Source organism: Gordonibacter sp. RACS_AR68 (assembly GCF_030418485.1).
GTDB lineage: Bacteria > Actinomycetota > Coriobacteriia > Coriobacteriales > Eggerthellaceae > Gordonibacter > Gordonibacter urolithinfaciens.
In genome coordinates, this window is the sequence record NZ_JAIPUP010000001.1 from 1 (window position 1) to 57,671 (window position 57,671).

Below are 57,671 nucleotides of genomic sequence, written 5' to 3' on the forward strand. Positions count from 1 at the left end.
CTGCGGGCGCGCCTCCTCGCGTCGAGGTGCGCCTCCCTCGGGTCGTAGGCCCCCTCGGCGCACCGGGCGAGCTCGCGGGCCACGGTGGTCCTGTGCACGCCCACCTTGAGGGCGATCTCGGCGGGGCCGCATCCCTGGGAGCTCATGGCCGCGATGTAGGCGCGGTCCTCGAAGGAGAGCCTCTGCCCGGCGCTGCGCCCCGCCGGAGCCGGGCCCTCCGGGTCGACCTCGTAGCCCATCGGCGCCACCATCCAATCCGGAGGCTCGCCCATATGGCTCCAGCGGAGCACCGCGCCGCGGTTCACCCCGCACGCCTCGGCGGCCCCGCGCACGGTGTCGCCGAGGCGAAGCCTCTCCCTGACGGCGTTCCAGTCATCGAGCGTGTACCTCGTCTTCGCCATTGCACCACATCCTAAGGTCGTGTGCAATGATCGGTTGAAACCGCCCCGTCCCCCTGTCACGCCCCGCGGAGCCCGGCTACCGTGCGCGGTAGTATGCGATGGCCAGCTGGGTGCGGTTCTTCAGCTGGAGCTTCTGCAGGATGGCGCTGATGTGATTGCGCACGGTGCCCTCGCTGATGTAGAGGGCGGCGGCTATCTCCTTGTTGTCCAGGCCCTCGGCCACCTGCTCCACGATGGCGTGCTCGCGCTCGGACAAAAGCTCGAGCGCGGCGGCGGCATGCGCCTGCTCGGCGCTCTGCGCCGGCGGCACCGCGGCAACGCCAGCAGGTGCCAGCCGTGCCGTGCCGGACGGCCCCCTGCCCTGCACGAGGGCTTCCACGCGGCCGAGCACCTCCCCGCCCAGCACGCTCTGGCCGGACGTCACCGTGCGCAGCGCCGGGGCGATGGTGGCCACCTCCTGCTTGATGAGGTAGCCCTTCGCGCCCAGGCGCAGCGCCCGCACGATATACTCGTCGTCTGAGAACGTGGTCAGGAACACGATGCGCGCCTCCGGGTGCGCGGCCAGGATGCGCTCGGCCGCCGCAAGGCCGTCCGTACCCGGCATCTGGATGTCCATGAGCAGCACGTCGGGCCGCTCGCGCTCGAACAGCGCCACGGCTGCCTCGCCGTCGCAGCCCTCGCCCGCAACGGCCACGTCGGGCTCGGCGGCCAGGATGGTGGCGAGCGACGTGGTGACGAACGGGTCGTCGTCCACGATGCACACGCGGATGCGCCCCTCCTGCGCCGCGGACGGGCCCGCGGCCTTCTCCTCGCTCATGGGATATCCTCCTTCGGTACGGTGACGAACACCTTGAAGCCCTGGTCGTAGTCGACGCGCAGCATGCCGCCCAGCGCGCGGGCGCGGTCGGACATGGTGGCCAGCCCGATGCCGCGAGCGGCCCCGGAGGCGGGCGCCGAGTCGGCCCCCTGCCGGTCGAGCACGGACGCGGGCGGCAGCACGGAGCCGTTGTCGTGCACGGCCAGCCGGTAGAACGCCGGGTAGGCGGCCACCGACACGGACACGCGGCTGGCGTCGGAGTGCTTGGAGGCGTTCGAAAGCGCCTCGCGGACAATGGCTATGAAGCCGTAGCCCACGTCGGACGGCACGTCGGACGCGCGGTAGTCGATGTCCACGGCGAGCGTCGTGAAGGCCTCGGCCGCCTCCCTCAGCTGGGTCTCCAGGTCGAACGCGTCGTCGTGCAGGTCGTGCACGCTGGCGCGGACCGTGCTCATGGCCTCGTGCAGCGTGGCCCCTACCTGCGCCAGCTCCGAGCGCACCCGCTCGTCGTCGCGGTGCACCACCTGCAGCGCCTCCACCTGCATGATGGAGCGCGTGAGCAGATGCCCCACGTTGTCGTGGATCTCGCGTGCGATGCGGCCGCGCTCGGCCAGCGTGGCCAACCTCACCTCGAGATCCTGCTTGTCGCGCAGCCCGCGGTTCTTCTCCTCCAGCGCAAGGGAGGTTTCCTGCACGTCATCGCGCAGGCGGCGGTACGCGGCAAGCTCGGTTTGGAAGCGGCGCGTGCGGTACGAGAGCAGAAGGGCCATGGCGCAGGCCAGCGCCATGAGGAGTGCGAGCACGGCTTCGAGGCGCACGAACGCCGAGAGCGCGGGGAGCAGCCAGCACCAGCGGATTGCCAGATGGTCATCGCGCGCGAGATCGTACACCGCGAGCGCCAGAAACGCGGCGAACGACGGCCACGCGAATGCTGCGAGCGCGTAGACAAGCGCCGGGACGAAGGCGAACCGCTCCGGCAGCGCCTCGCCGAGCGCAGAGGCGGCCACGGCCGCGAGCAGCGCGAGCAGCAGCGCGACCTCCCACGGCAGCACCGCGAAGCACGCGAGGCAGCACACGAGCACGATGGCCTTGTCGACGATTCTCTCCATGGGGGCCATGGTAGCAGGTCGCATGCGGCCGCACACGCCGCATGCGCGCATGCGCCGAGAATCCGTGACATTTGTCATGGGGCGGTCGGCGCGATCGATGACGGCACTCACTGGCGCGGCGGGCGCGATGAGGCCATCATGGAACCATCATCGAGGAGAAGGCAGGGAGATTCCCATGGAAGACATCATCGCGGTCGACAACCTGGTAAAGCGCTACGGCGACGTGGTGGCGCTCGACCACTTCGGCCTGCACATCGCGCCGGGCGAGGTGTTCGGCCTGTTGGGCCCAAACGGCTCGGGCAAGACCACCGCCATCAACTGCATGCTGCAGCTGCTCACCTACGACAAGGGCGCCATCCGCCTGTTCGGCGAGGACATGAAGCCGTCGCGCTACGACTTGAAGCGCCGCATCGGCGTGGTGCCGCAGAACGTGGCGGTGTTCGAGGAGCTCACCGTGCGCGGCAACATCGACTACTTCTGCGCGCTCTACGTCGACGACAAGCGCCGCCGCCGGGAGCTCGTGGAGGAGGCCATCGCGTTCGTGGGGCTGGAGGACTTCACGAAGTTCCGGCCGCGCAAGCTCTCGGGCGGCCTGCTGCGCCGACTGAACATCGCGTGCGGCATCGCGCACAAGCCCGAGCTCATCTTCTTCGACGAGCCCACCGTGGCCGTGGACCCGCAGAGCCGAAACGCCATCCTCGAGGGCATCCTGCGCCTGAACGCCCAGGGCTCCACCATCGTGTACACGAGCCATTACATGGAGGAGGTGGAGGACATCTGCACGCGCATCATGATCATGGATGCGGGGCGGGCGCTGGCCACCGGCACGAACGACGAGCTGAAGGCCATGATCGGCACGGGCGAGCGCATCCGCGTGGAGGTGGACGCGTGCGACGATGCCGTGCTGGCGGCCGTGCGCGCGCTGCCGTGCGTGCTGGGGGCATCCTTCGACGGGACCATGCTGGAGGCCGACTGCGGCAACGGCGCGCACAACGTGGCCGACGTGCTGGGAGCGCTCGCCGCACGCGGCGTGGCCACGGGGCGCATCTACGCCGAGCCGCCCACGTTGAACGACGTGTTCCTCGAGATCACCGGCAAAGCGCTCAGGGACTAGGGGGCCGACCATGTGGAACGCATTCAGAGGGGCGCTGGCGGTGCTCACGCGGAAGACGGAGCTCGCGGTGTGGGCGCTCGCCTTCCCCATCATCCTGTGCACCCTGTTCATGTTCATGTTCGCGAACCTCGACAGCTCGATGTCGTTCGAGGCCGTGCCCACGGCGGTGGTGGCCGACGATGCCTACCGCGCCGACGAGGAATTCTCCGCCCTGGTGGACGAGCTGTCCCAGCCCGGCGAAGACCAGCTGCTCGACGTGCGCGAGTTCGCCACCGCCGAGGAGGCGCGAGGATCGCTGGAGGCGGGCGACGTGATGGGCGTGCTGTCCGTGGATGGCGAGGGCGCGCCGCATCTGGCGGTGTCTCCCGTCTCCGACGGCGTGGGCACGAAGCAGATCGGCCGCACCATCCTGAACACGGTGGCCGACACCTACGTGCGCAACGCCGACCTGCTCAAGGGCATCGCGCATGACAACCCGATGGCGCTGGCCGACCCCGACCTGGTGGAGCGCGCGCTCTCGCAGGGCGACGCCACCGTGCAGGTGTCGCTCACGCGCAGCGAGCCCACGCAATCGGTGCGGTTCTACTACGCGCTTCTGGGCATGGCCTGCCTGTTCTGCGCGCAGATAGGGATGGTGGCCGTGTGCGAGGCGCAGCCGAACCTCTCGCCTTTGGGCGCGCGGCGGGCCGTGGGCGCCGTGAGCCGCGGGAAGACGCTCGCGGCCGCGCTGGCGGCCAGCTGGGTGCTGGCGACAGCGTGCCTTCTGGCGGCGCTGGCCTACATGCGCTTCACGGCGGGCATCGACTTCGCGGGCCGGGAGGTTGCCTGCATCGGGGCCATCGCGGTGTGCGCGCTGTTCTCCACCGCGTTCGGCACGCTTTTGGGGTCGCTTCCCAAGGTGGGGTTTGGCGTGAAGACGGGCCTGCTCACCGGCACGACCTGCCTGCTGTCGCTGTTCGCGGGGCTCTACGGCGAGCCGGTGATGAACATGGCCGACCAGCTGGCGCGCGACTATCCGCTGCTCGCCTCGCTCAACCCCGCCAAGGTGGTCACCGACACATTCTACAGCCTGTACTACTACGACTCGCTCGTGCCCTTCGCCGAGAAAGTCGGCCTGTTGCTTGCGATGACCGCCGTCGTGTTCGCCGTGTCCGCCCTGTTCGTGAGGAGGCAGCGCTATGCAAGTCTTTAAAACCGCCCTGCGCGTGGTGCTGACGCACCCGGTGTACGTGGTCGTGTACGTGGGTTTCTTGAGCCTTCTCGGCCTGTTCGTGGCCATGGGCGTCGCCCCCGACACGGAAGAAGGAAGCTATGAGGCGGCGAGGGAGCCGTTCGCCGTGGTGGATCGGGACGGCAGCGCGCTTTCCGAGCACCTGGCCGCGTTTCTGGGCGAGCACGGCGAGCGGATCGAAGTCGCCGATGACGCGTTCGCGATGCAGGACGCCGTGGCCAAGGGGCAGGCGAAGTGCGTGCTCGTGGTGCCCGAGGGGTACGAGCGCGCGTTCTTGGAGGCGGCGCGCTCGGGCGAGGACGTGCCCGCCGTCGAGGTGGCGTACAGCTACGGGACGATGGCCGGCACGCTGCTCGACCAGCAGGCGAACCAGTATTTGGGGCTCGTGCGGGCCGAGGCCGCGCTCGAGCCGGACGCAGCCGCGGCCGACGTGCTGGCGCGCGCCGACGGGGCCGCCGCCCAGACGGCGGACGTCGAGACGGTGCGGACGCAGGGCGGAGCCATACCGGCCGACCGCTTCGCCTTCTACCTCATGTGGTGCTCCTATACGCTCATGGCCGCCATCATCGTGTGCGTGAGCCTGCTCATGGGCGCGTTCAACCGCACCGACGTGCTGCGGCGCACGCAGGTGGGGCCTGTGGGCAGCGTGCGGCTGGGCCTGTGGAAGGCGGCCGCCAGCCTGCTGGTGACCATGGCGGTGTGCGCGGTGACCTGCGGCATCGGGCTTGCGGCGTTCGGGTACACGCTGGAGGGCGTGCCCGCAGGGGCCGTTGCGCTCATGCTGGCGGCGGCGTTCGCGCTGGCGCTCGTGCCGCTGGCGGTGGGCTTTCTTCTGGGGCAGCTGGGCGTGGGCGAGGCCACCACGAACGCGGTGGGCAACATCGGCGGCATGGTGATGGCGTTCATGGGCGGGGCGTGGATCAGCCTTGACCTGCTGGGCGCCGAGATTCAGACGGCGGCGAAGTTCTTCCCCACGTACTGGTACACCCAGGCCGTCACCGAGAGCGCGCACCTCGCCGAGGTCACCTGGGAGTCCGCCGCGCCGATTTTGGGCAACCTCGGCATCATCGTGCTGTTCGCGGCCGCCGTCTTCGCCGTGGCGCTTGCCGCAGGACGCGTGCGCATGCGCTCGGCGGAGGCTGGCGGCAACGCGGCCGCCAGCTTGACGGGGGCGTAGGGGGCACGGCGGCCGGAGCCTTGCCGCAGTCAGGCGCTCACGCGATGCACGCCGACGACCGGCCGCTACACCGCCTCCGTCTCCTTCGCAGGGGCGGAGGCGGCCTTCTTCCTGGGGCGGCCCGGCTTCGGGGGGTTAGCCTGGCGCTCGCGGATGCTCCACAGGTAGACGTAGTTGTCGCGGCCGATCTTCTTGGAGGCAAGCTGGCCCGAGCACACCATCTGCCGCACGCGCGCATCGCTCACGCCGAGCAGGCCCGCCGCCATCTTCGTGGTGAGTAGGCCGCGCTCGGTGTCCACATCCACCGAGATGGCCACGAGCAGGCCCTCGTGCTCCTCGGGGTACGTCGGCTTGGGAAGCGGCTTGTCCAGCTGGAGGTAGTCGTCAATCATGAGCCAAAGGGCGTCGGCGCCCATCTCGATAGCGTCTTGAACATCGTCGCCTTGCGTGACGATGTCGAAATCATTCAGGTAGGCGCAATAGCCAACCCATTCGTCCTTGACAATAAGAGCGGGGTACGTGTATCTCATGCCCTCTCCTTCCGCGAGGCTTACCGCCATCCGGCCCTTTTCCTGACATCCTCCCACATCCCCTTAGCCATCTCCCCGCGATGCATGGGCAGGATGATCCTCGTGCCGTCCTTTGATAGCTTCCGATGGGACCCTTTGCAGCCGTCGTCATGCCAGCCTTCGCGCAAGAGCCGACGGTATATCTCGAACGGTTTCGGCGGCATTTTTCACTCCCTTCACTATAACGCACGAGTAAGTATTACTCAAGAGCAAGGTTTATATCACGAGAGCGCGATGCCGTCGTAGGCGGGGGTGCGCCACAGGAGGTAGGCCGTGGTGTTGCAGGTGAGGCGGGCGCTGCGGAGCGGGAGGTCGGCCGCATCGGGGGCGGCGTAGGCGCCCAGGGCACACGATGCCTCGCGGACACGGCCCATGTCCTCGTACCAGGCGCTCGCCCCGCGGGCGAAGGACACGCGGTCGCCGTAGTGAAGAGATGCCGGGGACGGTAGCAAGGCCGACGGGTCGGGCAGCGGATGCTCGCATGCCTCGTCGAGAAAGTACGCGCGTGGCGAGGCCAGCAGGCAGGAGCGGTCGGCCTGGGCGTACGTCAGCTCCACGCGATTGCGCGCGAACAGGTCGAGGTCGCCTTCGACCAGACCGCCATCAACGAAGGCCTCGGTGCAGGACGCATCGCGGTACCAGCCGTCCACGCCGGCGCAACCGGGTTTCTCGGCAGCTTGCCAGGCGGCCTGCGGGGGCACGTAGGCGCTCCCGCGGTCGGGCTCTTCCACGAAGCACGGTTCCGGGTCGCCGTCCGCGAAGAAGCGCACGCGCACGCGGCGGGAGCGGACGTGCACCGACGCAGTTTCGACCTCGCCCCGATACGGCACGTTACCGTAGCGCGCGTACGCCCTCACCACGCAGGTGAGGTACGCACCTTCGTCGCCCTCCGCCACTTCGTACGCCGGCTCCTGGCTCGGCTCCCTCACGGTCTCCGCACGCTCCCCCGGCGACGCGCCGCGGTACCAGGCGTAGCGGTAGAACATGCCCGCTGTTCCCGGGTAGTTGCGCGGCAGGCACGCGCGATCAGGATCGGAAGGTGCGAGCACCGCACCTGGCTCGGCCTCGCAGGCCTTGCGCGCCTCGCCAGCATCGTCGGTCTCGCTTGCGCCCTCGACCTTGCCGGTCTCGCCAGAACCCTCGTCCTCGCCGGAGCTATCGATGCTGGAAAGCACCAGCGCACCCGGATCCCGCTCGCGGAACAGCGGCTCTTCCAGAGCCCAGTGCTGGTTGGGGTTGCTCCAATCGCCGTAGCAGTTCCATTGGGCGACGTTAGTGCCGTTGCCCTGCCCGCCACCCGCCAGGTCAAGGGCGCAGCCGGAGCATTCGGGCACGATCATATGGTAGCCCGTGCCCAGGTCGTGCAGCCAAAACGACTGGTTCCATCCTCCCGTGCCGCTCCAGAGGTGCACGTTGTCGCCGTCGTTCCAGTCGTTGCTGGACACATCGGCAAAAAGCGGCGCCTCGCCCGTGTGCACGGGCACGAGACATGTGCGGCCCTGGGCGCTCGTGAGCACGAGCCAGTGCTGGTTCGTGTAGTCCGACGCACTCCATGCCAGCATGTTGGTACCGTTGACAGCGCCGCCGCCGCTGGCATCGAGACGCAGGTGGGGAGCGGCTTCGGGACGCAAGGTGACGATTTTGCCCTGCCACGAACGATCGTCGACAAGCGGATGGTGCGGGATCAGCTGCGATGCCTCGGCCGTGGTGTTTATGCCGTTGGCGCTGTCGGGGGAGTCGCACCAGGCGTGCACCCCGGCCCACGACCACCAGTCCCAGACCTCCCGCCTTACGCGCAGGCGGTGCGTGGCATAGGGGCCTTGGAACCACGCGCTATCGTAGGTGGTATCGTAGAAGCCGCTCGTGGAGGACAGCCAGACCCCCGCCTCGTTGCGCACGAACGAGTCGACGTGAGTGTCGGGGTAGTCGGTAAACCACGTGGGCGACCAAGCGCCGCCGTTGGCGTAGTAGGATGTCACCGCTATCTCCACGAACAGCTCGGTCATGCGCCCGATGGTGGCATTGCTGCTCACCGCGAGCCACACCTTGCCGTTGCTGGAGTAGCCCCAGCCCCCGTCGTAGCCGAAGTGCGACCCGGGGTACGCCGTGCCGCCGGCATTCCCCCAGCTGCCGCCGCCCACGCCACCCCAGGCCAGGCGCGGCGCCAGCAGCAGCGTCAACGCCGCAGTGCCGCCCAGCCCCAAAAACGCGCGCCGCGAGATGCCGCGCCTCTGCGGCCTCCCACCCGGCGCCCCGCCGGGATGCACGGCGCCGGCGCCCGACGGTGCGGCACCAGCGTCGGCATCCGGACGCGCGGTGCCCGTTGCTGCGTCCCGCGGCCCGCCACCGCCAAAAGCCGCGCCGCTTCCCCGTTGCTCACCCATGGCAATCACCCTTCTCATTGCAGCGTATCGTTCAGGAACTTCAGCAGGTCGACCACCGTCGGCACGACGACGAGCGCGATGGTTGGCGGTAGGAAGCAGAACGACAGCACCACGTCCAGCTTCGTCGGCATCTTGCGGATGCGCTCGAGAGCCGCCGCCTGCGCCGTCTCGCGAGCAAGGGCCGCCTGCGACGACAGCCCCTCGGCAATGGACGAGCCCTGGCTCACCGCCTGGGCGAGCTGCGCGACGAACGCCGAGACGTCCCTGCTCGCGCACCGCGCGGCAAGATGGTCGAGCGCCTGCTCGCGGGAGTGCCCCAGCAGGTTCACCTCGCGGTCGACGGCCTCGAACTCGCCCGAAAGCGGAGGCCGGAGGTTCTGCGCCACCTCGCGGAAGCTCTGCTCGACCGGCGAGCCGGCCGCTATCGCGATGCCCAGCAGCTCCATGGCGTCGGGAAGCTGCGCCTCGATCGCCTGGCGCCGGCGGGCGGCTGCCTGCGCGATAGCAAGGCGCGGTGCCGTCCATCCGGCAACGGCGGCGGTGCCCACGACGGCGAGCGCCGCGATCGGAACCGCGCCTGCGGCCACCGCCCCGACGCCCGCCAACGCGCCGCATCCTGTCGCGGCCACGATGCGCAGCACGCGCCACGTCTCGGGCTCTATGCTCCACCCAGCCCGGGCTATCTCGGCACGGTACGCGTCGCCGTCGGCACGCGTCATGGGCAGCAAGCGCTCGACGCGCTTCGTGGCCGCCCCGAGGAAACGCCCCCGGGCGCCGCACGCGGCTGCGAGCGCGCGCCATGCGCCAGCGAGCCCATGGATGCGGACGCCCGAAAGCGAGCGCGATGCCTCCGCTTGCCGCCGTGCCGAACCTGACCTCGCAGCCGCCCGCCGTTGCGCCGTGCCCGACCGCTCGTCCGCCCTTAGGCGTGCGTTCCCCGTCCCCTCCCGTGCGCCCGGGTCTCCACACGCCGTTCGAGGCCGGTCGCCCACCGGTACCTCGCCCATCTTCACGCGCCCGGTGCGCTGCGGGGCAAACCTCCTTACCAGCACCTCGTAGACAGCGCATGCGGCACCGCCTCCCAGAACCAGCAGCACGATAGCCGCGATCCACGATCCTTCCATTGCCCCGCCCCTCTTTCCATCTGCCGTGCAGGCCGTTTACCTTCGATCGAGCGACGTGACGGCATGCGCCAGCGCCAGGCCGACCGCTTCCATAACCGACGCCGCGCCGAGCACGGCCCAGCCGAGCGGCTCGGTCGTGTAGAAACGCGCGAAATCGGCGTTCATCGCGTACATGATGAGGAAGATGGCGGGCATGGCTCCGGCGACGAACCACTTCGCCAGGCGCGTCCCCGCCACCTCCACCTTGAGCTCGCGCGCCGCTTTCAGACGGGCGTTCACGCGCGACGAGACCAGGGCGAGGGCGGCAGCGACGCTGCCGCCGCTGCCCTGGCGCATCCGCGCCGCCGAGGCGAGGGTCCTCACGTCCTCGCTCTGAGTGCGGTGCGCCATGCCTTCGAGCGCCTCGTGCAGGGGCATGCCGTAGGTTGCATCGGCCAGCACGCGCGCGATCTCGCCATGAAGGGGATCGTCCATATGCACGAGGGCGACGCGCAGCGCACGCTCCAGCGTGAGCGAGCTGCGCAGGCTGGCCGCTATCTGCGGAAGCGCATGGGCAAGCTGGACGTCCAGCAGCTCGCTGCGCTTGCGACAACGCTGGCGCAAGCGCAGGTAGGCCAGCGCAGGCACGGCACCTGCCACCACCGCCCCGAATGCGACGACCCCGCTCGCCGCACCCGCGCACGCGCCCACCAGCACAGCCGTTCCAGCCGTAGCGGCAACCCCCTGCCGCGCTGTCAGCCCGATGCCTGCGGCGCAGAGCAACCTGCCAAGCGGCGTGTCGCGCTCCGGGCCGGAAGGCGCGCGCCGGATCGGAAGCTCGACTTGCGCCGAACGGCCGGGCAGTCCGCCCGAAGCCGCCGAGGCGGCCCAAGCCCGCTGCGCAAGCCGCTCCTCCCTCACGCAGCCGAGCGTTCTCGCCGCCAGCACGGCGCATAGCGCCATGATGGCGGTCGATGCAACTAAGTAGACCATCGCCTTCCTCCTCTTTCGACCTTGGGCGCAACCGCCCCGGCACCAACTGCTCTCAGCGACCGGGCAGGTCGGCGCCTTCGCCTGGACCACCCGCGGGCCTTCAGCAAGCAGAAGCCCCCCTATTCCGCGAAAAACCACGCAGGGTCGAACCAGACGCCCGCCGCCCTCATCCGCTCCTTGATGTGCTGGGGCTGGATGCCGCATGCCCGCCAGGCGCCCACCACCCAGCCATCGTCATCCACTCCGGCCACGTCGTAGGCGAACAGCTCGGCGCGCGGGATGACCGCGCCGCCCTCGGGCAGCGGATCGACTGCCACGATGCTCGTGATCCGGCGGTTCCCGTCCTGCAGCCGCTCGACGTGCACGATGAGCCCGCCCGAGAGCGACTCGGCTATCTGCTGCATGATCACCTCGCGGTTCAGGTCGCCGTCGGCGTAACCCACCATGGTGCGCAGGCGGCTGATGGCGTTGCCGGGGTCGTTCGCATGCACCGTGGTCATGGAGCCGGGGTGGTCGGTCTGCATGGCCTGCAGCATGTCGTAGGCCTCTGCGCCCCGGCACTCGCCCACGATGATGCGGTCGGGGCGGCGCCTGAGCGCGATGCCCACCAGCTCGCGCATGCTCACCGCGCCCTCGCCTTCCACGTTCGCCTCGCGCGTCTGCATTCGCTCCGTGTGAGGCGTACGCAGGCGCAGCTCGGGTGTGTCCTCCAACGTGATGACGCGCTCGCCTACGGGAATGAACTCCGATAGCGCATTCAGGAGCGTGGTCTTGCCCGAGCCGGTGCCTCCCGAGACAACGATGGGGCAGCGTGCCGCCACGGCCGAGCGGAGGAAGTCGGACATGGCGGGCGTGAGCGCGCCGGCACGCTCAAGGTCACCCATGCCCATCAGGTCCTCCTTGAACATGCGCAGGTTGAGCGCCGGTCCGTCAGGGGCGAGCGGCGGCACGACGAACGTGGCGCGCGCCCGGCCGCCGGGCAGCATGGCGCATCCCATGGCGTGCGCCTCGTCGCAGCGGACGCCGGCCTGCTCGGCTATCTTGTCGATGATCCTCCGCACATGCCCGGCATCGTCGAAGGCGATGTCCGGCCGATACTCCAACAGACCTGCCCGCTCCACGTACACGATGGGAGGCAGGAACGGCAGCGATGGATCTGACAGGTCCACGCCGCCCCCGTTCACCATTACCTCCGTGATGGACCCGTCGTCGAGCAGCGGTTGGAGCGGTCCGTAGTACAGGAAGTCATCGACGAGCGCCTGGGCGAGCGCCTGCGCCTCGCCAGGTTCCAGCTGCGCACCGTAGTCGAGCCTCAACTCGCCAACCGCCTCGACCACCAGCTGCTCCACCTGGGACGGGCTCGCGGTCAGGCCGCCGAGCCTTGCCGCCACCTCGTCGCGCACGGAGGCCTTGAGCGCGCGCTCGAGCGCCTTATCCATCGACGGCCTCCTCCGCTGCATGAGCCGTTCCCGCCTCCGGCGCTTCGCCGCCCCCCACCCCGAAACCACCTGCAGGCCCGTCCCCCGTCTCGCCGGCCGCCGTAGGCTCCACGAGCGCCGGCATGAGCACGAGGCTCACCTTTCCCGCCCATTGCGCAGCGCGCACGGCATCTGCCTGCTCGGGCGTCACCTCCAGCGTTACGGACGCGTAGGCGCCGTCCCCGCCCACGCGGTCGCCGTCGAGCGAGACGATGCGCACGTCGTCGCAGATGGTAGACAGGAAGGCCTCCCCCGAAGCCGCGCCTTCCAGGGCGACCACCCTCACGCGGTCCGACGGACGCAGCTGGCCCGCCAGGCCCGACTCGGCATCTACCGCCACCGTCACGGCTTGCCGACCTGCGGCGAGCGCCGCCGACAGGCGAGCGCCGTCCGCACGTCCGGACACCGCCGCCGGCGTGACCTGGGTGCCAGCGGGCAGGTCGGCCAGCGCGCGCTGGCCGACGGGCGAAGCGGAGCCCTCGAGGACGTCGGCACCGAGCGCGGTCTGCACGCGCAGGCTGCGCGGCACCGAGCGCACCTCGAGCGACGAGGCCGCGAGCACGTCCCCCGCCCGTATGTCGGCGGCGGCCACCAGCGTGGGCTGCGCGTCCGCGCTCGCAGCCTCCACCATCGCTTGCGCGGACAGCGCCGCCCACGTGCCGTAAGCCGCCGCAACCAGCGCGACCGCCACCGAGGCTGCCGCTACGGCGGCCAAGCTCTTGACCCGCCGGGGATCCTGTGGACTGTGCGGCGCCTGCGGCCGCTCGGGCCGAGTACGCGATCCGCCGACCGAGGCCGGCTGCCCTTCTGGCACCGCGGAGGCACCCGCACGGCTGGCATAGCCTGACGGTGCCCCCGCCTGCTCCCTTGCCCGTTGCACGATCATGGCTCCTTCCTCTCTGCAAGCCCGCCCGCCGCCGCAACGGCAGCACGAACTTCGCGATCTAATTCAGCGGGTCCGTCATCCAACCGGTCGAAGCGCCCCCGCAACAGCGCCGTCGAGTCGGCGCCGGTGGCCAGTTCGAACACCTCGCCTCCCGACCCGTCGGGTCTCCAAACCACCGATCCGGCGAACGGCTCGGCCACCACCACCCGTTTCGACGCCACGGGCAGCGACTCGATGCCGAACCCGCGCGCGAACACCGTGGGCACCTGCTCCTGCAGCTGCACCGCCATGCCCCATACGCGGCGCGAGTCCGGCAGCTCCTCCTTCGGCACCTCGAAGAACCACACGGTGACCGCCCCGAAGAACCCATCCGCACGCAACGTTTCCGCAACCCGATGCGCAACCGCGAGCCCCGGGTCGTCGGCATTCTTCGCCATCAGCGCGAACGAGGCGTCGAAGCAGGCATCGCGCGCTGCGTCGACCGCGTTTTCCTGGCGAACCTTCGCCGCGCACGCGATGCCCTGGTCGACCGAGAACGCGAGCACGGCGAACAGGAGCAGCACCGCCGTCACCGCCAACGGCGCAATGGTGCCGCGCTCGTCCGGCATGCGGTGCAGGTGAAGGGCGTTGCGCGTCGGTCGGACGCGCAACGCCCTCTTGGCGACAGCACGGCTCATGCCCCTACCTCCACTTCCACGATCCTTCCCGCCATCAGCTCGCACACGACGTGCCGCGCGATCGCGCAGTGGGCCAACCCCGGGATCGCCGCCAGGGAAGGCAGCTCGTAGCGCACGTCGAACGACACGCTCACGGCGTCCGTGCGCTGCACCACTCCCGCGTCCGACCTTGCGCCCTCCTCGCCAGCTCCGCCGCTTGGCGCCCCTGCAACAAGGCGCGCGCCCTGCGTCGTGGCAAGCTCCTCGGCCCGCACGTTCGAAACCGTCAGAAGATCGGGTCTTAGCTGCGTCGCCGCGCCCAGCACCTCGTCTGCCACGAACCGCTCGCGATCGGCGGCCAGGACGAGCCCGGCCGTGTCCATCTGTCGGCAGGCGCGCGTGAGATCGGCCGTCAAGCGGTTGACGGAGAGCATCATGGCGCCCGCCTGCACCGCCGCGAACACCACGAGCAGCACAAGCGACACGGCAACCACGGATTGCACGATCTCGCTCCCCCGCTCGGGTGCACCCCGCACCCGCAAGCCGCCTCTTGCCGGAGCGCCAGATCCCGCCCGCGCACCGCATCCCAGCCACCTGCCTTTCCCCGTCCTCATGCCGCCTCCCCCCGAGCCGTCTCGTCGACCGACCCGCACGCCCTGGCCGTGCACGAGAACACCGGACCGGACTCCTCCTGCGAGAGCAGGGAGCCGATTGGCGTCAGGTAGCGTGCTCGCACCGAGAGCTCGACCGCCACCGGGCACGTACGCGTACAAACGCTGCGGACGGCGAACGAGCCGTCCTCGTCGTCGTGCAGCCGGTAGGCGATCTCCCGCTCCACGGCGCCGCCCACCTCCGCAGCCACGGACAGCTCCAGCTCCGCGGCGCCCAGCGACGGCGCCGCCTCGAGAGCGGCCACCCGCAACCGGTCCGGAAAGGCCGTCGCCGAAGGGGTCGTCTCCACGAAACGACATACGGCGTGGGCGGCCGTGCTCGCCTCGGCACCCAGGAACGCGACGCGCCCCAGGTCGATGGCCGCGAACAGGAACGTGAGCAACAGCGGCATGGCCGCCACGGCGACCACGACGCTGCCGCCCCGCTCGGATCGGAAGGAGCGCCTACTTGGCCGCACCGTTCGTCACCTTCGAGAACAGGTCGGTGATGTTCGTGCCTGCCGTGGTAATGGCCGTTTGGATGTTGCCCTGCAGCAGCATGAGCGCCGCCCCCAGGCCGACGGCGAAACCGAGCACGATCACCGTCTGCACGATCTCGGACCCGCCTCCCTCCTCTCCGCGCACGACGAGCGCCTTAAGCTTGCTGTGCTGGTAGGACCGATTCTTCTCCTGCTTCATGATGGAACTTCCCTTCTCTCACGTTTTCAAAGGTCCTTTCGGATCCCGTCTTCCCTTATCGCGCTCATGCCAACGTCACGCCGACCGCCGCGCCGCAAGCAAGCCAGGCCGAGAGAAACGGCGCCATGGGCATGCCGTCGCCCAGCTTGAGCCTGCCTGCCGCGCATCCGGCCAGGGCCGCGAGGCCCGCGAGCACATAGCAGGCCGCGAACCCGCACAGGGCGCCGGCGCCCGTTGCCAAGGACAGCGCCCCCATGCAACGAACGTCGCCCCTGCCCACCGCCCCGCCAGGACAGCGTGCGCCCAACAGGCGGTTCGCGAGCGCCGAGCCCGCCGCCACGACAAGCGCAACCGCGAAGCCCGTTGCCGCACCCTCGGGACCGCAGGCGAGCAGCTGGAACGCCGTGCCCGCCACCGCCATCAACCCGCATGCCTCGAGCGGGATGGCCCGCGATCGCAGGTCGCAGACTACGGCCGTGGCCATGGCTGCCGCGCAGATGCCCAGCATCGCGGCAGCGGGCGCGCTCGGGGCGATGGCCGCCGCGACGGCGAACGCTGCCCCAAGGGCCGCCGCGCAGAGCATGCGGGACCGGGGGCGGGGCTCGAACGAGTAGCGCCGGCCACGCTCGTCGGCGGTCCCCGCTGCTTCCAGGCCCCCGACCTTGAACCCGACCCCGGCGAGCGCCTTCAAGCGCTCCTCGGTGAGCGAGCCCGCCAAGCCAGCGGCAAACGCCTCGTCGCGCCATATGCCAACCGCCCCCTCGGCCCCCGGCGCCGCGCTGGACGGCTCGCTCCCGGGATGAGCGCGCTTGAACGCGCGGTAAGCTTCCAGCGACTCGTCCCACCAAGCGTCCGCCCGCTCGCGCACCCGGTGCAGCAGCACGTCGCTCGCCCAAGGGACGAGAAGCCAGCCGAACGCGCAGCCGAGCACGGACGCCGCGATGACGTACGGTGCGCTCATGGCCTTGCCCTTTCGCCAGTTGCCGGCACCGGAAGGCCGGCATGCCTTCCCCGCCTGGCGGCGAGGGCAGTGGGCGCAGGATCGTCTACCGGCACGTCCCCGCCGGGCAGGCGGCCACCCGCCTTCGGCGCATCACGCGGAACCGGCGCACGGGCGGCGTCCCCTTCCCCTTCGCGCAGAGGGCAGATGCTGACCACCAACGACAGGGGGCCGGTTCCCGCCTCCCCGCCTGGCGGGAGAGTTCCGTACGCCTCCGCCGGCCGGGCGCCTCCGCCCGTTGCGCCGGATGCGCGCTCAACGCCGCCCGGCAGCTCGAAGCGCACGATCCAGCCGGCATGGTCGAACGGCGTCGCGGAAAGACCTATGGCGGGCCTCGCGTGGAGCGCCGCGCCTTCGGGACGCTCCACATCACCCGCGGTAAAAGGACCGCCGGCTCTACAGGCGGCTCCCTCCGCATCCGACCGCGATGCCGGCGATAAGCCGGCAGGCGGCTCGCCCGCAATGCAAGCGCCGCCTCCCGCGGAGGGAACGCCGCCTGCAGCGGAGGGATCTCCCGTGGCGGAAGCATCGTCCGACGGCATCGGGGGCTGCGTCCGGGGACCTGCCGGCTCGTGGGGTTGCGTCCGCGCTCTTGCCTGCACCTGGGAGCGCATCTGCGTATTCGCCTGCAACCGGTGCTGCGTCTGCGCGCTCGGGGGCACCGACGCGGCGCGCTGCGCGACGTCGGCGGGCTCCCAGGCCGCATCCTCAGGCGCAGCCGCAACCCGACCGCCACCCTCGAACCGGTGCAGGCAGCCGTAGCAAACCTCGGCGTCTTCGAAGGTGCGCGCCCGACACACAGGACACGTCTTCATCTGGAAACCTCCCTTCCACCGGATATCACTACCTGGTCTCCTTTCGCGAACCACGGCGAATCGCACGAGGCGAAGCGCTCCACGACGGCCACGGCCTTGGCATTGCGCAGCCGGCGCAGCGGGCCGACCGAGCGATGGGCCTCCACGACCCTCCCCAGGCGATCCACGAACGCCACGTCGATGGCATCGCGCATGCCCACCGTGTGCACGTCGTTGCACGACACCAGCAGCAGCGCCTTGTCGCTCGGACCGCTGAGCAGCAGGCCCGCTGCCTTGCTCCGCGTGCGCGTAGCCAGCATGAGCGCCGTGCGCGCCTCGTTCCGATCCCCCTCGCCAGCATTCGGCGATACCGTTATACGGGCACGTCCGCGCGGGCCCTGCTCCGGCTGCGGCACATCGCCCGCGGTGGCCCTTCCTCCCGGCACGCGGTGCCGCGCCCCGATTTTCGCTTCCTCAACCATGTCTATCCCTTCTCGTCGGCCGTCGCGCACTGCACGACGACGCTCGTCGTATCCCCTGCCCTCACGCACGAGACGTAAGCCCACCGGAACCGACCCGTCTCCTTCACGAACGACCCGCCCGCGCGGTCGCCGGAGGGCACTGCCTTCCACCCGCGTTCGTCCAGCAAGCTCCTCACCTCGTCGAACGCTCGCGCCGGATCCTTTTCCACCTCGTACCCAACCACCGATCCGCCAGCCCCTACCCGCAGGCCGGCGAAGCCTTCCGCAGGCACCACCTCTTGCGAGAAGCCCTCGGGGAGCCGAGGGGGCTCCCGCGATGCGGCCGCACCGTCCACCGCCAAGACGGCCGCCTCGCGCAGCACGCCCGGACGCACCGCCCTCCCCACAGCGTCCACGGCCAATACCGCGACCAGCAGCAGGGCAAGGGCCGCCACCGCCCGACGCCTGCGGCGTGCAGGCGCGCTCACAGCAGCATCCCCGGCTTGTACGGGTCCACCGTCAGGGACACCGCATGCTCCAGGCGAGGCAAGGCCACCCCGAACACCGACGACTTCAGACCCAGGCCGAACAGCGTCGGCGAGAACTCGATCGTCGCGGTGAAGCGAGCATGGCCGTCGGCCGTGCCCTCCACCGCCACCCGGGTGCCCAGATAGGGGCGGTCGAACGCCTGCTCCACCGTCTGCGCAACCTGCGCGCAGCTCTGCTCGAGACCCTGTCCGTATGCCGGCGACGCCGCATGCACGCGTACCGCCTCGCGAGCCACCCGGTCGAACGCCGCGCACTCCGAGAAGAAAAGAAGCGCGTTCACCGCTATCACCGCCACTGCCAAGAGCGCCGGGAACACCACGGCCAACTCCACCGTCATTTGCCCGCGCTCGCGGGCATCCGCCTGGGCTACTCCCATGTCTTCACCCCTGTAACCTGCGCGTACACCGAGCGCAGGGCGCTGGCCGCGCTGCTCGCGAACCCCGCTGCGGCGTCCTTCGCCGCCTGCGGCAGCGCGATGGTCACCGGGATGGCCGGACCTTCGTCGCCGAACAGCCTCACCGAGGCGATCTCGATGGTGCCGTCGAGTCCCGCGATCGCCTCCACGGCAGCCGCCTCCGCCGCCGTGATGACCGACGAGAACAAATCGGTCGACGCCAGAGGATGCGCCACGGCCCGAGCCTTTACGGCAAGGAACCGTGCCGAGAACGACGAGCCGTCCGCCCCTGCCACATGAGACGAGCTCACGAGCACCGGCTTGAGCGCCTCGAGCTCCGCCGGCTCGAGGCCCAACGCCTCCGCAGCCGCCTTGAAGGCGCCTGCCGCCCACGTTCCCAACCCGCTCGCACTGGCGAACGGTAGCGCGCCCACAGCGTTCCCAACGGCCTCCTCCACGGCCTCCTGCCCTTCCAGGTAGGCCCCCAGCAGCCCCGACCAGCAATCGAGCACCACGCCGAGCGCGCCCACCGCCGCACCGCCCTCCTCCCGCAGGCCGTCGAGCAGCGACGAGACCACGCTGCGACCCTCGTCCGACGGCTCGGCGAGGAGCGTTGCGGCCGACACGGCGGCCCGCACGCCCAACGAGCCGGCTTCGTGCACATAGCCGCTCGCGAACCCGGTGGAGGCGGCGGCCGCAGCCGTGTTCGCCACGAAGGCCACCACGCCGAACCGACCGGGAGGGGCGGCGTCGATGCGCATCCCGCCCGCACGCTGAAGCACGTCCCGACAGCGTTCGAGCAGTCCGCCGGCCTTGCCTTTCACCTCGGCCGCGAGCGGATCCAGCTTCGCGCGCGCCTCCTGGTACTCGTCGGCAGCCTGGGCCACGGCCTCGTAGTGGTACTCGAAGCCGTTCTGGATGGACGTGGAGGCGGCGGCCACCTTCCCCATGCTCGCGGCGGTGAACCCGCAGGCTGGGCAGGGGACGCTCCCGCCCGCCTCCATCTCGGCGATGGAGGCCGCACCCGCCGCGCCTCCCGCCTCGGGGCACCCGTGCCAGGCATGCACGACCAGGCTCCCGGACCCGTCGACCGTTGTCGGGTAGACCGCCTCCGTATACAGCGCCGTCCCGCGCATCTCGTCCGTGTTCTTCGGCAGGTGCGGGAAGCGCGCGTCGAACGAGTCAACGCTCTCGTGCACGTAGCCGCGCCCCACCTCGTCGGCCGCATAGGCGTAGAAGCGCTGGCGCAGGGCCGACCGAGCCCGCTCCTCCGTCGACGATCCCTCGGGGGCCTCCACGGCCAGGCGGCGCGCATAGTAGGCGCGGGCCCGGTCGAGGGCCACCGAGAACGACCAGGCATCGACGCTCGCATAGCGCGGGTTGTCCGCCCCGGCCATACCGGCCAGCGTGCGGGCGCGCTCGCTCATGCAGTACGAAGGATCGTCGCCGCAATCGCGCAGGAATGCACGCTCTTTCCAGGCATTCGCCTCCCGGGCCGCCTCCTCGGCGTCCGCGGCAGCCTGGCGGATACCATCCGCCTCGCGCTCGGCATCGTCCACCAAGTCCCCCGCGCCCTCCGCAGCACCCACGCCCAGCTCCTCACCGTCGGCCGGCACCAGCACGGCGAGCGCCACGTACGAGGCGCCCATCGGGCCTCCGTCATTCGCCGAGGCGGTCGAGGCAGCGTTGGCTGCCGCCAGGAAGGGCAGCGCCTTCTGCAGGCGGTTCAGCCCCGCAGACGCCTTCTCGGCGAACTCGTCGCGCGCCTCCACCACCTTGCGTGCGGCCTTGAGCAGCACCTCGGACGCGCCCGCCGTCGCAGGCGTGCACAGCGCGGCCACGCCCAGGCCGGCCGTCGCCGCCCCCGTGAGCGAGAGCGAGAGCACCACGGCGTCGCACACCCGCACGGCGATCATGAACTCGGCCACCTCGTTCTCGGCGGCGAGCGCCGCCGCATCCGCCACATTCTGCACATCGGCGGAGGCCGAGCTCACGCGGTACACCTGCGCCGACGTGAACACCAGCGCCAACGTGACGAGCAGCGCGCATGCAACCCCCGCCGTGGTGAACCCGGCCTCGTCGCGGAACAGGGCGAACGGCTCGCGTGCCCGCACGGCACGTCTTCGCAAGACAGCGCGCAACCAGCCCGGCACCGTGCCCCGGCGCCCCGGCAGGCATCCGTCCGCATCCTTCGCAAACAGCTTCCCGCTCATCGCAGCCACGCCCCGATCCATGCCGCAGGATTGCGCCCTGCCTCGGCCCCATCGACCCACGTAGGCTGCACGGGCAATGAAACCGTCGTCTCCAGATGCAGGTTGCCCGCTGCGTCGGTCATGCCGAGCAGCGTCGCGCCCACATCCAGCAGCGGCAGCGGGCGCACGTCGGTGCCCACGGACACGCTTACCATCTGAGACCCCTCGTCACCCGTCATCACGATGTCCCAACTGCAGCCCCCATGGTGCACGTGGAAGCAGTCATGAGGAGGCACTGCGCCCAAGCGATGGCGCACGAACGCCTCGCAGCTGCCGTCCATATCGCCCAAAGCGGCGGTCTTGGTGGCGAGCAGCCGGCAGCCCTCCGCCGCCGCGCCCTGCATGACCATGCGGTCGTACAGCAGGATGCCCGGCTGCAACAGCAGAAGCAACGCCGTGAACAGCACCGGGATAAGCACCGCTGCCTCCACGGTAGCCTGCCCCCGCTCGCGGGCCGCGAAACCAGATGGCACGCTCCGTAGCCGTCGCACGCCCAGCGCCCCACAACCGAACCAGCGTCCTTGACCCGCCACGACCGCCTCCTTCCCTTTCCCCTCTTGATCAATCGCCTAGTACAGGAACACGTCCGCCACCGCTCCCGGGGCGGCGCCCTGCACGTGATGCGACGCCGCTATGAGCGCGTGCTCCACGAACAGCCCTCCCTCGAAGGAGCGCCAGAGCGCTCCGCATGCCACGATAACCGCGAGCAGCCCGGCTGTGACCAGCGCGAACTCCACCGTTCCCTGCCCTTGCTCATCGTCGGGCCCCATCCGGTGCCAAGCGCGATCGCCGCTCACAGCCCGTTGATGCCGCTGGCTATGGCATCCCACAGCTCCTGCAGCTTCGGGCGGAACACCGTGATAGCCAGGATGGCTATCACCACCAGCACGCCCACCAAGATGGCGTATTCGGTGGTACCCTGCCCTTTCGCCTGCACGAGTCTTGCCCGGCAGGCGGCCGCCCAGCGCAGGAGATCCACCCGAAACCGCTCGCTCCAGCGCTCCCACGCTACCCGTCCCGCTGCCATCCGCTTCTTCATCGAACGCTCCTCTCGTCTCACCAAGTCCATCCCCCAGTCGGCCTCCACAGCCGCCCCGCCGCTGCCGCGCTGCCATCAAACCCCATTCGCCAGCTCCAGCAGCACCGGGCCCAGCACCAGCAGCAGCATGGCCGGGAGGATGAGGGCGCCCGTGGGCATCATCATCTTCACCGGGGCCTTCGCCACCCGCTCCTCCAGGCGCGCGCGATGCTCGGCGCGTGCCTCCGCTGCAGCCGCCTCCAGGCTCCCGGCCAGCGAGGAGCCGAACCTAAGAGATCGCACCATGCTCTCCACCACGCGCGCGAGCTGCTCCGAGTCATACGTCGCGGCCAGATCGCGCAGCGCCTCATCGCGCGTCGTGAGCCCCAGCGACCAGCGGCGCCGGGCCGACGCGCAGGCCTTCGCAAACTGCGTGTCGAAGTGCGCGCCGTACAGCTCGAAGCTGCGGTCGAACGACAGCCCGCTGCGCAGACCCAGGGCCGTCACCTCCAACATCTCCGAAAGGTGGCGCTCCACCTCCTGCGCACGCCGCCGCTCGGTATCGCGCACGGCCCAGCGTGGAGCCAGCGCACCCGACGCAAGCCCCACCGCGCCGAGAAGTGCCATGAGCTCGTTCGACAGCGCCGCCCCCGCCAGGCCACCGACGGCGGCGAGCCCCAGAGCCAGGCGCACACGACACTCGCGAAATCCTTCGGGGCTCACCCCGTCGGCAAGGCCCGCCTTGCGAGCATGCGCCGCGAACCAACCGGCGCCGCACGCGTCCGCCGGCGTCCCCGCACCGCCTGCCGCAGGTACCGCCGAGCCCGCAGCCTGCCGGCCGCTCCCACCCGGCTGTACCGGCAAGGCGAGCGGCCGCACCGCGCCAAACGCGAGCCGGCGGCTCAGATCCGCCGCATAGCGCACAACCGCCCCGGCGCACCCGCCTGACACCGCGCCGCCTGCTGCTTCGGCGTCCGCCTTGCCGAGCGCCGCCCGCCGCCGATCGGCCGCACGTCGGCGCCGCAGCGCCCCCTGCACCAGGCATGCGCCGGATACGCCGGCGAACGCGCAGGCGAGGGCCGCCAAACCCTCCGCCCCGCTCACGACGCCGCCCCGGCCGCCAGCACGCGCCGCACCATGCCCACGCCCGCCGCCTGCATGCCCAGTGCCAGGCCCAAGAGCGCCCAACCGGCCGGGCTGGCAAAGAACGGGGACAGGAAGTCCTCGCTCACCAGCGAGAACACAGCCACCAACGCGAACGGCATCACGCTCACCACCTGGGCCGACAACTTCGCCTGCGCCGTCTGGACCTTGAGCGAGCGCCGCAACGCCAGCTCGCCCTCCACGGAGTCGCGCGCCGCATCGAGCACCTGCCTCATGCTGCCGCCCGTCTGGTGCTGCACGTCCAGAGCCACCGCGACGAACGCAAGCTCCGAGGCGCCGGAGCCTTGCCGCAGTCCCCCGAGCGCCTCCGTCGCGCTCCCGCCCGTGTCCAGCACATGGGCCCCGTGCGCGAACAGGCTGCGCAGGGGCCCGTCCGCCTCGCGAGCTACCTGGGCCAGCGTCTGCTGCAGCGAGAGACCGGCATCGAAGCACGTTCCCATCGACCGCAGCACATCAGGCACGGCGTCCCGCACGGAGTCGCCGCGCCGGTCGGCCGCCGCGCGCGCGAGCCCGGCCGCCCCCGCCAACGCGCAGGCCACGATGGCAACCGCGCCCACCGCGCTCCCCGTAGCCGCGAAGGCCACGGCGCCCAGTACCACGCACGCTGCAACCATGCAGGAGAGCAGCGCCCGCTCGGTGGTGACGTAGCGGCGCTCGGCCAGTAGCTGCACGGCCCCGCACGCGAACCGCCGCACGCGGGCACTCGCCAACAGCCGCTCCGCAATCGGGCTCGCCACCGCGAAGCCGTTGCGGAGCCGCCACGCCAGCCTTCCGGCACGCGGCGCGTCGGCTCCGCATGCCATATCCGCCGCATCGCGGCGTCGCGGCACGGCCGAACGCACGCCCGAGGCCAGCAGCGCCGCCGACGCGAACGCCAGCCCCACGCTCAGGCCGCCAAGCAGCACGCGCGCATCCATGCGTCCACCTCCGCCCGCCCGGCGCATCCCCGCGACGGCAGGTCGGCTATCCATGCCGGCACGGCCGCCCACGTTCCGCGCGCCTCCGCTTCCCTGCGCTTGAACAGGGGGTCAACCACGCAGCGCCGCCGCTCGCGGTCGTAGGACAGCGTTACCACCTCGGCAATGCGACGTGAGCCGTCCAACGCTCGCGCCGTTTGCACCACCAGGTCGATGGCGCTTGCGATGTTCGCCTCGATCACGTCCACGGGCAGGTCGGCCCCGTAGCGCACCATGGTGGTGAGGCGCGCCACCGACTCCCCCGGCGAGTTCGCGTGCAACGTGGTAAGAGAGCCGTCGTGCCCCGTGTTCATGGCCTGCAGCATGTCGAGAGCCTCGGCACCCCGGCACTCGCCCACCACGATGCGGTCGGGCCGCATACGCAGCGCATTCGTCACCAGGTCGCGGATCGTCACCTCGCCGCGCCCCTCCGCGTTGCGCGGACGCGCCTCCAGCCGCACCACGTGCGGGTGCTCCAGGAACCGCAGCTCGGCCGAGTCCTCTATCGTGATGATGCGCTCCTCGTGCGGGATGGCGCACGACAGCGCGTTAAGCAGCGTGGTCTTGCCCGACCCCGTGCCGCCCGACACCGCCACGCTCTTGCGGGCCCGCACCGCCCACGTCAAGAACGTGCGCATGGCCCCGTCGAACGACCCGAGCGCCTCCATGTCCGCAAGCGTCATCACGCGTCGTGCGAACTTCCTGATGGTGAGCACGGGGCCGTCCAGCGCAAGCGGCGGGATGACCGCATGCACCCGGTGGCCCTGCGGCAGGCGCGCGTTCACCATGGGCGACGACTCGTCTATCCGGCGGCCCAGCGGTCCCAGCACGCGGTCCACGAGCGCCCGCAGCTGATCTTCGTCGGCGAAGCGCTGCTCGCTGCGGTACAGCCGCCCGTCGCGCTCGAAGTACACGCTTCGCGGACCGTTCACCATGATCTCGGTGACGGTGTCGTCTGCGAGCAGCCCTTCCAGCGGGCCGAAGCCGAACACGGTGTCCAAGAGCTCGCCCTCCAGTCGCGCGCGTTGCGCGGCTGGCACATCAGCCCAGGCCAGGCTCTCGAACACGCGCCGGCAGGCGCTGCGCACCTCGCTGCGCGCACAGCCGGGATTCTCTGCCTGCAGAGCCACCACTTCGTCGGCGGACACGATCATCTGAACCTGCTCCTTAAGCGCGTCGAGGCCCAAAGCCCCCTCCGCCCCCTCGCGAGGGCACGCACCGTTACCCGCACGCTCCACCCTTTCTAGCAGGGACATGGGGCACCCCTCCTTCCACTGCGGCGCCGGCTGCGGCCGAACCGGCGCTCCCGACGTCCGCCGCTCGGCTCGGCCAGGGAGAGCGTGCGTCCCTCGCAGCCGGGCAGGATATCCACCAACACGTGCTCCAAGCTCGTGCACAGGTCGTTCTTCACCGCGATGAGGTCGAGCGGCTGACCGGCTCCCATAAGCTCCTCCACCTCGCTCCCGCCGTCGCGCAGCTCCACCGCCGGAACGCCGCGCAGCGCGCACGACACATCGATCGACGTGAGCGGCGCGCCCTTGGCGCAGCGGTTCGCCGCGAACAGGAACGGCCCCGTGGCAATGCCGCAGCGGGAGCACAGCTCCAGCGCATGCCGGCAGGCGCGCAGCGACGAGGGCCGCTGGTCCACCAGGAACAGCGCCTTGGAGCAGCGCTCGAGCAGCAGCGCGTGCTCTTCCGCCCACGATGCGCCCGTGTTCGCCACCACCACGTCGAAGCGGCCCTGCAGCTCGTCCAGCAAACGCGGCGCCTCGCGCACCACCACCTCGGCATCCTCCAACCGCTTCGGCGCGGCGATCACCGCAGGCACCAGCCCATCGGGCGCAAGCCCCTCCAGCCGCGCGGGCACCGACAGCGCCTCGTCCACGGCAAGCGCGTCGCGCACGCCCACCAGCTCGTGCGCATCGCCGAAGCGCAGGTCGAAATCCAGCAGCAGCGTGCGGTATCCCAAGCCTTGGGCGAACAGCGCCGACAGCGCGGCCACCGTGCTCTTGCCCGCACCGCCGGAGCCGCTCACCACCGGCAGCACGAACGCCGGGCGCCCCGAAACCGCCGGCCGGGAAGCTGTCGCCGGGACCGGAGCGAACCGCACGGCCGAGCGCGGAGCACCGGAGTCCCGGCCTTCCGCAACCGGATCTTGGCCGAAGACACCTCCCGAGGCGACTGCTCCGCCAAACGCGGGCGTGCCGCTTCCCTGGCCGTGCTCGCGCATCGCCCGCGCCGCATCGTCGCCCACCATACGGGCCTTGCCCGATGCTAGGCCGGGCTCCCTCGCGACTCCCGCAAGCGCATGCCGGCGCTTCGCCGCGGTATAGCGCTCGACGAACGCCTGGCGCGTGAGCGACGCGTCGATTCCGGCGGCCGTCGCCCGGCTCATGAGCGAGCCGGTTCCCTGGAAAGCCAGCAGGCACACGCGCAGGTCCGCCCGATCGCGTTTGAGCGCAGCCGCCAGGTTGATGGGCTCCACGTCGTCGCAGCCCGCAACCCACGCCTCGGCCACGCTGCGGTCCGTGCACAGGAACCGCCGCGCCTCCTCGCCCGACGAGAACAGCCGCAGCCATTCCTGTCGCGCCAGGCTCTCGCCTGCCAGCCCGATAAGGTCGGGCCTTCTTATGCTCTCGGCATCCGCGCACAGCGCCACTGTCGGCATCATCGCGACCCCTCCCTCGAAGCATCCGAACCGACCGTCGAGCCAAGGGCCAGCCCGACAGCCCCTCCGCCCCCCACGGCGTCACCCGACGCCGGCAGCGCGAAGTACAGCTCCGCCTTCCGCGAAGCCGCGATGACCTCTTGCACCGATTCCGGCTCCACGGCCACCGTCACCCAGGTCACGTCGGCCGTCACCGCACCGTCGGCCCCGCCCGCACTCGTGGCCAGCACCAGCACGTCGCGCGCCACGGCCGTCGTCGACGTGTCGCCCGACGCGTACAGGTCGGCCCGCGACCCCGGCGCCAGCGCGCCGCCCACAGCCTGCACCGTCTTCGCCGGCACGCTCAGCGCGGCGAAACCCGCTGGGACGTCGATCGAGGTCGACACCTCGCCGAACCGCTTGAGCGACAGCACCTCGCCCGCCAGGATGGACGACGTTGCCATGCGCCCCACCACATCGCCCGCGGCGCGAACGGCATCGGCGGGCAGCAGGTCGGCCACCCACAGCTTCGTCTCCACCGCCGATGCGTCGAGCTTCTCGCCCGCGGCTACGTCGCGCCGCGCCACGCATACCTCCACCTGCTCGCCCCCGTACCGGGCAAGCGCTTCCGCACGGGCTGCATCTGCCTCGCCGCGCACGCTGGTCAGATAGGCGAGCACGCACGCCGCGCACAGCACGCCGCAGGCAATGCCCGCCACCGTCGTCTTCCTTCGTCTCATCGTCGCCTCCGCATCCGGGATTCCGTGCTCCCAGTATGCATCCGCAACCTTGCCCGGGAACCGTCAGGGCACTCCACGCGGAACCGCCCCGACCTTGCACGTTTCCAGCATCCCGACCGTCGGAACCATGCACGGATCCAACGTGGATCCAGCATGGGTCAAGCGGAAATCCAAAACCCCCGATGCCGAGGCGGGCGTACCGGGGACCGCGCGCGGAACACGGACGGTGGAAAACCTCCCCGCCAGCGCGATGCGCCCAAGGCGCCTGGCGCACCAACAGCCGTCACGTATCGCAACAGCGCCTGTCGAATGGAAAATGAAAGAATGCTGCGCCGGCCCGCTGCATTGCGCGAACCAGCATTCTGTGGGAGAATGAATGACCCGCCGTCATCCGACGCGTTGCGGGACAAGGGCGATTGGCGCAGCGGGAGCGCAGGTGCTTTACACGCACAAGGTCAGCGGTTCGAATCCGTTATCGCCCACCAAAAGCAAAAGGGTCGCAAGCCAAAGCCTGCGACCCTTTCTCGTCATCCCCCTGCGGGGAGACCCCTTCTATCTTCAACCGCGCGCCCCGTCCGCTTGCCGGAAGGGCGCGCCTGCGCGCTACGCGTTCGCGAGCGGCGTGGGCGCCGTATACGCTCGTGCCGCGTATTCCCGGTCCAGGTCGTAGAGCGCCTTGGCATCGGTGCCGAACAGCTTCATCTTCGTGATCATGTCCTCGGCGTTCGCCTCCTCCTCCAGCTGCTCCTCGATGAACCAGTCCAGGAACTTCATGGTACGGTAGTCCTTCACGTCGTGGGCCGCACCGTAAATGTCGTTGATCAGGCTCGTCACGTACTTCTCGTGCTCGAGCGCGGCCTCCAGCGGGCCGAGGTACGACGAGAACGCCTTGTCGGGCTGGTCGATGCTCTTCAACTGCACGGACTTGCCGTTGTCCAGCAGGTACTTGCGGAAGATCAGGGCATGGTCGCGCTCCTCGGCCGCCTGGATCATGTACCAGTTGGCGAAACCGGACAGCCCCTCGTCCTCGTAGTAGTCGGCAAACGACATATAAAGGTAGGCGGAATACAGTTCCTTGTTGATCTGGTCGTTCAGCAGCTCGTACACTCGCTCGTCCATGATTCCTCCTCGGAGTCACGCTGCGCGCCAGCCGGCACCGCAGCTACCATCATTGTCGGAATCAATGATACTCCCACTCCGCAAGAAGGGGGAAACCGCCGAGGAAGGACTCCCAGAATCAGCACAGGACCGCCCAGAGCCGGGCCATCGTGCTGCACGGCAGGAGCCTTCGGCGCCCCGTTGTCGCGCAGCTGCCGTCAGTCACCGCCCTCCAGGACATCGACCGCCTCGCATTCGCAGGCGGATTCGCCGCCCGAGGAGCCCGGCGCTGCCGCATGCGCACGCATCGCAGTACGCCAAACCTCGCCCAGCAGCACGGCCCCCAGATAGGCCACGAGCAGCACCAGCGCAAACCAGCGCGAAGCCTCCGGCCCCAAGAGCTGGAATACAAGCATGCCCAGCGCCAAGCTGGCAGCACAGCTGGCGCAGAACGCTGCGAACATCTTCGAGAACCCCACCTCGGAGCTTTTCGCAGACCAGAAAAGCACCACGAGCCCCAGTACGTTGATCGTCGCAACGCCCAAGTACGAAAGAATCGAGAGCACCATCCCGTCCACGCCGGGGAACACCCCCGACAGCAAGGGGCTGGCCAGCATCAAAGTCGCCGCCACGGGGAGCGCCACCCGGTAGAACGCCTCCAGCATGCCGCCCTGGGGCTCGCGCACGCGCGCGGCAACCCGCCATACCACCGCAACCACCAGCACGTACGCCAAGGGCTTCGGCACAATGCCGGAGCCCAGGCCGGCGGCAAGCGGCCAGAACGTCAGCCCGATAACGAAGAAGTTGAACATGAGGCCCACCACGGCCGCCCATCCCTGGCGCATGACCTGCCAGATGGACACATGCGGCACCCACCGCTCCTCGCGGTCGCGCAGCCCTGCCCTGACCTCGTCCGCTCGCACGATATCGCTGGCCAGAAGCGGAAGGCCGCCGCTCAGCACCAGCACGATGAGCCCCAGGCAGAACAGGAAGGGCGAGCCGGCGTGCACCATGGCGAACCACCACAGCGATGCCAGCAGGAACGACAGCCCCGTATTGAGCAGCGCGCCTTGGAACGTGAACGATCGGTAGAAGCGCCCCCATTGCCGCAGCAGGCACGTCAGGCCGAAGCCCAGCAGCCCGCCCGAGCACACGGACACCATCGGTGCCGGCAGCACGTCCAGCAGCAGCGCGAAGGCGATGCCCGCCCCGGCGCTCGCCAACCCCACGCCGATAGACCACCGTCGCTGCTCGTCGTCGTGCGCCGACACGGCCACAGCCAGGCAGAGCGCCGCCGCCCCGCCGAGGAACGCGCAGACGAACAATTCGGCAGCGCCGGCCTTCTCAAGCGCGTACAGCAGAATGTTGTCGGCATGCAGGCACAGGGCGATGCTCGCGAGGACGCAAGACAGCGCAAGGCTCACCGGTGACCATGCGCGCGCGAGTGCCTTCATCGTGACGTTTTCCTTCCTTCATTCGAACCACACATTATAAGGCAAAGCGGCAACGCGCCCGAGGGCATTCCGAAATAGGCCCTCCAGAAACCGCGCGTCAAAGGTAACCGTTCGGTAAACTCGGTGAAGATTGGGGATTCTCAGCACGGGCAAGCGGGAGAATCGAGCATGATTGACGGACTATCAACCATTGCGTTACACCTGCGCTTCCTCCGCGAAGCGCGCCCCGAAAGGCACCTCATGCTGCAACTGCTCAACATATGCAAGTCCTACACCACGGCGGACTTCACGCAAACCGCGCTCGACAACGTGTCGGTGTCGTTCCGCGACAACGAGTTCGTGGCGATACTCGGCCCCTCCGGTTCGGGCAAGACCACGCTGCTCAACATCGTGGGCGGCCTCGACCACTACGACTCGGGCAACCTCGTCATCGACGGCATCTCCACCGAACAATATAAAGATAAGGATTGGGACGCCTACCGCAACAACCGCATCGGCTTCGTGTTCCAAAGCTACAACCTCATCCCCCACCAGACGGTGCTCTCCAACGTGGAGCTGGCGCTCACGCTGTCGGGCGTGTCGCGCGCCGAGCGGCACGACCGCGCCGTGGCCGCACTCGAGCAAGTGGGCCTGGGCGACCATGTGAACAAGAAGCCGAGCCAGCTCTCCGGCGGCCAGATGCAGCGCGTGGCCATCGCGCGCGCCCTCATCAACGACCCCGAGATCCTGCTGGCCGACGAGCCCACCGGCGCCCTCGACTCCAAGACGAGCGTCCAGATCATGGACCTGCTCACCGAGATCGCGAACGACCGCCTGGTCATCATGGTCACGCACAACCCGGAGCTCGCCGAGCAGTACGCAACCCGCATCGTGAACCTCTCCGACGGCGTCATCCGCAGCGACACCGACCCGTTCGTCCCCACCGCCGAGGACCTGCGCGTAAGCGAGAAGCCCGTGCGCCGCACGAAGATGTCGTTCCTCACGGCGCTCGCGCTGTCGTTCAAGAACCTCATGACGAAGAAGGGCCGCACGCTCATGACGGCGTTCGCGGGCTCCATCGGCATCATCGGCATCGCAGCCATCTTGGCTCTCGCCAACGGCGTGAACAACTACATCAAATCGGTCGAGGAGGAGACGCTCTCCGAGTACCCCCTGCAAATCCAGAGCACCGGCTTCGACATGACGTCCATGATGTTCGGCGCGGCGGGCGAGGGCGCGGAAGCCTCGGGCGCCGCCGAGGACAAGGGCGAGGACTCCGTCCACGTGGTGGAGATGGTGTCGAACATGGTGTCGAGCATCGGGTCGAACGACCTGGCCTCGCTCAAGAAGTACCTCGATTCCGGCGAGAGCGACATCGACCAGTACACGAACGCCATCGAGTACACCTACAACGTGGCGCCGCAGATATACAGCTCGAACACCGAGAAGCTGCGCCAGGTGAACCCCGACAAGTCGTTCTCCGCGCTGGGGCTGGGCTCCTCCACCAGCTCGAACAGCCTCATGTCCATGTCCATGAGCACCGACACGTTCTACGAGATGCCGAGCGACCCGGGCCTCTACCAGAACCAGTACGACGTGAAGGCCGGGCGCTGGCCCGAGAGCCCCACCGAGGTGGTGCTCGTGCTCACCGGCAACGGCGGCATGAGCGACCTCATGCTGTACACGCTGGGCCTGCGCGACCCCGCCGAGCTCGACGACATGGTGAAGAAGTTCGCGGCCGAAGAGGAGATCGAAGCCCCCGCCGACATAGAGGACCCCTCCTACGAGGATGTTCTCGGCGTCACGTTCAAGCTGGTGAACGCCGCCGACTACTACCAGCGCGACGACGAGTTCAACGTGTGGAAAGACAAGACCGACGACACCGACTACATGCGCGACTTGGTGGAGAACGGCGAGGACGTGCACGTGGTGGGCGTGGTGCAGCCGCGCGACGACGCCACCGCCACCATGCTGAGCTCGGGGCTGAACTACCCCGCCTCGCTGACCTCCTACGTGATCGACCAGGCCGCCGACAGCGCCATCGTGAAGGACCAGATCGCGCATCCCGACACGAACGTGTTCACCGGCAAGTCCTTCGACGACGAGGAGGCCGACGAGAACGGCTTCAACATGGAGTCGCTGTTCACCATCGACGGCGACGCCATCCAGGCCGCGTTCACCATCGACCAGAGCAAGCTGTCCGTGGACATGTCCAACGCCTTGAACCTGCAGGGCAGCCTGCAGAACATGCCCGCCGCCCCCGAGCCGAATATGGACGAGATCGCCGGATCGCTCGATATCGATTTACCGGTCGACCAGGTCAGCACCCTCATGTCCACTTTGATGGAGGGGTACGCGGGCTATCTCCAACAGCATCTCGCCGAGAATCCACCGAAGATTCCCGAACTTGATGCTAACGGCAAGCCCACCGGCAATATGGTAGACAACCCTAACTACACAAAGCCCCTTTCTGCCCAGGAATGGATGAACCAGCCAGAAATCCAAGCCCAGATCATGGCCGGCGTGCAGGGCATGGTCGACCAAGACGCCCTCAAAGCCCAGCTGGCCTCCGCCCTCCAAGGTTACGTCCAAACCACTATGACCACGTACATGGGGGCCATGGCGAACGAACTACAATCGCAGGTGACCACCGCGCTCCAGCAATCGATGAACCAGATGGCGAACAACATGGCCTCGGCCATGTCCATCGACCCCGACAAGTTCAAAGACGCCTTCCAGATGAACATGAGCGAGGAGGACCTCGGCGAGCTGATGATGTCGCTCATGAGCACCGAGGAGGCCACCTACGACAACAACCTGAAGAAGCTGGGCTACGCCGACCCGGCCAAGCCGGGCGGCATCGACATCTACCCCATCGACTTCGAGAGCAAGGAAAAGGTCATCGAGATCCTCGACGGCTACAACGACCGCATGACGGCCGACGGCCAGGAAGACAAGGTCATCACCTACACCGACTTCGTGGGCACGCTCATGTCCTCGGTCACCGACATCGTGAACATGATCAGCTACGTGCTGGTGGCGTTCGTGGCCATCTCGCTCGTGGTATCGTCCATCATGATCGGCGTCATCACCTACATCAGCGTGCTCGAGCGCAAGAAGGAGATCGGCATCCTGCGCTCCATCGGCGCCAGCAAGGGCGACATCAGCCGCGTGTTCAACGCCGAGACCATCATCGTGGGCTTCACGGCCGGCGTCATCGGCATCGGCCTGACCGCGCTGGCCTGCATACCCGCCAACGCCATCGTGTACTCGCTGTTCGACGTGGCGGACGTGGCCTCGCTGCCGTGGCAGGCGGCTATCGTGCTCGTGGGCATCAGCGTGTTCCTCACGTTCCTGGCCGGCCTCATCCCCTCGAGCGCCGCCAGCCGCAAAGACCCCGTGGAGGCGCTGCGAAGCGAGTAGGCACCTCGACCCCCTCCCCGAACTCCGGAAACGCGCGGCAAGCATCGGCCGCGCGTTTCTTTTTGCCGCAGCAACCCCAACTCATACGCCGCGCTGCCGCGCACGCCCCCGCTTCCCGTTTCACGCGCGGAGGAAAGTATCGGCTGAAACCTCATCCCGGATGATAGTTCTGCATTTTCGGGACTCGTATACTGGCGCTGGCGGCATAGGCACCGCGTGGCCGCTTCGGCTCCCATCTCGACAAAAGGGGTTGTTATGTCTCGCATCCAGAAGATCTCGCGCAGCGCCGCGGCTTTCGGAGCACTGGTGCTCGCGCTTGCGCTTGCGCTGTCGTTCTCGCTCAGCGCCAACGGAAACGCCCACGCCGACGCGAAACCAACAGGCGAGATCAAGGGCATCTCCCAAATCCAGAACCCCACGTACAATGGCGCGCCGCAGCAAGGCTACGGAGGAACCCCGTACTGCACGTACCGGGACGGCGCCGGAACCGATCAAACGTACACCGGGCCGTTCATCGCCACCTACACGGGCACCGTCTACCCGAACACGGCCTACGAGCATTCCTACGGCCCCACCACCGAGGCGCCTGCGCAAACCGGCAGCTACCAGGTAGAGCTCTCGCTGCCCGACAGCGCGCCCTGCACGGCAGCCCCGTCCGGAAAGAGCTTCACCATCGACCGGGCCCCGCTCTCCGCCACCGTTTCCCCCAGCGACGAAAACGCCACGAGGCCCTACGACTACTCGGAAACGCCGACGTTCACGGACGTCAAGCTGACAGCATTCACGGGCCTGGTGCCCGCCGACGAGGGCAAGGTGGACATAAGCGCAACCGGCGACGCGCTGAAGCAGGGCGGCACGGGCGCGCCGGTTTTCGATGGCAACGTCGCAACCGATAACGGCAAGCCGACAGGGAACCCGACGGGGAAGCCGTTCAAGGCCACAAGCGTGTCCTACAACAACCCGACCAGCTACAACTACGATCTGCAGACCTCTCCCGGCACGTACAACGTATCAGGTGAGGTCATGATAGTCAAAATGCCGATGCCGGATATCAACGAAGCGACCAAGCACGAGGTATGGAACGAGTACGGCGCCTCCTATAGCATGCCCGTGTATTCCATACCGAAGGGCAGCACGTCCGCCACGTACACGATCATCACGGACATGACGGAAACCAAGGGTCTATATAAAGCCGAGATCGTGTACCTAAACGGCGTGGCCTATCTCAAGGTCTACGCCAACGGCAAGGGCGACGACGCCTACGACGCCGTGACGGTTCGGATGAGCGCGCTCGAAAACCATGAGGACTTCAACGTCACCTTGCACGTGCAGTACTTTAGGGAGACAGTGAAGGCTATCGAAGGTGTGACCGCGCTGCCCTCGCCCGTCGAATACGACGGCCAACCCCATGCGGGCTTCGAGGGAACCCCGACAGCCTACTACCTCTACAATGGCAACCGCGTGGACTACGGCACTTTGCCGGGCGAAACGTTCGCCATCTCCTACACCGGCACGGCCGCCGACGGCACGCGCTACGATTCCACCACGCCGCCCACGAACGCCGGCACCTACCAGGTGACGATAGCGATCTCGCCGGGCCACGTATGCAAGGGCTCGACCGCGTTCGACTTCACCATCGACAAGGCCCCCGCATTCGCCACGATACATGCCGACGCACAGCTGCAACCCAGCGGCGTGGCTACCATCGACCTCGCAAGCGTGCCGGGGCTGCCGGGCGATTTGGGCTCCGGACCCGCCTACGCCGTGAAGTCGTTCACGTCGGAAGGCCTCGCCGACGCTTCGGTGGACGCATCGGGCACGCTCGTGCTCACGGCCAAAGCCGACGCCTTGGACAGCGCGACCGACACCGTGACCGTGGGGCTTTCCGCCATTGGCAACTACGAGAACAGCACGGTCGAGGTGACCGTGCGCTATGCACGCGCCGACGGCGTTGTCACGGGACCCACAGCCGCCACGGGCCTCGTCTACAACGGCGCTCCGCAGGCGGGCTACAAGGGAGTGCCGGCAGCCGTCTACACGCCTGCCGGCACGACGGACCCCCTCTCCTACAACGGACCGTTCGATATCTCCTACACCGGCACGGCCGCCGATGGCACGGCCTACGGCCCCACTTCCGCGCTGCCCACTGCGGCCGGCATCTACCGGGCGACGTTCGCGCTGCCCCAGAACGCGCCCTGCACGGGCGAGCCGCTCGTGCTCGATTTCGCCATCGACAAGGCGTCGCTCGTGTTCCGCGCGCTCGACGCCTCCATGACGGCGGGCGATTCTCTGCCGTCGCTCGGCTACGCCGCCGAAGGGCTGGCGGGCTCCGACCGCGTCGTCCAGGAACCCCGCCTGTCGGTTGCGGGCGACACGACGGCGGCCGGCTCCCTCGTCATCGCCATCGACGGCGGCATCGTGGACAACCAGGCCAACTACTACGTGTCCTATGCGGGCGGCACGCTCACCGTCAACTCCGCCCCGAAGCCCGACCCCAAGCCCCTTCCCAAGCCCGCGGCGAAGCCCGAGGCCAAGACCGCCCTCGCCGCAACCGGCGACAGCGCCCTGCCCGAGCTGCTCGTCTGCGTGGCGGGAGCCGCCGCGCTCGCCATCGGCATCGCCGCCGGAAGGCGCCGCCGCGCCAAGCGGGACTGACGGCGATCCCTACAGCAGCCCCAGCTCGCGGGCTTTGAGGACGGCGTCCATAACGTTGTGGACGCCGAGCTTCTGGTAGGCCGCGGCCGTGTGGCTCTTCACGGTGGGGACGGTCAGGCCCGTTTGCTCGGCTATCTCGGGGGTGCGCAGGCCGCGCGCCAGCAGGGACAGCACGCGCGCCTGCTGGCGGGACAGCTTCACCGGCTTGCCGGCGCGCGGCGCGGCAAGGTTCGCGCACACACCGCGGAACCGGCGGCCGCGCTCGTGCGCGGCCAGCAGCGCCTCCTGCACGAAACCGCGCTCGAGCGGGCCGTCGTAGCCGGGGCGCGCAATGCGCGCGGCCAAGCTCTTCAGCACCGGCTCCACCGAAGCGCCCTCGTCGGCCACCACGCGGAAGAACCCGTAGGGCGCGAGCGTCTCCAGGGCCTCCGCCAGCGCGTCCACCGCCTCGTCCTTGCGGCCGCGCGCCCACAGCAGCGCCGCCGAAAGCGCGCCCGCCTCGCCCACGTCGAGCGGCCGGTTGAAGCCGCGCCCGAACTCGGCCAAGTCGCGGAGCAGCGCCTCGGCCTCCTCCGCGCGTCCGAGCGCGATGTACGCCCGCGCCGTCGTGAAGTGCTGGAACACCCGCACGAGGCCGATGCGCTCGGCCTCAACGACGAAGTACTCGTCGAGCCATGAGCGCGCCGCGCGGGCATCGGCGTCGAACAGCGCGAGCTTCGCCTGGTAGGCGCGCAGGTTATGCAAGAATTGCGACGCTTCCTGCGCAACGTAGGCCTCCAGCTGGGCCAGCGCGCGGGCGGCGTCGTCCGCGCGCCCCATCTGCCACAGCACCGCATGCTCCATGATGCCGATGCACACGCGGCCGTCCTCCTTGTTCTCGGGCACGAGCGCGCGCCGCGCCTCGTCGATGCCCGCAAGCGCCGCATCCAGGCAGTTGCGCTCGTACTCGAAGCAGGCGGGGATGAGCGGGCGCACGTAGCACCACTCGGTGCCCAGCAGCGGCGCGAACGTCTTGCCCAAAAGTTCCATCCCGTCCTCTTCGAGCGCGATGGCCGAGTAGTCCACGTTGCTGCGGTGGGGGTACGGCAGGTTCTGTGTGAACGACGTGAGCGTGGTGGCCAGGCCCTTCGGCGTGAAGCGCTTGATGAGGCACCCGAATTTCGAGAACCTCCGCGCCTTGTCGATAATGGTGGTGCGGTGGTCGATGCTATGCGAGAGCGTGGCGGACTCGATGAACCGCGGGTCGAATGCCGCGATGCGCGGCAGCGCGCGGTACAGCTCGTCCAGATGGTGCTCGAACCGCTCGCGCTGGCCGGTGAGGTAGTCGTACCACAGCGCCAGGATGTGCAGCGGCGGGCAGTCGCGGTACGCGCGGTCCGGCAGGTCGTCCAGCCGCAGCGTGCCCATGAAGTCGGCGCTGTCGGCCACCGAGCCGCTGCTGCTTTCGTACAGGTACAGCAAGAGGTACGTGTCCATGCCCTTGAAATCGGCGCTCTCCAGCCAGAACCGCAGCGCCTGCGTGTAGTCGCCTCGCGCGCGGAAGAACTCGGCGGCCCGCTTGCAAAGCTTGGCGCGGTCGACGCCCTCTTCGGCGGCTTTCTCGCGCAGGAAGTCGCGAAACAGGTGGTGGTAGCGGTACAGGTTGTCCGAGAGCCGCATGAGGAACGTGTTGGTGCGCGCAAGCTCCTCCATGACGGCGACCGCGTCGGCGCGCTCCGAAAGCAGCTCGGCAAGCGCCGGGTCGAACTGCTCCGCCACGCTGGTGGCCACGCAGAAGGCGCGCAGGCTTTCGTCCCACGTGTTCCACACCTGCTCCTCGAAGAAGCTCGCGAACAGCGTGCTGCTGCCGCCCCTCGTCGCGCGGTCGGACTTCGCGAGCGCCGCCACGCCGATGGGCCACCCCTCGGTGGCTTCGAACAGGGCGCCCGCCTCGTCGGGCGCGAGGTCGCGGCCGAGCGCCTGGAAGTAGCCGCGTATCTCGTCGGCCGTGAAGCGCAGGTCGGCCGCGTCCAGCAGGGCCGGGCCGCCGTCGGCACCGAGCGCGGCCCACTCCGCGGGCAGCACGCCGCGCGACAGCAGCAGCACGCTGAACGCCCGCGGCAGGCGCTTGAGCACGGCGGGCAGCGACTTGCGGATCTCCCGGTTCTCTACGAGGTGCACGTCGTCCAGCACCAGGACGTAGCGGCGCTCGAGCGGCGTCATCTCGGCCAGCAACCGAACCAGGTGCTCCACCGGCGAAAGCGAGAATCCGGGCTCCTCGATCACGGCGCGCAGGCCGTCGTTGCCCGGCTGCACCGAGTACAGGCCCAGGGCCAGCTGCTTGTAGAACACCGAGGGAACATCGTCGTAGCGGTCGAGGCCGATCCACACGCAGGGGCGCTTCGCCTGCTTCAGCCACAGCAGCGCCGACACCGTCTTGCCGCTGCCCGCCGGCGCGCCCAGGTACACGAAGCGCCGCGTGCGCACGGCGCGCTCGATGGCGTCCACCACCCGCAGGCGCGGCGCGCACACGTCCGGCAGCGCCGCCGGAGCGAACTTGTCGCTGAGGATGAGATCGTCTGCCACCGCCGCCCCCTTCCGCCGTCGCAACCCGGCTTTTTATCGAGAGTATACCCCAAAACCTCATACTGTATGATGGTGCCGCCCCGCCTCCGAGCGTATATTCGAAGCGAAACACGATTGCATCGTTAGAGTTTCAACCCCGTACGCAAGGAGCAGGCATGTCCGAGAAACACGGCAGCAGCATAACGTTGACAAGGCGCTCGTTCGTGGCAGGAGCAGGCGTGGTGGCGATCTCATGCTCGCTCGGCTCCGTCGGGCCGCTCATCCCCCGCGCGCACGCGGACGAAGCGGCGCTCGACGCTGCGGCGCCCGCATCGGCCGACACCGCAGCCGCCACGTCGCAGGCGAACGCGCAGAACTATTTCCCCGACGCCTCGTCGTACCGCGCCTTCAACCTGGACACCTCCGTCGCGCCGGCCGACTTCAACGACGACACGTCGAACGATCCCCTCGCGGGCTTCACGACGCTCGATCCGCAGAACCTCTACGTGGGCTACGTGAACCGAACCGACTACGACAAGGGGAGCGCCTACGTCGCCGACAGCCTCGAGGCGCTCACCGCATCCTCGATGAAGCTCGACAGCATGGCTCGCAAAACCCTGGGGTCGACCACCCTCGACACCAACTGGAAGGAATACCAGTACCACGCGAACAACGCGTGCACGCTCGAACATAGCGGAGAGCAGCTCATCGTCTCGAACACCATCTACACGGGCACCTATCAGTCGGGTCACGGCAACAATCGCGAAAGCGGACAGGATATCCAATTGCAGCGCTTCGCGAACGGGCAGGTTCAAACGCTGGCCAGAACCCGCCACGGCCTGACCGCGAAAAACGACCCGCTCATCATGGAGCACATTCAGCAGGAGGGCTCGCTCGGGCTCTTGGCCATGGTCGGCGGCGATTTCGACGGCGACGGTAACCAGGAGCTCGCCGTCTACAACCCCTACCCCGCAGGTCCCCACATCGTCATCTACCGCTTCGATTCCTCGAAGAACGCGTTCGTCAACGAGCAGGTTATCTACCTCGGCGACATCCATTCCAGCTTCGGCGGCGAATTCAGCGACTGGTTCATGCCCATCATCCACCTGGCCACGTTCTCGCACGGCAGCTACGACGACCTCGTCGTCACCATGAGCCTGCCGCTCACCTACCATAACAGCCTCGGGTTCCGCAGCACGCCTTCATACATGGCCATCTACTCGAGAAAGACCGGGGGATCGTGGTCCCAGCTCGAGCAGGTTTACAAGTACATCCCCGACTTCGGGGACTACCGCATGCGGTTCGTCTCGACGCTGCAGACCGACCTCAACGGCAACGGCGAACCCGAGCTTATCCTCGCCGGCCACTACAACTCCTACAACAGCGGTGACAGAGTGGGCTGGATGGAGTCGGATAAGAACCTCGTGCAGATGTTCACGTTCGACACGACGGAGCACCAGTACCAGTTCGTCTGGGATACCCCGCAGGTCGTATCTGCGCTCAGCGATATCTTCGTGCAGTACGAGATGTGCGCGCCCGCCGCGCTCGCCACGGGCAAGTTCCTGCGCTCCGAGGCCAACGATCTGCTCTTCTTGGAGGGGTACGTGTTCTCGCTCTCGTCCACCAACAAGAAGGGCGATTCGGAGGCGGCGCACTTCAGGGACGGCAGCTTCACCTCGCTGTACCATATGAACCTGACGGGCAACCGCAACCACTTCATCACCAAAGCGGTATCCGGCAACTTCGCCAAAACGAACATCGGCACCGAGCAGCTCATCGTGCAGAGCGGGGCGGTGGAATCGAGCAACTACAAGGTCACCTTCGACGTGCGCTGGGTGTTGGAGCGCAGCGGCAAGCTCGCGACCGAGGACACCGATCCCAGCTTCATCCACAACGCGAGCACCGACGACAACGGCACGTTCTTGACCATCGCCGCCTGCGATATCAACAAGAACAACGCGTTCAAGTTCGCGCTGAAGTCCAAATCGTTCGGCTGGAGCGCGCCGCAACCCCTCGCCATCCTGGCCAGCGTGCCCTACTGGAGCGAGCTCTCCGACGAGCGGCTCGGCGAGGAGAAAACGGACATCGGCACCACGACCTTCGGCATCTCATCGTCCGAATCGGCGGGCACCGAGGGCAGGTGGGGCCTGGGCGGCGGCTTCAACATGTCCGCCGAGCTGCTCCTGGGCGCCGGGATCCTCGGAAACAGCGCCATGCTGGGCGGCGGCTTCGATTTCGAGGCGATGCTCAACTACGTGGGCAGCTACTATCATGAGCGCAACGTCGAACGCGCGCTCGCCTACCAGGAGTACGCGGGCAGGACCATGGTCGTGACGTCGGCGGTGCCGGTGGTCGTCTACGAGTACGACGTGTACGTGCCCGAGTTCACGGTCACGCAGGACTATCTCGACGAATACAACAAGCACGCCGCGCCCGGCAAGCAGTGGGGGCCGGAAAAGGTGGGCACCAAAGCGGGAAACGTCCACGTGGCCTACAAGGTGGACAACACCTACGATGCCACCCTCGGGCTCATGACACTCGAGGATTACAACAATGCGGCGGCGAACGTGGGATCCAAGGACGTGCCGCCCATCGACATGGCCGCCGTGTTCCCGCACACGCAGGGCGACCCCACCACCTATCCCACTCAAACGAGCCAGATCGCGAACGTGCACAACAACGGCAGCGCCCTGCTCGCGGGCCCCAACGTGCAGGTTGCCGCCGACAAGGGCTCGACGGCTTCGGCAGAGATCACGGTAACCGACACGTCCCAGTTCACCAACGGGTTCGACATAACCGTGGGCGGAGGCATGTCCTTGGCCGTGCAAGCCCAGGAGACGATCGGCATCGCCCTGTCCGTGAGCGGCCACGCGGGATGGAAGGCCGAAGCGACGGGCGGCGCCAGCTGGGTGTCCTCGCAGACGAAGGGCGCGCAGTTCTCCACGTCGCTGCCCTCGCTGCACCCCCTTTCCTACCTGACGCACGGTGGGAACGAATACTCCTACGCCACGCGCCTGGCCGTGTGGCAGACCGATGCCGTGGCGAAGAACCCGCTCGTCATCGGCTACGTGGTGGAGGGAACCGGGTCGGGCGCCGCGCCGAAGAGCCTTCCGCTCTACCCCATGGCCTACAGCGCGAACGAGCACAGCATCATCTGGGCCTGGAGCAACAACACCACCCGCCCCGCAGGAGCCTACGGCGTGGCACTGCCCACGAGCACCAACGAGTGGACGGTGCCCGCCGGCAACGTGATGGGCGTCGACACGGGCAGGTTCTGGATCGAAGACGGCCTCGCCGCGGGCGACACCCGGCAGGTGCGGTTCCAGTCCTACGATGACCCGGGCCAGAGCAACCCGAGCGCCTACAGCCCGGCAATCGTCGGCACCACGATAGGCGGCGACGTCCCCGCCATCGACGAGCAGCCGAAAAGCGTGACCGTGTTCGGAGGAACCCCCGCTACGTTCTCCGTGCAGGCGCACTCCCAACGCGGCGAGGCCCTGAGCTATCAGTGATTCTACCTCGACACAAGCAACAATGCCTATGCGGAATGGAAGCCCGTCGTGGGGGAAACAGGGCCCGACTACGCCATCGATGCGGCCGACACCCTGTGGAACGGAACGCTCTTCTGCGTGGACGTGATGGACCGGACGGTCAACGCAAGCGGCGTGGTGCCGACGGTGCGCTCGCAACCGGCGCGGCTGGGCGTCGAGCAAACGAGCGCAATCGCCGACCCCGACGCAGCTGCGGCGACGCTCAGGATGGTGCCGACCGTCACGCTCGAACTGGCGCCCACCGACGGCAACACCATCGTCCAGCACCGCGACGAGTTCTTCGTTCCCTATGGATGCGAATTCGATATGACCTTCACCGTGAAGGACGCTGAGGGCAACCCGTGCCTCGGCAAAATCACCCTCTCCAGGTACACCTACGAGAACGGCAGCCGCAATGTCGGAACGAGCAAGGACCTCGCCCTCATAGACGGACTGCATACGCTTCAAGGCGACTATCCCGCCTCCGATCCAAGCTCAAGCTACTGGCCCCTTACTCCTTCGGGAGGCGACGGCACGCGGGTGTTCGAAGTCGAGGCTCGCCTTTCGCTGGACAGCCCCACGGTGACCAAGGTGCTGCCCATCAACGAGTACTTCATCATCAACTACGGCGTGGTCCTGCCAGAGCGCGCCGCCCACCTGCTCACTTGCGACACCAAGGGCCTTCTGCCCGGCGGACCGACGTACGCCCTCACGAAGCACATGCCCCTGCCTAGCATCGCCCCCGCAATGGTGGGCGCCCAGTTCGATGGCTGGTTCACCGATGCCGACCTGGCAAGCCCGTTCGAGCCCCCGTTCGCGTCCGGCCCCGGCCAGACGACGGTGTACAGCGCCTGGTCGCAGAACGAGTACGCCATCTCATACGAGCTGGACGGCGGCACGAACAGCGCCGACAACCCCGCTACGCTCATGAACGACAGCACGACCGTCACCCTGCGCGACCCCTCGAAGGAGGGCTACGCGTTCGAGGGATGGTTCGCCAACAGCTTGTTCTCGCAGCCCGTCACGGCCATCCCCCGCGGCGCGACGGGCGACATCAGCCTGTACGCGAAGTGGAGGCTCATCGAGTATCCCCTGTTCTATTTCGCGGGCATCGGCAAGAACCCCGCAGGAAACCCGACCTCCCACACGGTGCTCGACGGCGAGCTGCCCATCGCGCCGCCCACGTTCGAGAGCGCCAAAGCGGGCACGAACGCCTGGTACGCGGACTCGCTGTTCACGCAAAAGGCGCCGGGCTCCATACCGGCAGGCAGCATCGGCGACGAAGCGTTCTACGGCTACGCGGACTTCGCCCAGCCGGAACCCGAGCCCGAACCGGGCCCCGCGCCCACGCCGGAGCCCACGCCCGGCTCGACGGACCCCGCGCAACCTAAGCCCCTCGTCAGGACCGGCGACCGTCAGGGCCCGCTGCACCTCATCGCCGTGGCCGTCGTGACGGCCGGCGCCGCCCTGGCCGCATCGCTCGGCTTCCGCGGAAAGGAGGACGATCGGTAAAGAGCCACCTCCCCCTACAGTAGCCCCAGCTCTCGCGCGCGCAGAACGGCGTCGGGCGCGGCGTGGACGTCCAGCTTGCGGTAGGTCGCCTGCACGTGGCTTTTCACCGTGGGCAGCGACAAGCCGGTCTCGGCGGCGATCTCGGAATTGCGCAGGCCGCGCGCGAGCAGTTCGAGCACGCGCTTCTGCTGCGGCGACAGCTTCACCGGCTTGGTGCGCACGCCGAGGTTGGCGCATACGCCGCGGAAGCGCCGCGCGCGATCGTGCGCGGCCAGGTAGGCCTCCTGCACGAACGCGCGCTCGAGCGGCCCGTCGTAGCCCGAGCGCGCCAGACGCTCGACCAGGCTCTTCAGCACCGGCTCCACCGCCGCGCCCTCGTCGGCCACCACGCGGAAGAACCCGTAAGGCGCGAGCGCTTCCATCCCCTCGATCAGCACGTCCACAGCCTCGGCCCGACGACGCGCGGCCCACAACAGCGCCGCCAGGAGCGCGCACGCCTCGCCCACGTCGAGCGGGCGGTTGAACGACCGCCCGAACGCGCGCAAGCGTTCCAGCAGGCGTTCGGCCTCGTCCGCCTCCCCGAGCACGATGAGCGCTCGCGCGGTGGTGAAGTGCTGGAACGAGCGCACGAACACGATGCGCTCGACGTCGGTGACGAAGTACTCGTCCAGCCACGCACGCGCTGCGCGCTTGTCCGCATCGAACAGCGCGAGCTTCGCTCGGTACGCTTTCAGGTTGGGTAGGAAATGCGGCGCTTCCGCCTCCGTGAGCGCCACGAGGTCATCGAGCGCGGCCGCAGCCTCCGATTCGCGCTCCATCTGCCATAACGTCGCGTGCTTCATCACCATGATGCACGCGCGCCCGTCCTCGCGGTTCTCCGGCACGAGCGCCTTCTCGGTTTCGCGCAGCCCGGCGAGCGCCTTGTCCAGCCGATTGCGCTCGTAGGCGAAGCACGCGGGCAGCAGCGGACGCACGTAACCCCATTCCGCCCCCAGCAGCGGCGCGAACGTGCGGCCGATCAGCTCCATGCCGCCGTCCTCCAGCACGATGGCCGAGTAATCCACGTTGCTGCGATGCGGATAGGGCAGGTTGTGCGTGAACGACGCGATCTCGGTGGCCAGCCCCGCCGGGGTGAAGCGCTTCACGAACCGGCCGAACAGCGAGAATTTCCGCGCCTTCTCGATGATGGTGGTGCGGTGGTCCACGCTGTAGGCCAGAAGCGCGAACTCCATGAACCGCGAATCCGACGCCGCGATGTGCGGCAGGGCTCGGTACAGCTCGTCCAGGTGGTGCTCGAACGCCGTGCGCTGGCTGGTGAGATAGAAGTACCACGCGGCCAGCACGCGCAAAGGCGGGCACACGCGGTACGCGTCGGCGGGAAGCGACTCGATATCGAGCGTGCGCAGGAAGTCCGCGTAGTCGGCAACCGAGCCGCGCGCGTTCTCGAACAGGAACAGCAGCAGGTAGGTGTCCATGCCGGAGAAATCGCCGCTCTCGAACCAGAACCGCAAGGCGCGCGTGTAGTCGTGCCGGTCGCGGAAGTGCTCGGCCGCGCGCTTGCAGAGCACCACGCGGTCCACGCCCGCCTCCGCGGCCTTCTCGCGCAGAAAATCGCGGAACAGGTGATGGTAACGGTACGTGTCGCCGTGCAACCGCGAGAGGAAGGTGTTCGTGCGGGCGAGGCGCTCCATGACCTCCCGGGCGTCGTCGCGCCCGGACAGCAGTGCCGCCAACGTCGGGTCGTACTCCTCTGCCACGCTGGTGGCCAGGCAGAACGAGCGCAGCTGGTCGTCCCAAGCACCCCACACCTGCTCTTCGAAATAGCTCGCGAACAGGTAGTGGCCGTTGCGTCCGTCCGTGCGATCCGACTTCGCGAGCGCCGCCACGCCGATGGCCCACCCCTCGGTGGCCGCGTGCACGAGACGCGTCTCGTCGGGCGTGGGAAAGCGGCCGAGCGCGTTGAAGTAGCCGCGTATCTCGTCGGGCGCGAATCGCAGATCGTCCGCTCCGAGCACCGCCGGGCCCTCCGCGCCGCCGAGCGTGCGCCATTCCTCGGGCAGCTCGGCGCGCGACAGCAGCAGCACGGCGAACGCGCCGGGCAGGCGGCGGAGCACGGCAGGCAGCGATTTGACGATCTCGCGGTTGCGAATGAGGTGCAGGTCGTCGACGATCAGCGCGTAGCGGCGCTCGAGCGGGCGCATCTCCATCACCAGCTGCACCGTGTGCTCCACGGGCGACGCGGAGAACGTCGGGCTTTCAAGCACGGCGCGCATGCCCGCGTTATCCGGCTGGATGGAGTAGAGCCCCGTCGCCAGCTGCTTGTAGAACACCGAGGGCACGTCGTCGTAGCGGTCGAGGCCGATCCACACGCACGCGCGCTTCGCCTTCTTCAGCCACAGCAGCGCCGACACCGTCTTGCCGCTGCCCGCCGGCGCGCCCAAGTACACGAAGCGCCGCGTGCGCACGGCGCGCTCGATAGTATCCACCACCCGCAGCCGCGGCGCGCACACGTCGGGAAGGTCCGCCGGTGCGAACTTCTCGCTGAGAATCAGCTCTGCGTCGTCACGCTCCACACATCCTCCTTGTTCGCGTCAAGCTGAAAGTATAGCGCTCAACCGAGAACTATATGCCCAACGTATCGATAGGAGCAACCTGGACGCCGTCTTCCCTCATATGCGCGACGCCTCCACTGCCAACGACGACGACCAGGGCCTTCGGCGGACGCTCCCCCTTGGTGACCAGCTTTTTCCTCGCGGCGATTAGGCTCTTAGCAGCCACATCGACCTGGTCCATCCCCAGCTTCACCTCCATGGCCACCCAATCTCCGTCAGGTTTGGTTACAACGAGATCGACTTCAAGGCCGGTTTCGTCCCGGTAATGCCGCACCGAGGCACCAACGGCTTCCGCATAGACCAACACGTCATGAGTTACGAGAGATTCAAAAAGGAAGCCGAGGGTTTTCGGATCGTACATGAGGGCTTCCGGCGATGCGCCCAGCGCCGCGGCGGCGAGGGAAGGGTCGGCCAGGTGGTGCTTCGCCGCCGCTCTAATCCTCGCAGGTGACCGCAAGGCCGGATCCCAAGGAAGGATGTCGTCAACGAAGAACATTCGCCGCAAGGCATCAAGGTACTCCTTCAGCGTGGGATACGTTATGCTTTCGTCCTGTTCGGCCATATCCTTCATGATCGTCTTCGAGGTGGCCAGCGTTGCCTCGTTTCGTGCGAGCGACGACACGAGCTTGCGAACCTTATCCCTGTCGCGCTCGACGCCATCTACCTCGTGGATATCCTCTTCGATAACCGCGTCGAGATACTCTCTTGATATAAGGGCCGCGTCTTTGGTCTCCATGCCTATCGCAGCAGGCCAGCCGCCACGCACCACGAGCTCTGCAACCGAACGAAGATCGAGGTGGGATACGGCAGAATAACCCTTTCCCTCGAACAGGCCGGCAAGTGACACCTTCCCGGACGAAAGCCCCTGCTCGGATAACGTCATAGTGCCCATCCTTATACGGGCAATCCGTCCGGCGCCACTGTGCTTCGGCTGCTTTTGCGAGCCGCCTTCGCCAGCGCGCTTCTTGGGCGTCGATGAGCCGGTGAGGAGGTAGAGGCCTTTCGAGGCGGTTCTGTCGCATTCGTATCGGACGGCGTCCCACAGTTTCGGAACATCCTGCCATTCATCGATGAGCCTCGGCCTCTCGCCGCTGATGGCAAGCGAAGGCTCCAACTCCGCGATGGTTCTCTCGCGAAAATCCCCTTCGGGGTTCGCCATACTCGTCTCGGATACGACATGGTTCTTTGCTGTGGAAGTCTTCCCACACCACTTTGGACCCTCGATGACCACAGCGCCGAAAACTCCGAGATAGCGGTCGACCATGGTATCGACAATCCGAGGGAGGTATCCGTCAATGGTCAGGGTGTTCATAAGCACCTCTCTACTGGTTTCAAAAATACTCTATTCTCATTTTTATTTTTTTGTTAATTTAATTTTAAAAAATTCTTTTAACGCATTTTAACTTTCCCACCTCGCCTGTCAACCTGCGCAACAACCGTCTTGTCCAAACGGTTGATCCGGTTGGGAACATCGCTCCAATCGCTGGCAAATATGCAAAACCCTCATCCCGGATGATGGCTTTCTCCGGCGGCTGCCGATATCGTACAAGGGGGAAACAAGGTCTCGCACCCTTCGCCAAGCAGACGACAGGAGGCACCCATGAACCGATCGAACGATGCGTTCGACTTCGCCATCCGCGTGGCCGAGCTCGTGCGGTACTTGCGAGAGAAGCCCGAGCGCTTTCCCCTTGCCGCCGAGATGCTGGCCGCCGGCGTGCGCGCGGGCATGGCGGCGCGCGATCTGGAAGATCTGGCCGGCGCCGCCCAGGCGTCCCGCGCCCGCGAGGCCGCAGCCGCCATCGAAGAGGTGAGCTACTACCTGGAGATGGCCGTGCGCTCCGGCTACCTGACCGAGCTCGAAGCTGCTCGCGTCCGCCAGATGGGAACTGGCCTGCAGGAAGCGCTGGCAGGAGAGCCCCCGCCCCCTCCTGCCGACCAGCCCTCCCCCGACCGCCCAGACCAAGGAGCCTCCTCATGAGCATCACCGCCCGCAAGCGAACGTCCCAGTCCCTGCGCTCGGCGCTCTGCCTCCTGCTTGCGTTGAGCTTGATCGGCTTCATGGCTCCGATTTCCAGAACGGGCAGCGTAACCGCCTTCGCCATGCAAGGAGAGGGAGGCGCGCCCGAGTCGCAGGACGCGCCCGCGCCGGACGGCCCGAGCGACGATCCGGCAGCCGGCCCTGCGGCCAAGCCGGCGGACAATCCCGCCGACGAGCCTGCGACGGATCCCTCCGGCAATCCCGCAACCGATGCCGCCGACAAGCCGGAAGGCGACGCCAACGAGAACGCCCCCGCCATCGCCCCGGCCAGCAGTGACGACCCCGAGGTGCGCGGCCCCGGGGACTGGGTGCTCGACAAGGTGTACGGCGTCGTTTTCGGCCTGGCGGAAACGGTCGCCTTCAAGGCGCTGAACGAAGCGGTCGACCCGCAGGACGCCGAGCAGCTGAACAAAGTGCTCGACTTCGTGGACGGGTTGCTGGGAGGCAGCTCCGGCATCGAGCACGAATGCGATCAGATCCTGCAAGCCGTGCAAGACCTGAGCCAACAGCTTGGCGACCTCGAGAACAGCATCGACGCGCAGTTCAACGCACTCGAGCAGACCGTGACGCTCAATCAGATAGAAAACCAGCGGGCACAGATCATCAAGATGAGCGACTCGGTGTACGCGCCCGCGCTCACCGCCTACCGCGAGTTCATCGATGCCTCGAAGGCGTACGCGGAAGCATGGGGAACCGCCAACGAAAGCGCACGGCGCGAAGCGGCCGAAACCAAGGAGCGCGCGCTGGTGGCAGCGTTCGACAAGCTCGACTACGAGGCCGACCTGACCACCATCGAAACCTACGGCATATTCATGGGCAGCTACACCAACCATCGCTACCTGCACAACCTCGACCAATACGCCGACGAAGCGCTCGCCTTCGACCACCAGCGCTACGCGCTGCTCACCGCCGGCATCAACGACGTGGTGATGAACCTGAACATAGTCGCCTACGTGCAGCGCCTCGAATACGATTACTGGAAGGCGAAGGCCGACAACGCCCCCGCCGACGCCGACCTGCGCACAAAGGCGGCCGACCTCGAAAACAATCTGGTCACGAACCTCAACCGCATCGTGAGGGACATCAACTTCACCGCATCCGAATTCGCGAACAAAGACGGCGACGCCTCGTGGCCGCGCACCGACCTCCTCACCCTCATGCGCCCCTACGACTTCCAAACCGAGTACGACTTCGACTACGCGAGCTCGGCCAGCAGATCGTTCAAGTACCGGCTGCCCGACCCCAACGGCAAGGCGACCACCACGGCGTTCTACACGTCGCAGGCGGTGAGAACCGCCCCTACGATGCCGGTGTATCGCGCCGCCGTGAAAGGCGCGCCGTTCTTGGTCGTCGATGGCAGCCGGAACCTCTCGTACGGAGAGAAGCATGGCGACCTCATTCACGGTCTGCGCTATTGGGAGAAGATACCCTTCGGCGGCATGCTGTTCACCTCCGAGTACTACGGCTTCCCCGACCAGGATTTCTTCAATGTGCAGTCCACGAAAGACGGCGTGTACGCGCCTCCCGCAGATTTCGGCCCGCTCGCGCCCCTGGTCAGCCAACCCAGCTATGCGGGCTCACGCGGCTCTCTCGTCGAGCACCTTCGAAGAAACGGCATGACGTCGATCGGGCAGGCGCCTTACGTGCTCATGAACAGCTACGTCTCTCCGGCGCCTCACACGGGCGCCCTGTCTCAAAACCATTACTCGCTGTTCAATCTGTACCGAACCGCCATCCCGACCAACGGCGACTACAACTCGGCCAAGGTCAAGCTCACCATGGAGGATTCTGCGGGAGACCCCGCCATGCTCGTCGTGCTGGCGCGCAACCCCGACAAGCGGGAAACGAGCCGCCTGCACGTCGCGAACGCAGACGGGCTCGCGATAGAGACGACCGACCTGGCCGGGAACCAGCTGCCAGCCGACGTTCCCGCCGGAACCTGCGTCAAGGTGGCCGTCACTGCCTCCGATCCCGTCGCCCTCGATTCGCTTGTGCTCAAAAACGCAAACGGCGACGAGCTGGAAACCATCGCGAGCTCCGAGGCCGCCTTGCTTGCCGAGGGGTCGGGAACCACGATGACCTTCGCGTTCTGCATGCCGTACCAGGATGCCTACCTGATAGCCACGCCGGGCGAGGCCATGCCCAACCCGTTGCACTTCGCCACCGACTCTGAGGGAACGTACCTGATCAGCACGCTCGACGATCTGGTCAACGTGTCCGCCGCCTACGAGCAGCATCCCGCAATGTACGAGCATGCCACGTTCCGCCTGACGGGCAACATCGAGAACACGCGCCGCCCCGCCCCCGCTTGGACTGCCCCCATCGGCAGCGAGGAGCATCCGTTCACCGGCACCTTCGACGGGGCCGGATTCGGCATCGGCGGCTTTTCCATGAGCATGGACGTCTCGGACAGCCCCCTTAAAAACATAACCTTCGGGGGCTTGTTCGGCGTCATCGGAGACGGCGGCACCGTGCGCAACCTGGCCGTGTACGGGACGGACTTTTTCGGATTCACCACGAACCACGTTATCGGGGTGCTGGCCGGAGCGAACCACGGGCGGATAGAGAACTGCTCCACGGGCACGGCGCAAACGTGGTATCACGCACCCAGCTCGGGAACCATCACCCCTGAAGAGCTCCGCCTGCTGAACGCCACCGTTCGCAGCACGCTCGCGGGCGGACTGGTGGGTGAAAACCACGGCGACGTGGTGAACTGCTGGTCGGGAGCCGACGTGATCGCTTCGACAGCGGGCGGTTTGGTGGGTCGCGCCGCGGACGGATCCTCGGTGTGGAACAGCTACGCCCTTGGCTGGACGACGGACCCGCAGGTACTTTTCGGCGGGCTCGTCGGCGAGAACCGTGGCGAGGTGGTGAACTCGTATTCGGGGGCTATCGGCGTTTTGCGTCCCAAACCCTCCACCGTGGCGGGCACGTTCATCGGATCGAACCACCATGACGTGTTCTTCGGCTATACGTTCGCGCAGTTCGATCAGAGCCCGATAGGGGAAGGATCGGTAGGCGACGCCGAGGACGCGAGCCTGGCCGAGCTGCCCACCGCGACCATGATGTCGCAGGAGTTCGCTGACATGCTGAACGAGCAGGTTTCCGGCGACATGCGCTACTGGGCGTACAGTGCCGACACGAACGCAGGCTTCCCCTACCTGGTGAGCGATCCCCTGATCGAGCGCACTCTGACCGACGGCGCCACCGGCATCACGCTGCAGGGCACCATCCATGCCGGGGCCGTGCTGTCCCTAGAGGCGCTTGACGAAGGAAGCGCCAGCCACGACGCGCTCGTGCGGCACGCGAAAGAGGCCGACCTGCTGGGAGAGCTGGCAGCGGCCTATCGGGCCCTGCTGCCCGTGAACGGGAGGAAGTCGGGCCAGACGGCGCTCGGCGGGCCTGTCACGCTGCGGATTCCCGTGCCTGCGGCTTTTGCGGGAAGCAAGGTCACGGTGCTCCAAGAGCATCCCGACGGCATGGTGGCGCTCGCTGCCCACGTCGCCAACGGTATGGCGACGGTGCAGGTGAGCGCAGTGTCGCCCTTCGCCGTGATCGTGGATGGCGCAGAGGTCCCGCCGGTCGCGAAACCGGATGCGGCGGGCGGCGGCACGAAGCTCGCGCCCACCGCCGATTCTGCGGCTGGTTTGATGGCAGCCCTCGGAGCCCTTCTGGCTTTGGCAGGCGGGGCGGCAATACTATCTCGCCGACGGCTCCGCAGCGATTCCAAGCGAAAGTGAGACCCCTATGACCAGCAACCATCGCATCGATCGACGCACGTTCGTCGCCGGAACGTTCGCAACCGGGGCGCTCGTGGCCGCCGGGGCCGCTGTGTGCGGCTGCTCGGCCGACGGCGCAAGCGGCGGGGACGGATCCTCCGCCGCCGCAGGCTCCGCGCCCGGCAACCTCACGGCCGATCCCAAGCCGGCCACCGAGACCACGCGCGGCGCCAACGACGCCGTGTACGCGCTGCTCGACTTCTCCGACGAACAGGAGCGCGAATTCGCCAGCCGGGGGCTCATCGCCGCGCCGGACGCGCTCGAGATCGCGGACAATGCCGGCAAGGTGGTATGGAGCCAGAAAGCCTACGCGTTCTTGGACGGGGCCGACGGCCAGCCGGCCGACGCGCCCGACACCGCCAACCCCAGCCTCTGGCGCAACGCGCAGCTCAACCACCTGTTCGGCCTGTTCGAAGTCGCCGACGGCATCTACCAGGTGCGCGGCTACGACATGACCAACATCACGTTCGTGCGCGGCGAGACGGGCTGGATCGTGTTCGACCCGCTCATGAGCTGCGAATGCTCGCGCGCAGCCTTCGCCTTGGTCGCCGAGCACCTAGGCGAGCGCCCCGTCGCCGGCATCGTGATGAGCCATCCGCACGTCGACCACTACGGCGGCATCAAGGGCATCGTCAGCGAGGAGGACGTGGCCGCGCGCGGCATCCCCATCATCGTCCCCAGCGGCTTCGCGGAGCACGCCGTGGCCGAGAACGTGTACGCCGGCAACGCGATGGGCCGCCGCGCGGGGTATCAGTACGGCACGTTCTTGGAGCCGGGGCCGCAGGGGAAGCTCTCCATCGGCATCGGCATGGGGCAGTCCACCGGCACCGTGTCCTATATAGCGCCGAACGACCTGATCACGGCCACGGGCGAGACGCGCGAGGTGGATGGCGTGCTCATGGAGTTCCAGATGACGCCCGGAACCGAGGCGCCAGCCGAAATGAACACGTGGTTTCCCCAGTTCAAGGCCCTGTGGGTGGCCGAGAACTGCACGGCCACGCTGCACAACCTGTACACGCTGCGCGGCGCCGAGGTGCGCGACGGCAACGCATGGGCGAACTACCTCATGGAAACGCTCGCCCGCTACGGCGACCAGGCCGAGGTGACGTTCCAGGCGCACAACTGGCCGCACTGGGGTGCCGAGTTCATCCGCGAGTACCTGGTGAACACCGCCGCGATGTACAAGTTCATCGCCGACCAGACGCTCATGCACCTGAACCAGGGGCTCACGTCCAACGAGATCGCGCACCTGATCCAGCTACCGCCCGCGCTCGAGCGAAGCTGGTACACGCGCCAGTACTACGGCACCGTCGCGCACAACGCGAAGGCGGTGTACCAAAAGTACATGGGCTGGTACGACGCGAACCCCGTGCACCTGAACGCGCTGCCGCCGGAGGAATCGGCGCGCAAGTTCGTCGAATACCTGGGCGACGCAAACGCCGTGCTGGCGAAAGCAAGCGCCGACTTCGAGGCCGGCCAATACCAGTGGGTGGCCGAAGTGACGAACCTGCTCGTGTTCGCCGACCCGTCCAACCAGCCCGCCCGCCTGCTGTGCGCCGACGCGCTCGAGCAGCTGGGCTACGCCGCCGAGTCCGGCCCGTGGCGCAACGCCTACCTCACCGGCGCGAAGGAGCTGCGCGGCGGCGTGGACGCCGACCCGAAGTTCCGCGCCAGCGGAAGCGCCGACATCCTACGCGCCATGACGCCCGACATGATGCTGGATTACCTGGGCATCCTGCTCGACGCGAACGCGGCCGCCGACCTCGACCTCGTGGTGAACCTCGCGTTCACCGACGACGACCCCTACGCGCTCACCGTGCGCGCGGGCGTCGTGCTCTACGAGCGCGGCGTGCAGTATGCGGATGCCGACGCCACGCTCACCCTGCCGCGCCTGGGCATGTTCGCCATCCTGAAGAACGACACGGCCGCGCAGGCGAAGAACATCCAGGTAGAAGGCGACCCCGACGTGCTGAAGAAGCTCACCGAGCACCTGGTCGACTTCGACTTCTTCTTCCCCATCGTCGAACCGTAAGCCAAAATGTCCCAAATGGGGACTGTCCCCATTTGGGACATTTATTCGGATTTCCGGTAGTCAATAATTCGGATTTTCTCCGTTTCAACATTCGGATTTTCTCTAATCACTCCTTCGGATTTCCGCATTCCTGCTATACTCTACGTGAGAAAACAGCTTGCGAATGGAGGCAACATGGCCGACGACATCAAACCGGCGGGATACCGGCCGCGAATCGTCGATACGGAGATACGCCGGTTTCTTGAAGTTTTCGGCGCCGTGGAAGTCGCGGGCACGAAATGGTGCGGCAAAACGTGGACGTCGCGCGCACATGCCGCCAGCATCAGTTACGTCGACCGTGGAAACAACCTGGCGCTTGCTAAAGCCGATCCTTCCCTCATGCTCATCGGCGACGCGCCGCATGTTATAGACGAATGGCAGCGCGTGCCGGCTCTTTGGGATGTCGTCAGGCACGCTGTCGACGACGCCGCTGGCAAGAAGGGCTTGTGGATTCTCACTGGCTCATCCACCCCGCGGAAGAAAGAGGAGAGGCCCGCCCACAGCGGAGCCGGCCGTATAGGACGTATCCGCATGCTGCCGATGAGCCTTTCCGAATCAGGCGAGTCGAACGCGGCCGTCTCCCTCGCAGGGCTGTTCAGAGGTGAGTTCTCCCGGCAAAAAGTGGAAGCCGACACGCGTGAGCTTCTTGATGTCGCCTGCCGTGGCGGTTGGCCCGAAGCGATCAACGCGCCTACCGCAAGGGCGCAGACTATGGCGCGCGAATACTTGCGCGCGATCTTGGATGAGAGCATTCCCGCCCTCGGAAAGAGCAGCGATATGGCCGAAAGGCTAATCGCGTCGCTTGCAAGGAACCTCTGCCAAGCCGCCACGTATCAGACCCTGCGACTTGATATGTACGGCGGTGAGGAAGATCCTGAAGGCCTGGCTAACGATAAGACCATCGCTGATTATCTCGAAACCCTTCGATCGCTTTACTTTATTGAGGGTGTGAAAGGATGGGTTCCTCCTGCACGCTCACCGAAGCGTGTGCAGTTGAAGGAGAAGCGCTATTTCGCCGATCCGTCGCTCGCCGTCGCAGCGCTTGGCATGACGCCCGAATCGCTCTTGGAAGATTGGCAGACATTCGGTCTCATCTTCGAGAACCTTTGCATGCGCGACGTGCTCGTGTATGCGCGTGCGCTTCCGAATGTGGGAATGACCCCCGTGCGCTACTATCGCGACGACTCGGGACTTGAAGCCGACGCGATCATTGAACTGGCCGACGGCCGCTGGGCGGCACTCGAATTCAAAGTGAGCGAGGACAAGGTTCCCGATGGCATAGAAAACCTCGAACGACTGCGAGCGAAGCTGCTCAAAAATCCGCACGCACGGACGCGCGAACCAGAGTTCCTCGCCGTGATAGTGGGGCTGGGCGAATATGCCCGCAAGTCAAAAGAGGGCGTGTACGTCATTCCTCTGAGAACGCTAGGGGCCTAGGGTCGCTTTTTCGGAAAATCACGGTTGGGAAGTTCGGATTTTCGGTAGTCGAGAGTTCGGATTTTCGCCGATTTGTGAAATCCCAAATGGGGACTGTCCCCATTTGGGACACTCAGTTCTCGACGTCGATCTTCTGTCGCTTGATGCTGCCCCAGCGGCCGCGGTTGCGGCGATAGCCCAGCAGCGCGAACATGCGGGTGGTGGCCAGGACGAAGCGGAGCACCGTCACCTCGAAGAGCGACAGCAGCAGCGCCTTCGCCACGTCGCGCGGGGAGAGCTTGAGGTCGCGGGTCTGCACGCGCGAGAAGAACGCCGTGAGCGACATCACGGCCCCGAACACGGCGTAGATGCCGAAGAACATGATCATGAACGGGATGTTGATGAAGTTGAACGCCACAGCCACCGCCACCGTGGCCAGGCCGAACAGCTCGATGGCGGGAGAGAGCAGCTCGTAGATCAAAAAGTACGTGTACGAGAAGAAGCTCACCAGACCGAACCGCAGGTTGGCGAACATGCGCCAGTGCTTCGTCATGGTCTCGAACAGGCCGGTGTGCCAGCGACGCCTCTGCTTCACCAGGTCGCGCAGGGTCTCGGGCGCCTGACTCCAGCAGATGGCGTCGGGCGCGTACTTTATCAGGTAGTCCCTGCCGTTGGTGCGGCAGAACACGTGCAGCTTCGTGACCAGCTCCATATCCTCGCCCACCGTGTCCAGGTCGTAGCCGCCGCACGCGATGGCCAGGTCCTTGCGGAACAGCCCGAACGCTCCCGAGATGATCAGGTTGCCGTTGAACTGGTCGAACAGGATGCGCGCCGACAGGAAGGAACGATCGTACTCCAGCACCTGCATGGCGGGGATGATCTTCTTCGGCAGCGAGTAGTTGGTCAGGCGGCCATCCTTGATGCTGATGCCGTTGGAGATGCGCACGAGCCCGCCCACGGCCACCACGTTCTCGTGCTCCACGAGCGGCGCGGCTATCTCGCGCAACGAGTCGTACTGCAGCACGGAGTCGGCGTCGATGCAGATGAAGTAGGGGTACTGCGAGGCATTGATGCCCATGTTGAGCGCATCGGACTTGCCGCCGTTCTCCTTGGAGATGAGCGTGACCGGAATGCGCCCCACGCGCCCGTACCACACGCCGCGCTCGGGCGCGCAGGGCACCTGCCGGCGGACGGGCCGGTCGATGGGGTGCAGGTCGAACGCGTCGATGACCGTCTGCGCGGTATCGTCGGTGGAGCCGTCGTCCACGACGATCACCTCGTAGAGCGTGTAGTCCAGGTTGAGCAGCGAGCGCAGGGAGCTTTCCACCGTCACGCTCTCGTTGTAGGCGGGCACGACGATGGTGATGGGCACGTAGCAGTCCACCTCGAGCGTGCTCTTGTAGTGGGCCTCGCGCTTGCGCCGGTACAGGATGGACGAGCCCACCGTCACCGACAGGAACAGAAACGTCGAGTACCCGATGAGGTACAGCACGAAGAACGCGCCGACGAAGTACAGGAAGCCCTGCACGATCGCCGCGGCTGTCACGGTGGTGGCGATCATACCGGAAGCGCCTCCTTCCGCTTGCGCTCCTCTTCCTCCACGCGCTTGAGCTCCCAGTGGTAGGCGAGCATGTCGCGCGCGTAGGCGTCGGGGCCGTTCATGACGTCGGCGAGGTCGTCGAGCGCGAGGCCGTAGTCGTACAGGGTCTTCGCCGCGTTGTTGCGCACGAACCACGAGGGGCTCGAGAGGCACCCCTTCAGCGCCTCGACGGCCTCCATGCCGGGATAATTCGACAACGCCGTGGCCGCGATGGCCCGGTACTCCCAGCGCGCCGGATCGTTGTCGGAGGCGAGTTTGAGCAGGTCGGCCTCGGCGGCCGGCCAGTGCCGGCGCATGAAGTAGCGGATGCACGCGAGGCGCACTTCGAGGTCCTCCCGCTCGTCGCGCATGAGGGCGAGGATGACGTCGGGATCGCCCAGACCCGCCATGCGCAGGTAGTTGACGAGGGCCGCGACGGTGTGGGGGCTGAAGCGCCCGACGCGCTCCTTGAGCTCGGCCTCCAGCTCCGTCGCCTCGCCCGCGAACGCGAGCGCGGCCTCCGTGATGAGCTTGGGGCTGTGGAACTCCCCGTCGCGCTCGAGCGTGGCGATAGCCTCGGCCAGCGCGCGGGCGCTTCCCACCTGCGAAAGCGCTTCGAGCGCGTTCTGCCGAGCGTAGAACGAGCCCTCGCGCACGTAGCGCAGGAGCGCCTGCTCAACGGTGTTGCCGGCCGGCCGTTCGCGGTACCAGCGCTTCACGATGTAGGCGAAGTAGGCGC

Annotated in this window: 45 protein-coding genes and 1 tRNA gene (1 of these 46 running past the window's edge); 12 read left to right on the forward strand and 34 right to left on the reverse strand. The window is 67.6% G+C overall.

Going from position 1 to position 57,671, the window contains the following annotated elements; genetic code table 11:
• The 3 genes from K9U15_RS00005 to K9U15_RS00015 all read right to left on the reverse strand — a co-directional run.
• A partial coding sequence (locus tag K9U15_RS00005) for a helix-turn-helix domain-containing protein (RefSeq protein WP_301155374.1) occupies window positions 1–401 on the reverse strand: 401 nt, incomplete at its 3' end.
• Between the two features lie 76 nt (window positions 402–477).
• Window positions 478–1,218, reverse strand: coding sequence for a response regulator transcription factor (locus K9U15_RS00010; RefSeq protein WP_301155375.1), 741 nt, complete (start codon window positions 1,216–1,218; stop codon window positions 478–480).
• Window positions 1,215–2,327 (reverse strand): sensor histidine kinase, encoded by a 1,113-nt coding sequence (locus K9U15_RS00015; RefSeq protein ID WP_301155376.1) that lies wholly within the window; start codon window positions 2,325–2,327, stop codon window positions 1,215–1,217. The genes K9U15_RS00010 and K9U15_RS00015 overlap by 4 nt, the downstream gene beginning before the upstream one ends.
• 175 nt (window positions 2,328–2,502) lie before the next feature.
• Between K9U15_RS00015 and K9U15_RS00020 the strand changes: the two genes are divergently transcribed.
• The 3 genes from K9U15_RS00020 to K9U15_RS00030 are packed head-to-tail and all read left to right on the forward strand — an operon-like array spanning window position 2,503 to window position 5,849.
• Entirely contained in the window at window positions 2,503–3,441 is a 939-nt protein-coding gene (locus K9U15_RS00020) for an ABC transporter ATP-binding protein (protein WP_301155377.1), read from the forward strand.
• A 10-nt stretch (window positions 3,442–3,451) separates the two neighbouring features.
• On the forward strand, window positions 3,452–4,633 hold the full coding sequence (locus K9U15_RS00025) for an ABC transporter permease (RefSeq protein ID WP_301155378.1): 1,182 nt from the start codon (window positions 3,452–3,454) through the stop codon (window positions 4,631–4,633).
• Window positions 4,620–5,849: an ABC transporter permease gene (locus K9U15_RS00030; RefSeq protein WP_301155379.1), complete on the forward strand. Its 1,230-nt coding sequence runs from the start codon at window positions 4,620–4,622 to the stop codon at window positions 5,847–5,849. The genes K9U15_RS00025 and K9U15_RS00030 overlap by 14 nt, the downstream gene beginning before the upstream one ends.
• 65 nt (window positions 5,850–5,914) lie before the next feature.
• Here K9U15_RS00030 and K9U15_RS00035 read toward each other — a convergent pair whose 3' ends face one another.
• The 24 genes from K9U15_RS00035 to cpaB (K9U15_RS00150) all read right to left on the reverse strand — a co-directional run bounded on the left by K9U15_RS00035 (window position 5,915) and on the right by cpaB (K9U15_RS00150) (window position 27,242).
• Window positions 5,915–6,379: a type II toxin-antitoxin system HicB family antitoxin gene (locus tag K9U15_RS00035; protein ID WP_301155380.1), complete on the reverse strand. Its 465-nt coding sequence runs from the start codon at window positions 6,377–6,379 to the stop codon at window positions 5,915–5,917.
• Between the two features lie 20 nt (window positions 6,380–6,399).
• Complete coding sequence (locus K9U15_RS00040) at window positions 6,400–6,582, reverse strand: type II toxin-antitoxin system HicA family toxin (protein ID WP_087190022.1); 183 nt, start codon at window positions 6,580–6,582, stop codon at window positions 6,400–6,402.
• A 57-nt stretch (window positions 6,583–6,639) separates the two neighbouring features.
• Entirely contained in the window at window positions 6,640–8,802 is a 2,163-nt protein-coding gene (locus K9U15_RS00045; protein ID WP_301155381.1) for an RICIN domain-containing protein, read from the reverse strand.
• Between the two features lie 14 nt (window positions 8,803–8,816).
• A complete protein-coding gene (locus K9U15_RS00050; RefSeq protein ID WP_241557676.1) occupies window positions 8,817–9,926 on the reverse strand; it encodes a type II secretion system F family protein in 1,110 nt (369 codons plus the stop codon).
• A 36-nt stretch (window positions 9,927–9,962) separates the two neighbouring features.
• Window positions 9,963–10,898: a type II secretion system F family protein gene (locus tag K9U15_RS00055; protein WP_301155382.1), complete on the reverse strand. Its 936-nt coding sequence runs from the start codon at window positions 10,896–10,898 to the stop codon at window positions 9,963–9,965.
• Between the two features lie 119 nt (window positions 10,899–11,017).
• A complete protein-coding gene (locus tag K9U15_RS00060) occupies window positions 11,018–12,337 on the reverse strand; it encodes a CpaF family protein (protein ID WP_301155383.1) in 1,320 nt (439 codons plus the stop codon).
• The gene (gene cpaB, locus K9U15_RS00065; RefSeq protein WP_301155384.1) at window positions 12,330–13,091 is read right to left on the reverse strand and encodes a Flp pilus assembly protein CpaB; all 762 of its coding nucleotides are present in this window, start codon (window positions 13,089–13,091) and stop codon (window positions 12,330–12,332) included. Before cpaB (K9U15_RS00065) ends, K9U15_RS00060 begins: the two co-directional genes overlap by 8 nt.
• 167 nt (window positions 13,092–13,258) lie before the next feature.
• Window positions 13,259–13,939, reverse strand: coding sequence for a hypothetical protein (locus K9U15_RS00070; protein WP_301155386.1), 681 nt, complete (start codon window positions 13,937–13,939; stop codon window positions 13,259–13,261).
• Entirely contained in the window at window positions 13,936–14,421 is a 486-nt protein-coding gene (locus K9U15_RS00075) for a hypothetical protein (protein WP_301155387.1), read from the reverse strand. The genes K9U15_RS00070 and K9U15_RS00075 overlap by 4 nt, the downstream gene beginning before the upstream one ends.
• A gap of 107 nt (window positions 14,422–14,528) precedes the next feature.
• Window positions 14,529–15,047, reverse strand: coding sequence for a TadE/TadG family type IV pilus assembly protein (locus K9U15_RS00080; protein ID WP_278805329.1), 519 nt, complete (start codon window positions 15,045–15,047; stop codon window positions 14,529–14,531).
• Window positions 15,034–15,267, reverse strand: a complete 234-nt coding sequence (locus K9U15_RS00085) for a hypothetical protein (protein WP_154270831.1) — start codon at window positions 15,265–15,267, stop codon at window positions 15,034–15,036. Before K9U15_RS00085 ends, K9U15_RS00080 begins: the two co-directional genes overlap by 14 nt.
• Before the next feature lie 64 nt (window positions 15,268–15,331).
• Entirely contained in the window at window positions 15,332–16,228 is an 897-nt protein-coding gene (locus K9U15_RS00090; RefSeq protein ID WP_301155389.1) for a peptidase A24, read from the reverse strand.
• A gap of 850 nt (window positions 16,229–17,078) precedes the next feature.
• Window positions 17,079–17,543: a DUF192 domain-containing protein gene (locus K9U15_RS00095; RefSeq protein WP_301155390.1), complete on the reverse strand. Its 465-nt coding sequence runs from the start codon at window positions 17,541–17,543 to the stop codon at window positions 17,079–17,081.
• Window positions 17,544–17,545: 2 nt separating this feature from the next.
• Complete coding sequence (locus K9U15_RS00100) at window positions 17,546–17,977, reverse strand: hypothetical protein (RefSeq protein WP_096227726.1); 432 nt, start codon at window positions 17,975–17,977, stop codon at window positions 17,546–17,548.
• Window positions 17,978–18,006: 29 nt separating this feature from the next.
• Window positions 18,007–18,447, reverse strand: a complete 441-nt coding sequence (locus K9U15_RS00105) for a hypothetical protein (protein WP_278805332.1) — start codon at window positions 18,445–18,447, stop codon at window positions 18,007–18,009.
• Complete coding sequence (locus K9U15_RS00110; protein WP_301155675.1) at window positions 18,438–20,678, reverse strand: molybdenum cofactor biosynthesis enzyme; 2,241 nt, start codon at window positions 20,676–20,678, stop codon at window positions 18,438–18,440. The genes K9U15_RS00105 and K9U15_RS00110 overlap by 10 nt, the downstream gene beginning before the upstream one ends.
• The gene (locus K9U15_RS00115) at window positions 20,675–21,250 is read right to left on the reverse strand and encodes a TadE/TadG family type IV pilus assembly protein (RefSeq protein ID WP_241557679.1); all 576 of its coding nucleotides are present in this window, start codon (window positions 21,248–21,250) and stop codon (window positions 20,675–20,677) included. Before K9U15_RS00115 ends, K9U15_RS00110 begins: the two co-directional genes overlap by 4 nt.
• 36 nt (window positions 21,251–21,286) lie before the next feature.
• Window positions 21,287–21,454, reverse strand: coding sequence for a hypothetical protein (locus K9U15_RS00120; RefSeq protein WP_224767945.1), 168 nt, complete (start codon window positions 21,452–21,454; stop codon window positions 21,287–21,289).
• A 56-nt stretch (window positions 21,455–21,510) separates the two neighbouring features.
• Entirely contained in the window at window positions 21,511–21,756 is a 246-nt protein-coding gene (locus K9U15_RS00125) for a hypothetical protein (protein WP_224767944.1), read from the reverse strand.
• Window positions 21,757–21,831: 75 nt separating this feature from the next.
• Window positions 21,832–22,839 carry a type II secretion system F family protein gene (locus tag K9U15_RS00130; protein ID WP_123673408.1) on the reverse strand — a complete coding sequence of 336 codons (1,008 nt, stop codon included), beginning with the start codon at window positions 22,837–22,839 and terminating at the stop codon, window positions 21,832–21,834.
• Window positions 22,836–23,816: a type II secretion system F family protein gene (locus K9U15_RS00135; protein ID WP_123673410.1), complete on the reverse strand. Its 981-nt coding sequence runs from the start codon at window positions 23,814–23,816 to the stop codon at window positions 22,836–22,838. The genes K9U15_RS00130 and K9U15_RS00135 overlap by 4 nt, the downstream gene beginning before the upstream one ends.
• On the reverse strand, window positions 23,786–25,111 hold the full coding sequence (locus K9U15_RS00140; RefSeq protein ID WP_301155391.1) for a CpaF family protein: 1,326 nt from the start codon (window positions 25,109–25,111) through the stop codon (window positions 23,786–23,788). The genes K9U15_RS00135 and K9U15_RS00140 overlap by 31 nt, the downstream gene beginning before the upstream one ends.
• On the reverse strand, window positions 25,099–26,526 hold the full coding sequence (locus K9U15_RS00145; RefSeq protein WP_301155392.1) for a chromosome partitioning protein ParA: 1,428 nt from the start codon (window positions 26,524–26,526) through the stop codon (window positions 25,099–25,101). The genes K9U15_RS00140 and K9U15_RS00145 overlap by 13 nt, the downstream gene beginning before the upstream one ends.
• A complete protein-coding gene (gene cpaB, locus K9U15_RS00150; RefSeq protein ID WP_123673414.1) occupies window positions 26,523–27,242 on the reverse strand; it encodes a Flp pilus assembly protein CpaB in 720 nt (239 codons plus the stop codon). Before cpaB (K9U15_RS00150) ends, K9U15_RS00145 begins: the two co-directional genes overlap by 4 nt.
• A gap of 410 nt (window positions 27,243–27,652) precedes the next feature.
• Here cpaB (K9U15_RS00150) and K9U15_RS00155 point away from each other — a divergent pair.
• A tRNA-Val gene (locus K9U15_RS00155) sits at window positions 27,653–27,727 on the forward strand.
• A 118-nt stretch (window positions 27,728–27,845) separates the two neighbouring features.
• On the opposite strand, the gene K9U15_RS00160 is transcribed toward K9U15_RS00155, so the two are convergent.
• Both K9U15_RS00160 and K9U15_RS00165 read right to left on the reverse strand, forming a co-directional pair.
• Entirely contained in the window at window positions 27,846–28,361 is a 516-nt protein-coding gene (locus tag K9U15_RS00160; RefSeq protein WP_301155393.1) for a ferritin, read from the reverse strand.
• A 197-nt stretch (window positions 28,362–28,558) separates the two neighbouring features.
• Window positions 28,559–29,794 (reverse strand): hypothetical protein, encoded by a 1,236-nt coding sequence (locus K9U15_RS00165; protein WP_096227717.1) that lies wholly within the window; start codon window positions 29,792–29,794, stop codon window positions 28,559–28,561.
• A gap of 240 nt (window positions 29,795–30,034) precedes the next feature.
• Between K9U15_RS00165 and K9U15_RS00170 the strand changes: the two genes are divergently transcribed.
• Together K9U15_RS00170 and K9U15_RS00175 are read left to right on the forward strand one after the other, a co-directional pair.
• Entirely contained in the window at window positions 30,035–33,196 is a 3,162-nt protein-coding gene (locus K9U15_RS00170) for an ABC transporter ATP-binding protein/permease (RefSeq protein WP_301155394.1), read from the forward strand.
• Between the two features lie 255 nt (window positions 33,197–33,451).
• Window positions 33,452–35,851, forward strand: coding sequence for an MBG domain-containing protein (locus tag K9U15_RS00175; RefSeq protein ID WP_301155395.1), 2,400 nt, complete (start codon window positions 33,452–33,454; stop codon window positions 35,849–35,851).
• Between the two features lie 9 nt (window positions 35,852–35,860).
• Here K9U15_RS00175 and K9U15_RS00180 read toward each other — a convergent pair whose 3' ends face one another.
• Window positions 35,861–38,416, reverse strand: a complete 2,556-nt coding sequence (locus K9U15_RS00180) for a LuxR C-terminal-related transcriptional regulator (RefSeq protein WP_301155396.1) — start codon at window positions 38,414–38,416, stop codon at window positions 35,861–35,863.
• A gap of 155 nt (window positions 38,417–38,571) precedes the next feature.
• Here K9U15_RS00180 and K9U15_RS00185 point away from each other — a divergent pair, with 155 nt between their 5' ends.
• Complete coding sequence (locus K9U15_RS00185) at window positions 38,572–41,907, forward strand: hypothetical protein (protein WP_301155397.1); 3,336 nt, start codon at window positions 38,572–38,574, stop codon at window positions 41,905–41,907.
• A gap of 48 nt (window positions 41,908–41,955) precedes the next feature.
• Entirely contained in the window at window positions 41,956–43,437 is a 1,482-nt protein-coding gene (locus tag K9U15_RS00190) for an InlB B-repeat-containing protein (protein WP_301155398.1), read from the forward strand.
• Window positions 43,438–43,451: 14 nt separating this feature from the next.
• Here K9U15_RS00190 and K9U15_RS00195 read toward each other — a convergent pair whose 3' ends face one another.
• Together K9U15_RS00195 and K9U15_RS00200 are read right to left on the reverse strand one after the other, a co-directional pair.
• On the reverse strand, window positions 43,452–46,010 hold the full coding sequence (locus K9U15_RS00195; RefSeq protein ID WP_301155399.1) for a LuxR C-terminal-related transcriptional regulator: 2,559 nt from the start codon (window positions 46,008–46,010) through the stop codon (window positions 43,452–43,454).
• A 49-nt stretch (window positions 46,011–46,059) separates the two neighbouring features.
• Window positions 46,060–47,361 carry an ATP-binding protein gene (locus K9U15_RS00200; protein WP_301155400.1) on the reverse strand — a complete coding sequence of 434 codons (1,302 nt, stop codon included), beginning with the start codon at window positions 47,359–47,361 and terminating at the stop codon, window positions 46,060–46,062.
• Window positions 47,362–47,649: 288 nt separating this feature from the next.
• Between K9U15_RS00200 and K9U15_RS00205 the strand changes: the two genes are divergently transcribed.
• From K9U15_RS00205 to K9U15_RS00220, 4 genes are all read left to right on the forward strand, one after another.
• The gene (locus K9U15_RS00205) at window positions 47,650–48,027 is read left to right on the forward strand and encodes a hypothetical protein (protein WP_301155401.1); all 378 of its coding nucleotides are present in this window, start codon (window positions 47,650–47,652) and stop codon (window positions 48,025–48,027) included.
• Complete coding sequence (locus K9U15_RS00210; protein WP_301155402.1) at window positions 48,024–51,827, forward strand: hypothetical protein; 3,804 nt, start codon at window positions 48,024–48,026, stop codon at window positions 51,825–51,827. The genes K9U15_RS00205 and K9U15_RS00210 overlap by 4 nt, the downstream gene beginning before the upstream one ends.
• Before the next feature lie 7 nt (window positions 51,828–51,834).
• Window positions 51,835–53,898 carry an alkyl sulfatase dimerization domain-containing protein gene (locus tag K9U15_RS00215; protein ID WP_123673198.1) on the forward strand — a complete coding sequence of 688 codons (2,064 nt, stop codon included), beginning with the start codon at window positions 51,835–51,837 and terminating at the stop codon, window positions 53,896–53,898.
• Window positions 53,899–54,072: 174 nt separating this feature from the next.
• On the forward strand, window positions 54,073–55,374 hold the full coding sequence (locus K9U15_RS00220) for an ATP-binding protein (protein ID WP_123673196.1): 1,302 nt from the start codon (window positions 54,073–54,075) through the stop codon (window positions 55,372–55,374).
• 112 nt (window positions 55,375–55,486) lie between these two features.
• Here the strand turns inward: K9U15_RS00220 and K9U15_RS00225 are convergent, their stop codons facing one another.
• A complete protein-coding gene (locus tag K9U15_RS00225) occupies window positions 55,487–56,914 on the reverse strand; it encodes a glycosyltransferase (RefSeq protein WP_301155403.1) in 1,428 nt (475 codons plus the stop codon).
• Window positions 56,911–57,671, reverse strand: partial view of a HEAT repeat domain-containing protein gene (locus K9U15_RS00230; protein WP_301155404.1) — the 3' portion only. 355 nt of this gene lie beyond the right edge of the window; only the last 761 of its 1,116 coding nucleotides appear in the window; its start codon lies off the right edge, out of view; it ends in the stop codon at window positions 56,911–56,913. Before K9U15_RS00230 ends, K9U15_RS00225 begins: the two co-directional genes overlap by 4 nt.

Coding starts and splice junctions, on each gene's coding strand:
- K9U15_RS00105 (WP_278805332.1), bottom strand. CDS start 18,447: ATGGGAGTAGCCCAGGCGGATGCCCGCGAGCGCGGGCAAATGACGGTG.
- K9U15_RS00070 (WP_301155386.1), bottom strand. CDS start 13,939: ATGAGCCGTGCTGTCGCCAAGAGGGCGTTGCGCGTCCGACCGACGCGC.
- K9U15_RS00160 (WP_301155393.1), bottom strand. CDS start 28,361: ATGGACGAGCGAGTGTACGAGCTGCTGAACGACCAGATCAACAAGGAA.
- K9U15_RS00170 (WP_301155394.1), top strand. CDS start 30,035: ATGCTGCAACTGCTCAACATATGCAAGTCCTACACCACGGCGGACTTC.
- K9U15_RS00125 (WP_224767944.1), bottom strand. CDS start 21,756: ATGAAGAAGCGGATGGCAGCGGGACGGGTAGCGTGGGAGCGCTGGAGC.
- cpaB (WP_123673414.1), bottom strand. CDS start 27,242: ATGAGACGAAGGAAGACGACGGTGGCGGGCATTGCCTGCGGCGTGCTG.
- K9U15_RS00060 (WP_301155383.1), bottom strand. CDS start 12,337: ATGGATAAGGCGCTCGAGCGCGCGCTCAAGGCCTCCGTGCGCGACGAG.
- K9U15_RS00055 (WP_301155382.1), bottom strand. CDS start 10,898: ATGGTCTACTTAGTTGCATCGACCGCCATCATGGCGCTATGCGCCGTG.
- K9U15_RS00085 (WP_154270831.1), bottom strand. CDS start 15,267: ATGAAGCAGGAGAAGAATCGGTCCTACCAGCACAGCAAGCTTAAGGCG.
- K9U15_RS00225 (WP_301155403.1), bottom strand. CDS start 56,914: ATGATCGCCACCACCGTGACAGCCGCGGCGATCGTGCAGGGCTTCCTG.
- K9U15_RS00090 (WP_301155389.1), bottom strand. CDS start 16,228: ATGAGCGCACCGTACGTCATCGCGGCGTCCGTGCTCGGCTGCGCGTTC.
- K9U15_RS00165 (WP_096227717.1), bottom strand. CDS start 29,794: ATGAAGGCACTCGCGCGCGCATGGTCACCGGTGAGCCTTGCGCTGTCT.
- K9U15_RS00110 (WP_301155675.1), bottom strand. CDS start 20,678: ATGAGCGGGAAGCTGTTTGCGAAGGATGCGGACGGATGCCTGCCGGGG.
- K9U15_RS00010 (WP_301155375.1), bottom strand. CDS start 1,218: ATGAGCGAGGAGAAGGCCGCGGGCCCGTCCGCGGCGCAGGAGGGGCGC.
- K9U15_RS00210 (WP_301155402.1), top strand. CDS start 48,024: ATGAGCATCACCGCCCGCAAGCGAACGTCCCAGTCCCTGCGCTCGGCG.
- K9U15_RS00185 (WP_301155397.1), top strand. CDS start 38,572: ATGTCCGAGAAACACGGCAGCAGCATAACGTTGACAAGGCGCTCGTTC.
- K9U15_RS00175 (WP_301155395.1), top strand. CDS start 33,452: ATGTCTCGCATCCAGAAGATCTCGCGCAGCGCCGCGGCTTTCGGAGCA.
- K9U15_RS00095 (WP_301155390.1), bottom strand. CDS start 17,543: ATGGTTGAGGAAGCGAAAATCGGGGCGCGGCACCGCGTGCCGGGAGGA.
- K9U15_RS00050 (WP_241557676.1), bottom strand. CDS start 9,926: ATGGAAGGATCGTGGATCGCGGCTATCGTGCTGCTGGTTCTGGGAGGC.
- K9U15_RS00135 (WP_123673410.1), bottom strand. CDS start 23,816: ATGGATGCGCGCGTGCTGCTTGGCGGCCTGAGCGTGGGGCTGGCGTTC.
- K9U15_RS00025 (WP_301155378.1), top strand. CDS start 3,452: ATGTGGAACGCATTCAGAGGGGCGCTGGCGGTGCTCACGCGGAAGACG.
- K9U15_RS00040 (WP_087190022.1), bottom strand. CDS start 6,582: ATGCCGCCGAAACCGTTCGAGATATACCGTCGGCTCTTGCGCGAAGGC.
- K9U15_RS00205 (WP_301155401.1), top strand. CDS start 47,650: ATGAACCGATCGAACGATGCGTTCGACTTCGCCATCCGCGTGGCCGAG.
- K9U15_RS00220 (WP_123673196.1), top strand. CDS start 54,073: ATGGCCGACGACATCAAACCGGCGGGATACCGGCCGCGAATCGTCGAT.
- K9U15_RS00015 (WP_301155376.1), bottom strand. CDS start 2,327: ATGGAGAGAATCGTCGACAAGGCCATCGTGCTCGTGTGCTGCCTCGCG.
- K9U15_RS00200 (WP_301155400.1), bottom strand. CDS start 47,361: ATGAACACCCTGACCATTGACGGATACCTCCCTCGGATTGTCGATACC.
- K9U15_RS00030 (WP_301155379.1), top strand. CDS start 4,620: ATGCAAGTCTTTAAAACCGCCCTGCGCGTGGTGCTGACGCACCCGGTG.
- K9U15_RS00140 (WP_301155391.1), bottom strand. CDS start 25,111: ATGTCCCTGCTAGAAAGGGTGGAGCGTGCGGGTAACGGTGCGTGCCCT.
- K9U15_RS00145 (WP_301155392.1), bottom strand. CDS start 26,526: ATGATGCCGACAGTGGCGCTGTGCGCGGATGCCGAGAGCATAAGAAGG.
- K9U15_RS00035 (WP_301155380.1), bottom strand. CDS start 6,379: ATGAGATACACGTACCCCGCTCTTATTGTCAAGGACGAATGGGTTGGC.
- K9U15_RS00020 (WP_301155377.1), top strand. CDS start 2,503: ATGGAAGACATCATCGCGGTCGACAACCTGGTAAAGCGCTACGGCGAC.
- K9U15_RS00215 (WP_123673198.1), top strand. CDS start 51,835: ATGACCAGCAACCATCGCATCGATCGACGCACGTTCGTCGCCGGAACG.
- K9U15_RS00045 (WP_301155381.1), bottom strand. CDS start 8,802: ATGGGTGAGCAACGGGGAAGCGGCGCGGCTTTTGGCGGTGGCGGGCCG.